This is a genomic window from Bradyrhizobium sp. T-12 (genome assembly GCF_058314695.1).
In genome coordinates, this window is record NZ_CM177756.1 from 4,451,998 (window position 1) to 4,506,164 (window position 54,167).

58 protein-coding genes and 1 tRNA gene (2 of these 59 only partly in view) are annotated in these 54,167 nt (G+C 65.1%); 32 read left to right on the top strand and 27 right to left on the bottom strand.

The features are described from left to right. From AC0WRY_RS21085 to AC0WRY_RS21100, 4 genes are all read left to right on the top strand, one after another. Nucleotides 1-2,404: the 3' portion of a hybrid sensor histidine kinase/response regulator gene (locus tag AC0WRY_RS21085; RefSeq protein ID WP_194402692.1), read on the top strand. Its footprint begins 86 nt before the window's first position; 2,404 of the gene's 2,490 nt are visible here — the last part of the coding sequence; the start codon falls outside the window, past its left edge; the stop codon is at nt 2,402-2,404. A 225-nt stretch (nt 2,405-2,629) separates the two neighbouring features. Then, nucleotides 2,630-3,904 carry an MFS transporter gene (locus AC0WRY_RS21090; RefSeq protein ID WP_194402693.1) on the top strand — a complete coding sequence of 425 codons (1,275 nt, stop codon included), beginning with the start codon at nt 2,630-2,632 and terminating at the stop codon, nt 3,902-3,904. A gap of 25 nt (nt 3,905-3,929) precedes the next feature. Beyond that, nucleotides 3,930-5,180 (top strand): arsenic transporter, encoded by a 1,251-nt coding sequence (locus AC0WRY_RS21095; protein ID WP_194402694.1) that lies wholly within the window; start codon nt 3,930-3,932, stop codon nt 5,178-5,180. A 97-nt stretch (nt 5,181-5,277) separates the two neighbouring features. Beyond that, complete coding sequence (locus tag AC0WRY_RS21100) at nt 5,278-5,514, top strand: hypothetical protein (protein WP_211419259.1); 237 nt, start codon at nt 5,278-5,280, stop codon at nt 5,512-5,514. Between the two features lie 52 nt (nt 5,515-5,566). On the opposite strand, the gene AC0WRY_RS21105 is transcribed toward AC0WRY_RS21100, so the two are convergent. After that, nucleotides 5,567-6,931: an MFS transporter gene (locus AC0WRY_RS21105; protein WP_194402695.1), complete on the bottom strand. Its 1,365-nt coding sequence runs from the start codon at nt 6,929-6,931 to the stop codon at nt 5,567-5,569. Between the two features lie 145 nt (nt 6,932-7,076). Then, nucleotides 7,077-7,841 carry a GntR family transcriptional regulator gene (locus tag AC0WRY_RS21110; RefSeq protein ID WP_194402696.1) on the bottom strand — a complete coding sequence of 255 codons (765 nt, stop codon included), beginning with the start codon at nt 7,839-7,841 and terminating at the stop codon, nt 7,077-7,079. Between the two features lie 187 nt (nt 7,842-8,028). On the opposite strand from AC0WRY_RS21110, the gene AC0WRY_RS21115 reads away from it, so the two are divergent. From AC0WRY_RS21115 to AC0WRY_RS21125, 3 genes are read left to right on the top strand one after another with little or no spacing between them, the layout of a single operon-like run. Continuing rightward, entirely contained in the window at nt 8,029-9,228 is a 1,200-nt protein-coding gene (locus AC0WRY_RS21115) for a mandelate racemase/muconate lactonizing enzyme family protein (protein ID WP_194402697.1), read from the top strand. A gap of 12 nt (nt 9,229-9,240) precedes the next feature. Beyond that, nucleotides 9,241-10,008, top strand: a complete 768-nt coding sequence (locus AC0WRY_RS21120; protein ID WP_194402698.1) for an SDR family oxidoreductase — start codon at nt 9,241-9,243, stop codon at nt 10,006-10,008. A 20-nt stretch (nt 10,009-10,028) separates the two neighbouring features. Next, the gene (locus AC0WRY_RS21125; protein ID WP_194402699.1) at nt 10,029-11,060 is read left to right on the top strand and encodes an L-idonate 5-dehydrogenase; all 1,032 of its coding nucleotides are present in this window, start codon (nt 10,029-10,031) and stop codon (nt 11,058-11,060) included. Here AC0WRY_RS21125 and AC0WRY_RS21130 read toward each other — a convergent pair. After that, nucleotides 11,050-11,943 (bottom strand): DUF3280 domain-containing protein, encoded by an 894-nt coding sequence (locus AC0WRY_RS21130; RefSeq protein WP_194402700.1) that lies wholly within the window; start codon nt 11,941-11,943, stop codon nt 11,050-11,052. The two genes, AC0WRY_RS21125 and AC0WRY_RS21130, sit on opposite strands and share 11 nt — an antisense overlap. A gap of 194 nt (nt 11,944-12,137) precedes the next feature. Between AC0WRY_RS21130 and AC0WRY_RS21135 the strand changes: the two genes are divergently transcribed. Both AC0WRY_RS21135 and AC0WRY_RS21140 read left to right on the top strand, forming a co-directional pair. Beyond that, the gene (locus AC0WRY_RS21135) at nt 12,138-13,520 is read left to right on the top strand and encodes a sensor histidine kinase (RefSeq protein ID WP_194402701.1); all 1,383 of its coding nucleotides are present in this window, start codon (nt 12,138-12,140) and stop codon (nt 13,518-13,520) included. Beyond that, nucleotides 13,517-14,179, top strand: a complete 663-nt coding sequence (locus AC0WRY_RS21140) for a response regulator (RefSeq protein WP_194402702.1) — start codon at nt 13,517-13,519, stop codon at nt 14,177-14,179. The genes AC0WRY_RS21135 and AC0WRY_RS21140 overlap by 4 nt, the downstream gene beginning before the upstream one ends. Nucleotides 14,180-14,191: 12 nt before the next feature. Here AC0WRY_RS21140 and AC0WRY_RS21145 read toward each other — a convergent pair whose 3' ends face one another. Together AC0WRY_RS21145 and AC0WRY_RS21150 are read right to left on the bottom strand one after the other, a co-directional pair. Beyond that, a complete protein-coding gene (locus tag AC0WRY_RS21145; protein WP_194402703.1) occupies nt 14,192-15,154 on the bottom strand; it encodes an MBL fold metallo-hydrolase in 963 nt (320 codons plus the stop codon). 43 nt (nt 15,155-15,197) lie between these two features. Continuing rightward, complete coding sequence (locus AC0WRY_RS21150; RefSeq protein WP_194402704.1) at nt 15,198-16,181, bottom strand: VOC family protein; 984 nt, start codon at nt 16,179-16,181, stop codon at nt 15,198-15,200. Nucleotides 16,182-16,321: 140 nt separating this feature from the next. On the opposite strand from AC0WRY_RS21150, the gene AC0WRY_RS21155 reads away from it, so the two are divergent. The 4 genes from AC0WRY_RS21155 (at nt 16,322) to AC0WRY_RS21170 (ending at nt 20,825) form a co-directional block, all read left to right on the top strand. Further along, nucleotides 16,322-17,113 (top strand): DNA-binding transcriptional regulator, encoded by a 792-nt coding sequence (locus AC0WRY_RS21155; RefSeq protein ID WP_194402705.1) that lies wholly within the window; start codon nt 16,322-16,324, stop codon nt 17,111-17,113. A 76-nt stretch (nt 17,114-17,189) separates the two neighbouring features. Then, the gene (mhpA, locus tag AC0WRY_RS21160) at nt 17,190-18,698 is read left to right on the top strand and encodes a bifunctional 3-(3-hydroxy-phenyl)propionate/3-hydroxycinnamic acid hydroxylase MhpA (protein ID WP_491120786.1); all 1,509 of its coding nucleotides are present in this window, start codon (nt 17,190-17,192) and stop codon (nt 18,696-18,698) included. Between the two features lie 24 nt (nt 18,699-18,722). Beyond that, a complete protein-coding gene (locus tag AC0WRY_RS21165) occupies nt 18,723-19,574 on the top strand; it encodes a fumarylacetoacetate hydrolase family protein (protein ID WP_194402707.1) in 852 nt (283 codons plus the stop codon). Between the two features lie 39 nt (nt 19,575-19,613). Beyond that, entirely contained in the window at nt 19,614-20,825 is a 1,212-nt protein-coding gene (locus tag AC0WRY_RS21170; protein ID WP_194402708.1) for an ABC transporter substrate-binding protein, read from the top strand. Between the two features lie 4 nt (nt 20,826-20,829). Here the strand turns inward: AC0WRY_RS21170 and AC0WRY_RS21175 are convergent, their stop codons facing one another. Beyond that, on the bottom strand, nt 20,830-21,672 hold the full coding sequence (locus AC0WRY_RS21175) for a hypothetical protein (protein ID WP_194402709.1): 843 nt from the start codon (nt 21,670-21,672) through the stop codon (nt 20,830-20,832). Between the two features lie 223 nt (nt 21,673-21,895). Here AC0WRY_RS21175 and AC0WRY_RS21180 point away from each other — a divergent pair, with 223 nt between their 5' ends. The 4 genes from AC0WRY_RS21180 to AC0WRY_RS21195 are packed head-to-tail and all read left to right on the top strand — an operon-like array spanning nt 21,896 to nt 26,246. Then, on the top strand, nt 21,896-22,780 hold the full coding sequence (locus AC0WRY_RS21180; RefSeq protein WP_194402710.1) for an IclR family transcriptional regulator: 885 nt from the start codon (nt 21,896-21,898) through the stop codon (nt 22,778-22,780). 1 nt (nt 22,781) lies between these two features. Then, on the top strand, nt 22,782-23,978 hold the full coding sequence (locus AC0WRY_RS21185; RefSeq protein WP_194402711.1) for a CaiB/BaiF CoA transferase family protein: 1,197 nt from the start codon (nt 22,782-22,784) through the stop codon (nt 23,976-23,978). A gap of 38 nt (nt 23,979-24,016) precedes the next feature. Next, a complete protein-coding gene (locus tag AC0WRY_RS21190) occupies nt 24,017-25,003 on the top strand; it encodes a Bug family tripartite tricarboxylate transporter substrate binding protein (protein WP_491120790.1) in 987 nt (328 codons plus the stop codon). Between the two features lie 22 nt (nt 25,004-25,025). After that, entirely contained in the window at nt 25,026-26,246 is a 1,221-nt protein-coding gene (locus tag AC0WRY_RS21195) for an ABC transporter substrate-binding protein (protein WP_194402712.1), read from the top strand. Nucleotides 26,247-26,271: 25 nt separating this feature from the next. On the opposite strand, the gene AC0WRY_RS21200 is transcribed toward AC0WRY_RS21195, so the two are convergent. The 3 genes from AC0WRY_RS21200 to AC0WRY_RS21210 all read right to left on the bottom strand — a co-directional run bounded on the left by AC0WRY_RS21200 (nt 26,272) and on the right by AC0WRY_RS21210 (nt 27,606). Next, nucleotides 26,272-26,538, bottom strand: a complete 267-nt coding sequence (locus AC0WRY_RS21200; RefSeq protein ID WP_194408352.1) for a hypothetical protein — start codon at nt 26,536-26,538, stop codon at nt 26,272-26,274. Between the two features lie 187 nt (nt 26,539-26,725). Beyond that, the gene (locus AC0WRY_RS21205; RefSeq protein ID WP_194402713.1) at nt 26,726-27,217 is read right to left on the bottom strand and encodes an SRPBCC family protein; all 492 of its coding nucleotides are present in this window, start codon (nt 27,215-27,217) and stop codon (nt 26,726-26,728) included. A 2-nt stretch (nt 27,218-27,219) separates the two neighbouring features. Further along, entirely contained in the window at nt 27,220-27,606 is a 387-nt protein-coding gene (locus AC0WRY_RS21210; protein ID WP_194402714.1) for an ArsR/SmtB family transcription factor, read from the bottom strand. 282 nt (nt 27,607-27,888) lie between these two features. Here AC0WRY_RS21210 and AC0WRY_RS21215 point away from each other — a divergent pair, with 282 nt between their 5' ends. Next, a complete protein-coding gene (locus AC0WRY_RS21215) occupies nt 27,889-28,950 on the top strand; it encodes a serine hydrolase (protein WP_194402715.1) in 1,062 nt (353 codons plus the stop codon). A gap of 63 nt (nt 28,951-29,013) precedes the next feature. Here the strand turns inward: AC0WRY_RS21215 and AC0WRY_RS21220 are convergent, their stop codons facing one another. Together AC0WRY_RS21220 and AC0WRY_RS21225 are read right to left on the bottom strand one after the other, a co-directional pair. Further along, nucleotides 29,014-29,838: an outer membrane protein gene (locus tag AC0WRY_RS21220; RefSeq protein ID WP_194402716.1), complete on the bottom strand. Its 825-nt coding sequence runs from the start codon at nt 29,836-29,838 to the stop codon at nt 29,014-29,016. Nucleotides 29,839-30,106: 268 nt separating this feature from the next. Beyond that, nucleotides 30,107-30,811, bottom strand: a complete 705-nt coding sequence (locus AC0WRY_RS21225) for an SDR family oxidoreductase (protein ID WP_194402717.1) — start codon at nt 30,809-30,811, stop codon at nt 30,107-30,109. 116 nt (nt 30,812-30,927) lie between these two features. On the opposite strand from AC0WRY_RS21225, the gene AC0WRY_RS21230 reads away from it, so the two are divergent. Next, entirely contained in the window at nt 30,928-31,767 is an 840-nt protein-coding gene (locus AC0WRY_RS21230) for a GNAT family N-acetyltransferase (protein WP_194402718.1), read from the top strand. A gap of 7 nt (nt 31,768-31,774) precedes the next feature. Here the strand turns inward: AC0WRY_RS21230 and AC0WRY_RS21235 are convergent, their stop codons facing one another. Continuing rightward, the gene (locus AC0WRY_RS21235; protein WP_194402719.1) at nt 31,775-32,221 is read right to left on the bottom strand and encodes a hypothetical protein; all 447 of its coding nucleotides are present in this window, start codon (nt 32,219-32,221) and stop codon (nt 31,775-31,777) included. A 277-nt stretch (nt 32,222-32,498) separates the two neighbouring features. Between AC0WRY_RS21235 and AC0WRY_RS21240 the strand changes: the two genes are divergently transcribed. After that, nucleotides 32,499-32,780: a hypothetical protein gene (locus AC0WRY_RS21240; protein WP_194402720.1), complete on the top strand. Its 282-nt coding sequence runs from the start codon at nt 32,499-32,501 to the stop codon at nt 32,778-32,780. Nucleotides 32,781-32,833: 53 nt separating this feature from the next. Here AC0WRY_RS21240 and AC0WRY_RS21245 read toward each other — a convergent pair whose 3' ends face one another. From AC0WRY_RS21245 to AC0WRY_RS21270, 6 genes are all read right to left on the bottom strand, one after another. After that, nucleotides 32,834-33,127, bottom strand: a complete 294-nt coding sequence (locus AC0WRY_RS21245) for a hypothetical protein (RefSeq protein WP_194402721.1) — start codon at nt 33,125-33,127, stop codon at nt 32,834-32,836. Between the two features lie 12 nt (nt 33,128-33,139). Continuing rightward, a complete protein-coding gene (locus AC0WRY_RS21250) occupies nt 33,140-33,598 on the bottom strand; it encodes a curlin (protein ID WP_194402722.1) in 459 nt (152 codons plus the stop codon). Between the two features lie 45 nt (nt 33,599-33,643). After that, nucleotides 33,644-34,054 carry a curlin gene (locus AC0WRY_RS21255; RefSeq protein WP_194402723.1) on the bottom strand — a complete coding sequence of 137 codons (411 nt, stop codon included), beginning with the start codon at nt 34,052-34,054 and terminating at the stop codon, nt 33,644-33,646. A 25-nt stretch (nt 34,055-34,079) separates the two neighbouring features. Next, nucleotides 34,080-34,472, bottom strand: coding sequence for a curlin (locus AC0WRY_RS21260; protein ID WP_194402724.1), 393 nt, complete (start codon nt 34,470-34,472; stop codon nt 34,080-34,082). Nucleotides 34,473-34,592: 120 nt separating this feature from the next. Continuing rightward, nucleotides 34,593-34,994, bottom strand: a complete 402-nt coding sequence (locus AC0WRY_RS21265; RefSeq protein WP_194402725.1) for a curlin subunit CsgB — start codon at nt 34,992-34,994, stop codon at nt 34,593-34,595. A 179-nt stretch (nt 34,995-35,173) separates the two neighbouring features. After that, nucleotides 35,174-35,821, bottom strand: a complete 648-nt coding sequence (locus tag AC0WRY_RS21270) for a response regulator transcription factor (protein ID WP_194402726.1) — start codon at nt 35,819-35,821, stop codon at nt 35,174-35,176. 584 nt (nt 35,822-36,405) lie between these two features. Between AC0WRY_RS21270 and AC0WRY_RS21275 the strand changes: the two genes are divergently transcribed. The 5 genes from AC0WRY_RS21275 to AC0WRY_RS21295 all read left to right on the top strand — a co-directional run bounded on the left by AC0WRY_RS21275 (nt 36,406) and on the right by AC0WRY_RS21295 (nt 42,423). Further along, nucleotides 36,406-37,833, top strand: a complete 1,428-nt coding sequence (locus AC0WRY_RS21275; RefSeq protein ID WP_194402727.1) for an efflux RND transporter periplasmic adaptor subunit — start codon at nt 36,406-36,408, stop codon at nt 37,831-37,833. Further along, nucleotides 37,830-38,555: an ABC transporter ATP-binding protein gene (locus AC0WRY_RS21280; protein ID WP_194402728.1), complete on the top strand. Its 726-nt coding sequence runs from the start codon at nt 37,830-37,832 to the stop codon at nt 38,553-38,555. Before AC0WRY_RS21275 ends, AC0WRY_RS21280 begins: the two co-directional genes overlap by 4 nt. After that, entirely contained in the window at nt 38,552-39,775 is a 1,224-nt protein-coding gene (locus AC0WRY_RS21285; protein WP_194402729.1) for an ABC transporter permease, read from the top strand. The genes AC0WRY_RS21280 and AC0WRY_RS21285 overlap by 4 nt, the downstream gene beginning before the upstream one ends. Nucleotides 39,776-39,826: 51 nt before the next feature. Continuing rightward, nucleotides 39,827-40,102, top strand: a complete 276-nt coding sequence (locus tag AC0WRY_RS21290; protein WP_194402730.1) for a response regulator transcription factor — start codon at nt 39,827-39,829, stop codon at nt 40,100-40,102. A gap of 467 nt (nt 40,103-40,569) precedes the next feature. Beyond that, a complete protein-coding gene (locus AC0WRY_RS21295; protein ID WP_194402731.1) occupies nt 40,570-42,423 on the top strand; it encodes an alkaline phosphatase family protein in 1,854 nt (617 codons plus the stop codon). A gap of 35 nt (nt 42,424-42,458) precedes the next feature. On the opposite strand, the gene AC0WRY_RS21300 is transcribed toward AC0WRY_RS21295, so the two are convergent. Then, a complete protein-coding gene (locus AC0WRY_RS21300) occupies nt 42,459-43,031 on the bottom strand; it encodes a hypothetical protein (RefSeq protein ID WP_194402732.1) in 573 nt (190 codons plus the stop codon). 392 nt (nt 43,032-43,423) lie between these two features. Between AC0WRY_RS21300 and AC0WRY_RS21305 the strand changes: the two genes are divergently transcribed. Then, on the top strand, nt 43,424-44,083 hold the full coding sequence (locus AC0WRY_RS21305; RefSeq protein ID WP_194402733.1) for a peroxiredoxin: 660 nt from the start codon (nt 43,424-43,426) through the stop codon (nt 44,081-44,083). Nucleotides 44,084-44,199: 116 nt separating this feature from the next. On the opposite strand, the gene AC0WRY_RS21310 is transcribed toward AC0WRY_RS21305, so the two are convergent. Next, nucleotides 44,200-45,930 carry a methyl-accepting chemotaxis protein gene (locus AC0WRY_RS21310; protein ID WP_194402734.1) on the bottom strand — a complete coding sequence of 577 codons (1,731 nt, stop codon included), beginning with the start codon at nt 45,928-45,930 and terminating at the stop codon, nt 44,200-44,202. A gap of 170 nt (nt 45,931-46,100) precedes the next feature. On the opposite strand from AC0WRY_RS21310, the gene AC0WRY_RS21315 reads away from it, so the two are divergent. Both AC0WRY_RS21315 and AC0WRY_RS21320 read left to right on the top strand, forming a co-directional pair. Then, a complete protein-coding gene (locus AC0WRY_RS21315) occupies nt 46,101-47,492 on the top strand; it encodes a cryptochrome/photolyase family protein (RefSeq protein ID WP_246776287.1) in 1,392 nt (463 codons plus the stop codon). A 65-nt stretch (nt 47,493-47,557) separates the two neighbouring features. Beyond that, nucleotides 47,558-47,875, top strand: a complete 318-nt coding sequence (locus AC0WRY_RS21320; RefSeq protein ID WP_194402735.1) for a histone — start codon at nt 47,558-47,560, stop codon at nt 47,873-47,875. 60 nt (nt 47,876-47,935) lie between these two features. Here AC0WRY_RS21320 and AC0WRY_RS21325 read toward each other — a convergent pair whose 3' ends face one another. Further along, on the bottom strand, nt 47,936-48,808 hold the full coding sequence (locus AC0WRY_RS21325; RefSeq protein WP_194402736.1) for a DMT family transporter: 873 nt from the start codon (nt 48,806-48,808) through the stop codon (nt 47,936-47,938). A gap of 97 nt (nt 48,809-48,905) precedes the next feature. Then, entirely contained in the window at nt 48,906-49,352 is a 447-nt protein-coding gene (locus AC0WRY_RS21330; RefSeq protein WP_011088070.1) for a hypothetical protein, read from the bottom strand. A 290-nt stretch (nt 49,353-49,642) separates the two neighbouring features. Here AC0WRY_RS21330 and AC0WRY_RS21335 point away from each other — a divergent pair, with 290 nt between their 5' ends. Beyond that, complete coding sequence (locus AC0WRY_RS21335) at nt 49,643-49,906, top strand: hypothetical protein (RefSeq protein WP_194402737.1); 264 nt, start codon at nt 49,643-49,645, stop codon at nt 49,904-49,906. Between the two features lie 33 nt (nt 49,907-49,939). Here AC0WRY_RS21335 and AC0WRY_RS21340 read toward each other — a convergent pair whose 3' ends face one another. Together AC0WRY_RS21340 and AC0WRY_RS21345 are read right to left on the bottom strand one after the other, a co-directional pair. Further along, nucleotides 49,940-50,401 carry a host attachment protein gene (locus tag AC0WRY_RS21340; protein WP_194402738.1) on the bottom strand — a complete coding sequence of 154 codons (462 nt, stop codon included), beginning with the start codon at nt 50,399-50,401 and terminating at the stop codon, nt 49,940-49,942. Nucleotides 50,402-50,440: 39 nt separating this feature from the next. Continuing rightward, nucleotides 50,441-50,851 carry a DUF3775 domain-containing protein gene (locus tag AC0WRY_RS21345; protein ID WP_194402739.1) on the bottom strand — a complete coding sequence of 137 codons (411 nt, stop codon included), beginning with the start codon at nt 50,849-50,851 and terminating at the stop codon, nt 50,441-50,443. 232 nt (nt 50,852-51,083) lie between these two features. On the opposite strand from AC0WRY_RS21345, the gene AC0WRY_RS21350 reads away from it, so the two are divergent. The 3 genes from AC0WRY_RS21350 to AC0WRY_RS21360 all read left to right on the top strand — a co-directional run bounded on the left by AC0WRY_RS21350 (nt 51,084) and on the right by AC0WRY_RS21360 (nt 52,787). Then, nucleotides 51,084-51,371 carry a hypothetical protein gene (locus AC0WRY_RS21350; protein ID WP_194402740.1) on the top strand — a complete coding sequence of 96 codons (288 nt, stop codon included), beginning with the start codon at nt 51,084-51,086 and terminating at the stop codon, nt 51,369-51,371. A 170-nt stretch (nt 51,372-51,541) separates the two neighbouring features. Continuing rightward, nucleotides 51,542-51,676 carry a hypothetical protein gene (locus AC0WRY_RS21355; protein ID WP_256438969.1) on the top strand — a complete coding sequence of 45 codons (135 nt, stop codon included), beginning with the start codon at nt 51,542-51,544 and terminating at the stop codon, nt 51,674-51,676. Nucleotides 51,677-51,821: 145 nt separating this feature from the next. Further along, on the top strand, nt 51,822-52,787 hold the full coding sequence (locus AC0WRY_RS21360; RefSeq protein WP_194402741.1) for an AraC family transcriptional regulator: 966 nt from the start codon (nt 51,822-51,824) through the stop codon (nt 52,785-52,787). Nucleotides 52,788-52,847: 60 nt separating this feature from the next. On the opposite strand, the gene AC0WRY_RS21365 is transcribed toward AC0WRY_RS21360, so the two are convergent. The 3 genes from AC0WRY_RS21365 to AC0WRY_RS21375 all read right to left on the bottom strand — a co-directional run. Further along, nucleotides 52,848-52,924, bottom strand: a tRNA-Arg gene (locus AC0WRY_RS21365). Nucleotides 52,925-53,072: 148 nt separating this feature from the next. Further along, entirely contained in the window at nt 53,073-53,567 is a 495-nt protein-coding gene (locus tag AC0WRY_RS21370) for a hypothetical protein (RefSeq protein ID WP_194402742.1), read from the bottom strand. Between the two features lie 173 nt (nt 53,568-53,740). Beyond that, nucleotides 53,741-54,167, bottom strand: partial view of a hypothetical protein gene (locus AC0WRY_RS21375; protein ID WP_194402743.1) — the 3' portion only. The gene runs 146 nt beyond the window's last position; only the last 427 of its 573 coding nucleotides appear in the window; its start codon lies beyond the right edge, outside the window; the stop codon is at nt 53,741-53,743.

The window sequence follows — 54,167 nt, forward strand, 5'->3', positions numbered from 1 at the left end:
TCAGCACCTCGAAGACGTCGCGCGCGAGCGCGACAACGCCTATCGTGCGCTTCAGGAGCGCGAGACCGAGCTGGCGCGCATCCAGCGCATCGGCAAGGTCGGCGGCGTCGAGGTCGACTTCCGCGAGGGCTTCAAGAACCGGCGTTCGCCCGAATATCTGATGCTCCACGGCCTGCCGCCGGAGGCGGCCGAGGAATCGCACGAGGATTGGGTCAATCGTATCCATCCCGACGACCGCGACGCCACCGTCAAGCACTTCATCGATGCACTCGCCGGCACCAGCGAAGACTACACCGCCGAATACCGCATCATCCGTCCCAATGACGGCGAGACCCGCTGGATCCGGGTCGTCGCCAAGATCGAGCGCGACAAGGACGGCCGCGCCATCCGCCTCGTCGGCGCCCATATCGACGTCACCGACCAGATGCTCGCGCGCGAGACCCTGCGCGAAAGCGAGGAACGCTTCCGCCTGATCGCCGACAGCGCCCCGGTGCCGATCTGGGTGACCAAGCTCGACCGCACGCGGTCCTTTGCCAACCAGGCCTATGTCGACTTCGTCGGCCTGCCCTACGATCAGGCGATCGCCTTCGACTGGCGCAAGGTGCTGCATCCGGACGACCTGCCGCATGTGCTGCAGCAATCGGTCCAGGGCGAAGCCTCGCTGAAACCCTTCGTGCTTGAAGCGCGCTACAAGAATGCCAGCGGCGAATGGCGCTGGCTGCGCTCGGAATCGCAGCCGCGCTGGGACCCCACCGGCAAGCATATCGGCTTCATCGGGGTCGCCCACGACATCACCGTCGCCAAGCAGGCCGAGATCGAGCTCCGGCGGCTCAACGAGACGCTGGAAGAGCGCATCGCCGAGCGCACCGCCGAGCTCGAATCCAACGAGGCGCGGCTGCGCGCGATCCTGGAGACCAGCAACCAATATCAGGGCCTCGTCAATCTCAGCGGCGAACTTCTCTACGCCAACAAGACCGCACTCGACGGCATGGGGGCTCATTCCTCGGAGGTGATCGGAAAGCCGCTGTGGGAGACGCCCTGGTTCAGCGCGACGGAGGGCATGAGCGCGCTGGTGCGCGAAGCGTTCCACACCGTACTCAAGGGCGAAGCCGTGCGGCTCGAGATGCGCCTGCGCCTTCCCATCGGCGAGCGTGATTTCGACTTCGGCATGCGCCCCGTGCTCGACCGCCACGGCAACATCACCGGCGCGGTCCCTGAAGCCGTCGACATCACCGAGCGGCGCCGCGGCGAGGAAGCATTGCGGCAGTCGCAGAAGATGGAGGCGATCGGCCAGCTCACCGGCGGCGTCGCCCACGACTTCAACAACCTCCTCACCATCATCCGCTCGGCCACCGATTTCCTGCGCCGCCGCGAGCTGCCGGAAGAGCGCCGCCGCCGCTATGTCGATGCCATCTCCGACACGGTCGAGCGTGCCTCCAAGCTGACCGCTCAGCTTCTGGCGTTCGCGCGCCGGCAGCCGCTGAAGCCGCAGATCTTCAACGTCGGCAGCCAGGTCGAGGGTGTCGCGCAACTGGTCCGGCCGCTGGTCGGCGGTCGCATCGAAATCGCGGTGGAGATTCAAGACGCCGACTGCTTCACCATCGCCGACATCGCCCAGTTCGAGACCGCGCTGATCAACCTCGCCATCAACGCCCGGGACGCCATGGAGGGCGAAGGCAGCCTTACCATCGCGGTGCGCAAGGTTTCCGGCATCCCCAGCTTGCGCGCGCAGTCTGCGCGCAGCGGCGACTATGTCGCGATCTCGGTCACCGATACCGGCAGCGGCATCGCGCCGGAGCATCTCGATTCGATCTTCGAGCCGTTCTTCACGACCAAGGAGGTCGGCAAGGGCACCGGCCTCGGTCTCAGCCAGGCGTTTGGCTTCGCCAAGCAGTCCGAGGGTGACGTCGCGGTGACGAGCACGCAGGGCAAGGGCGCAACCTTCACGATCTACCTGCCGCAGGCCCAGAGCCCTGTCGCCGAGAAAGAAGCCGCGGCACTGATCCACGAGGCCGCCACCACCGGGCGCGGCTACCGCGTGCTCGTGGTCGAGGACAATGACGATGTCGGCCAGTTCTCCACCGAGCTGCTGGAGGATCTCGGCTATGTCGTCCGCCGCGTCGCCAACGCCAACGCGGCGCTGGCGATCCTCGGCGAGAACGAATTCGCCGTCGACCTCGTGTTCTCCGACGTCATCATGCCCGGCATGAACGGCGTCGAGCTCGCCGGCATCATCCGCGAGCGCTATCCGGGCCTGCCCGTAGTGCTCACCTCCGGCTACAGCAACGTGCTCGCCGAAAACGCCCATCGCGGTTTCGAGTTGATCCAGAAGCCGTATTCGGTGGAATCGCTGTCGCGCATCCTGCGCAAGGCAATCACGGAGAAGTTGTCGGTGGCGCGGTGAATGTGAGCGAAGCTTACCGCTGTCGTCCCGGACAAGCGCGCAAAAAGCGCGCGCCTATCCGGGACCCATACTCCGAGACGGACGTTGTAGCGTGAGCTCGTAGCCGGCAATCTTCGCCAAACTTCATCCTGTGGTTATGGGTCCCAGACCTGCGCTTACGCTTGCCCGGGACGACAGCGAAGTGCTTGGCGCGCGCTGATAGACACAACGACGATCGAGAAACCGATGTCCAGCGAAACTCCCGATCGAGCAAGGCAAGCCGGCCGGGCGCTGGATGCGGCCAATTTCTTCCTCGCCGACGTCCGCGACGGTCTCGGACCTTACCTCGCCGTCTATCTTCTCACCGAGCAGCACTGGGACGAGGCGCGCATCGGCCTCGTGATGTCGGTCGCGACCATCGCCGGCATCGTGGCGCAGACGCCGGCCGGAGCGCTGGTCGATGCGACGCGGGCGAAGCGGCTGATGATGGTGATTGCCGCGATCATGGTGACACTGGCTTCGTTGTCGCTGCCGCTGTTTCCGAGCTTCCTGCCCGTCGCGATCTCGCAAGGGATCGCGCAGGCCGCCGTCGTGATCTTTCCACCTGCGATTGCCGCCGTTTCGCTCGGCATCTTCGGCCGCGCCGCCTTCACCCGGCGGATCGGCCGCAACGAAACCTTCAACCACGCCGGCAATGCGGTCGCGGCCGCATTGGCGGGCGTCTCCGCCTATTGGTTCGGCCCGACCGTCGTCTTCTATCTTCTGAGCGCGATGGCGATCGCGAGCCTTCTCAGCATCCTCGCGATCCCCGCCCGCGCCATCGATCACGACCTCGCCCGCGGGCTGCACGATGCGGGTACGGATGCGCAACAGGACACGCCGTCAGGCATCGCCGTGCTTCTGACTTGCCGCCCCCTCCTCGTCTTTGCCATCTGCGTGTTGCTCTTTCACCTCTCCAACGCGGCGATGCTGCCACTGGTCGGGCAGAAACTGGCGCTGCAGGACAAGAACATGGGCACCAGCCTGATGTCGGCCTGCATCGTCGCGGCGCAAGTCGTGATGGTGCCGTTTGCCATGCTGGTCGGTGCCAGGGCCGACCGCTGGGGCCACAAGCGGTTCTTCCTCGCGGCCCTGCTGATCCTTCCTATCCGCGGCGCACTCTACACGCTCTCCGACAATCCTTTCTGGCTGGTCGGCGTGCAGCTGCTCGACGGCGTCGGCGCCGGCATTTTTGGCGCGATCTTTCCCGTCATCGTTGCCGATCTCATGCGCAACACCGGCCGCTTCAACGTCGCGCAAGGCGCGGTCATCACCGCCCAGAGCATCGGCGCGGCGCTGTCGACGACGCTGGCCGGCTTCGCCGTGGTCGGCGCGGGCTACAGCGCGGCGTTCATCAGCCTGGGCCTCGTCGCTGCGATCGGCGCCGCCATCTGCATTCTCGCCCTGCCCGAGACGCGACATGGGGCCGCCCGCGCCCAGGGGGAGACAGCGGCACCGGCATCCGCTATCGCTGCCGAATGAACTCATTTCACGTCAAGGACTGAACGTGCCGTCTGACGCCATCTGGGCCTGGAGCATCATCGTCGTCGTGACCGCAGGCGTCATCATCCGGCCGTTTCGCCTGCCCGAAGCGGTCTGGGCCGTAATCGGCGCGAGCGCGCTGGTGCTATCAGGCCTGCTGCCGTGGCAGGACGCCCTCGCCGGCATCGCAAAAGGCCTCGATGTCTACCTGTTCCTGATCGGCATGATGCTGATCGCCGAGCTGGCGCGGCTCGAGGGCCTGTTCGACTATCTCGCCGCGCTCGCGGTGGAATATGCCGCCGGCTCGCCGCAGCGGCTGTTCCTGCTGATCTATCTCGTCGGCACGCTGGTGACGGTGCTGCTCTCCAACGACGCCACCGCGATCGTGCTGACGCCCGCCGTCTATGCCGCGACGCGCGCGGCCGGCGCGAAACCGCTGCCCTATCTCTTCGTCTGCGCCTTCATCGCCAATGCCGCGAGCTTCGTGCTGCCGATCTCCAATCCGGCCAATCTCGTCGTGTTCGGCGCGCGGATGCCGCATCTGACGGAATGGCTGCGCCTGTTCGCCCTGCCATCGGCGGCCTCGATCCTGCTGACCTACATCGTGCTGCGCCTGACCCAGCACCGCGCGCTGAAGGAGGAGACGATTGCCCACCGCGTGCCGCATCCCGAGCTCGGCCGCGGCGGCAAGCTGACGGCGATCGGCATCGTCGCGATCGGCATCGTGCTGGTCACGGCGTCGGCGCTGGACAAGCAACTCGGCCTGCCGACCTTCATCTGCGGCGGCGTGACGGCCGCGATCGTGCTGCTGCTCAGCCGGCAGTCGCCTGTGCCGGTGCTGCGCGGCGTGTCGTGGAGCGTGCTGCCGCTGGTCGGCGGGCTGTTCGTCATGGTGGAGGTGCTGATCAAGACCGGCGTGATCGCGCAGCTCAGCGCGCTGCTGCACCAGGCGGTGGCCCAATCCGTGCCGCAGGCCGCCTGGAGCGTCGGCATCGCGACCGCGCTCGCCGACAACATCGCCAACAACCTGCCGGTCGGTCTCGTCGCCGGCTCGGTCGCCGCCAGCGATCATTTGCCCGCACCTGTCGTCAGCGCCATCCTGATTGGCGTCGACCTCGGCCCCAATCTGTCGGTGACCGGCTCGCTCGCCACCATCCTCTGGCTGGTCGCGCTTCGCCGGGAAAAGATCGAGGTCGGCGCCTGGCCGTTCCTCAAGCTCGGCCTGCTGGTGACGCCGCCCGCCCTGATCGCGGCTTTGGCGGCGGCCATCCGATAAACGTGCGATCTTTGCGGCGCATCAATGTCGCCGCTGAGGCCGGAGCTATACTTCAACTTGTCGCGCAGCCTGATAGGGCGCGGCAAGGAGATCCATCATGCAGATCCAGTCAAAGGCATTGCCGCAGAGCTTTTCCCTGCGTCGTTCGTTTCAGAGTTTCACCGCGCCACGCCAGGGCCAGGCGGAAACGTCCCACCCATTGCTGCTCCTCGCGGTGGTGGTGCTGGTGACCCTGTTCGCGATCGTGGAGGTCGACCTGCACAGCGCTCAGTTGCAGGCGCTCGGCCTGCTCGGCCATGGCGCCGGGATTGATCCGGTCTTCCTGAGCCCGTAGTCCTGGGAATGGAGCCCGATCGCGGCCATGGTTGCGACCGGGCAACGCTTCGTCAGTCGTTCTCGTAGCCGTAGACTTCCGGCAGGATGAAGATCGCGGCGAGCAATCCCATCAACGGAAAGATCGCGACCATTAGCGTGGCGTTCGCCTGCCCGATCGCGGCGAACACCGTCGGGAACAGGAAGATCGCCAGGAACGACGGCAGCTTCACGAACATGTAGGCGAAGCCGCTGGCGGTGCCGCGATATTTCGGCTTGGCGACCATGGTCGGGATCGTCATGCAGTTCGACGCGTCCCAGTAATGGCCCCACAGCATGGCGGCGGCCGCGAACGGCAGCAGGATCTTGTTGTCGGTATAGAGCGCGAAGGCCGCGACCAGCAGCGCGGCCAGCACGATCGAGAAGCCCGCGATCGAGATGCCGCGGTGACCGATCTTCGGCGTCAGGAGCGGGCCGACCCAGCCCGACAGAGCGGCGAAGGAGAACAGCGCCATCGTCACCAGATTGATGCCGAGCACGCTCGACACGCCGACCATGACGAAGAGCACCGGCAGATAGAACGCGAAGGTCGAGAATTCGCTGGCTTGCACGAAGCAGGCGATCCAGCCGTAAAGCGTGGCGCGCCAGCGGATCGGATCCTTCTTGAGGTCGGCAAGGAATGCGCGGGTCGAGACTTTCGGCACTTCGACGTCCTGGTCCGGCAGCATGTCGAGATTGTCGTTGAACATCTCGCGCGCGACCTGCTTGGCCTCGCGGTAGCGGCCCTTCTGCACCAGCCACACCGCCGTCTCCGGCACGTCGTGCCGCATGATCAGGATGATCAGCGCCGGCAGCGCGCCGAGGCCGAGCGTCACGCGCCACAGCGTCTCGTGGTTCATGTCGATCAGGAGGAAGATCACGATGACGCCGATGGTGAGCACCTCGCCGACCGCGAACATGAACTGCCAGCGGTTGCCCATGACCTCGCGCTCACCCTTGGCCATGGATTCCATGATGTAGGTATAGCCGGTCGAGATGTCGGAACCGAGCGGAATGCCGAGCAGGAAGCGGATCACGATGAGCCAGGTGATATCGGGCACGAAGGCCTGCGCTAGCGCCAGCACGATGAACAGCACCATCGTGGCCAGGAACATGACGCGGCGGCCGATCTTGTCGGAGAGCCAGCCGCCGAGCAGCGCACCGATCAGGGCGCCGCCCTGCGTGCCGGCCGCGGCAAGGCCCAGCATCAGCGGATCAGGATTGAACTGCTCCTTGATGAAGATCAGCACGAAGGCGATCGAATAGAGATCCCAGGCCTCGACCAGGATCGAGGCCATCATCAGCCAGCCGACCTTGTTGCCCTTGGGACTGTAGTTCGTGATGAGGTAGCGGACCGCGGCTTCGCTCGCGGTCGGTTGTGGCATCGCCGTCGTTGACATGTCTGGTCCTCTCTTCAAGACTTTCAAAGCATGATCCGGATCCGAAGGGCCGCGCTAGCGCAAAGTGCGCAGCGGTTTTCCGAGCGGATCATGCCCAAACAACAAGCTAAAGCGCGATGACGATCCATCCTGATCTCATCGCGCTTTACGTGCCGAGCAGCGGCTCGATGCTGCAATCGAGCAGGCGCGGGTCGATCCCCACCTCCATGCCGTTGAACATCTCGCCCATGTAGTCGATCAGTGCATCGCTCGCCTTGACCGCGTCCTCGACGCGGCGGTTGGCGACTGCGTTGAGAATGCCGAGATGATGGTCGATCGTGCCGGATAGATCGGCCTGTCCCGGCATGAAGCGGTGGTGGATGTAGCCGATGCGGCGATACAGCGTGTGCAGCGGCCGCAGCGTGTGCACCAGGAACGGCTCGCCGGCCGCCTCCAGCACCAGCGCGTCGATGCGGCGGTCGATGCTGTTGAATTCGTCAAGGGTCAGGCTGGCGCGGCGCTCACGCAGGAGCCGCTCGATATGCAGCGCCTGATTGCGATGCGAGAGGCTGGCGCGATCGGCCGCGAGGCGAACCACGAAACGCTCCATGTCGCGGCGCAAGGCCAGCAGCATGCGCTCGCGCGCCAGATCGATCGGCGCAATGTGCAGGCCGTGGCGCGGACGAATGACGATGAGCGTGTCGGCGGAGAGACGGTTGACGGCGTGATGCACCGGCGTGCGGCCGAAGCCGGTGATCTCCTGCAATTCCAGCATGGTCATGAACTGACCGGGCTTGAGCTCGCAATGGACGAGGAGCTCCTCGATCTTCTGATAGGCCAGCTCGAAGAAATTGACGCGGTTGCGCCGGGAGGGCCTGCCCTCGCCGTCGTCGCTCCTCACCACTTCGAGCGCGCGTTTGCGCCGTGCCATGTCGTCCTCCCGTCCACCCGCGTTCTCGGGCGGGGCGCCTCGCTCCGAGGCGTCGTGTTTGTGACATCCTTAAAACATGTTGTGATATATTACAAGCGGGCGTAAGACTGCCCTCGCCCCGCCGCCAAGCGCGGCCCGAAGATGACAAACAACAGGGCGCTAAGTGCCCGACGGGAGGATTGTGACCGTGAAGATCACGTCGATCGAGACGCTGCGTACCGAAGAATTCTCCAACGTCATCTGGGTGCGCGTTCACACCGACACCGGCGTGATCGGTCTCGGCGAGACCTTCTACGGCGCGGGCGCCGTCGAAGCGCAGATCCACGACACCTTTGCCGGCCGCCTGCTCGGCCGCAATCCCCTGCATATCGAAGCGATTCACCGCGATATGCTCAACCTGCCGATGGCGCAGTCCTCCACCGGCGTCGAATATCGCGCGGCGTCCGCGATCGACATCGCGCTGTGGGACCTGTTCGGCAAGGTCTGCGGCCAGCCGGTGCACCAGATGCTCGGCGGCCTCTGCCGTGACAAGCAGCGCATCTACAACACCTGCGCCGGCACGCAATATGTGCGGTCCACCAATATCAGCCCGGTCTCGAACTGGAATCTCGGTGCTGCCAAGGGACCCTACGAAGACCTCGACGGCTTCATGAACCGTGCCGATGCGCTGGCCGAAAGCCTGCTCGAAAGCGGCATCTCGGCGATGAAGATCTGGCCGTTCGATCCGGCGGCGCAGGAGAACAAGGGCCTCTACATCACGGCCGCGCAGATGAAGCAGGCGATCGAGCCGTTCGAGAAGATCCGCAAAGCGGTGGGCGACAAGATGGAGATCATGGTCGAGCTCCATTCGCTGTGGAATCTGCCGACCGCCAAGCAGATCGCGCGCGCGCTCGAGCCCTACAAACCGACCTGGTACGAGGACCCGATCCGGATGAACTCGCCGCAGGCGCTGGCTGAATACGCCCGCTCCACCGACGTCTGGGTCTGCGCCAGCGAGACGCTGGGCTCGCGCTTCCCCTACAAGGACATGCTCGACCGCGACGCCATGCATGTGGTGATGGCGGACCTGTGCTGGACCGGCGGCCTCACCGAAGGGCGCAAGATCGCGGCCATGGCCGAGACCTATCACCGCCCCTTTGCTCCTCATGACTGCATCGGCCCGATCGGCTTCATCGCCGCCATCCACATGTCGTTCAGCCAGCCCAACACCTTGATCCAGGAATCGGTGCGCGCCTTCTACAAGGGCTGGTACAATGAGCTCGTCACCACGATGCCCGTGATCAAGGATGGCTATGTCTTCCCGATGGAAGGCCCTGGCCTTGGCGTCGACCTTCTGCCCGCCGTCTTCGAGCGCTCCGATCTCATCGTGCGTCGCTCCAACGTCTAAGGACCTTCCGACATGAGCACTTCCCTGTTCGATCTCTCCGGCCGCACCGCGCTCGTCACCGGCTCGTCCCGCGGCCTCGGCCGCGCCATCGCCGAGGGCATGGCGAGGGCCGGCGCGAAGATCATCATCAACGGCGTCGATCCCAAACGCGTCGAGCAGGCCGTCGCCGAGTTTCGCGCCGCCGGCCACCAGGCCGAGGGTGCCGCGTTCAACGTCACCGACGAGCCCGCCATCGTCGCCACCTTCAACGATTTCGACAAGAAGGGCATTGCAGTCGACATCGTCGTCAACAATGCCGGCATCCAGCACCGCAAGCCGCTGGTCGAGTTCACCACCGACGAATGGCGCAAGGTGATCGAGACCAACCTCACCAGCGCCTTCGTGATCGGCCGGGAAGCTGCCAAGCGCATGATCCCGCGCAAGCACGGCAAGATCATCAATATCGGCTCGCTCGGCAGCGAGCTCGCCCGCCCCACCATCGCGCCCTACACCGCGGCCAAGGGCGGCATCAAGAACCTGACCCGCTCGATGGCGGTGGAATGGGCCCAGCACGGCATCACGGCCAATGCGATCGGCCCCGGCTACATGCTGACCGACATGAACGAGGCGCTGGTCAGCAACGCCGACTTCAACAACTGGCTGATGGGCCGCATTCCCTCCAAGCGCTGGGGCAAGCCGGACGAGCTGGTGGGCGCCGCGATCTTCCTGGCGTCGGATGCCTCAACCTATGTTAACGGCCAGATCATCTATGTCGATGGCGGCATGATCGCCGCGATGTGACCTGCGAACAGGAGCAAGCCATGCGCGCCGTCGTCATCCATGCCCCCAAGGATTTGCGGATCGACAGCTATCCCGACCCAGCGCCCGGCCCGGGCGAGGTCCGCGTCAAGATCGCCAATGGCGGCATCTGCGGCTCCGACCTGCATTACTATCATCACGGCGGTTTCGGCGTCGTGCGCATCCAGCAGCCGATGGCGGTGGGCCACGAGATCGCCGGCGTGGTCGCTGCGGTCGGTGATGGCGTCACGGCGGTAAAGCCGGGCACGCGCGTCGCGGTCAATCCAAGCAAGCCGTGCGGGATGTGCCTGCATTGCCAGGAGGGCATGCGCAACCAGTGCCTCGACATGCGCTTCCTCGGCAGCGCGATGCGCTTTCCCCATGTGCAGGGCGGCTTCCGCGAATTCATCACGGTCGACGCCACGCAGGCCGTGCCGATCGCGGACAAGCTCTCGCTTGCGGAAGCCGCGGTCGCCGAGCCGCTCGCGGTGTGCCTGCACGCCGGCAAGCAGGCCGGCCCCCTGCTCGGCAAGCGCGTGCTGATCACCGGGTGCGGCCCGATCGGCGCGCTGATGATTTTGGTGTCGCGCTTCGGCGGCGCATCCGAGATCGTGGTCACCGATGTCGCCGAGGCGCCGCTCGCGGTTGCGCGAAAAGTTGGCGCGACGCACGCCATCAACGTCGCGGCCGATGCCACGGCGCTCGATCCCTGGCGCGCCGGCAAGGGCGTGTTCGACACGCTGTTCGAAGCCTCCGGCAATCAGGCCGCACTTCGCGCCGCGCTTGACGTGCTCAGGCCCGGCGCGACGCTGGTGCAGCTCGGCCTCGGCGGCGAGATGACGCTGCCGATCAATTCCATCGTCGCCAAGGAATTGCAGCTGCGCGGCACCTTCCGCTTCGACCCCGAGTTCGAGCTCGCGGTGCGGCTGATGGGCGAAGGCCTCATCGACGTCAACCCGCTGATCACGGCCACCATGCCGTTCGAGAACGCGGTCGCCGCCTTCGAGCTCGCCAGCGACCGCTCGCAGTCGATGAAGGTGCAGCTTACTTTCTAGCTCCTTCCGCGGCCTGCTGGCTTTCGATCAGCCGGTCGCTGACCAGCCGAACCGCACCGCGTTTCCAGGAATAGTCCGCGCCGAGGCGCAAGCCACTGTCGCCGCGCGCTAAAACCGCGCCGGTGCCGGCATCGCGCAGCTGGAAGCCGAGCGTGTATTCGGTGCGGCTGACCCGCCGCACCACGCCGATCAGCGATTGATCCGCACCGAGCTGTTTCGCAATCGCGGCCTCGCAACCACCGCAGTCGCGCAAGGCGCGCGCCTTCACTGCCTCGCCGCCCGCGCCGCCGACGTCGACGATGCGGTAGCGGCCGGACTGGCCGAGGACGTCGCGCACGCCGCCGGTGACGTCGGCCAGGTTCGATACATCTGAAGCGGCCAAGGCACCGACTGACGCGGCCGTCATGTCCTCGAGCTCGAAATCGAACACGGCCAGCGCAACCGGCGCGGGCGTTGCAAGCGCCGCCATGACCTCGCGGGAGACGAAGATCTCGGCGCGCTCCCATGATTCGTCATTGTCGCCGCGGAAGGTGTAGAGCTTGTCCATCACGAGCTTCCTGGCGCCGACGTCGATCACCGCGATCTTGGCCCATTGCACCAGCGTGCTCGTCTTCTGGATGCCGCCGATCACCTTGAACGCGGCCCCGTCCTGGGCCGAGGCCACCAGCCGGTAGCGCCCGCCCTCGCCAATATCCCGCCTGAGCGCGGCCATGAACGCGGACAGCCGCCGCTCGTGGGCCGCGGTCTGGTTGGCCGGCTCGGCCGACGTGTCGGTATAGCTGAAATCGTCCATGGCAACGCCGATGGCGGCCTCGGCGGCAGCCGGCGCACACGGCAGGACGAAGAGGAGCAGAGCAGGAAGGATCGATCGGGAGAGGTGCATGAGCGGGGCCTCGCGAGAACAAGCGGTTCGCAAAATCTCCGCGGCAGGCCGGGGCCCTGCAACGGCCGGCGTCCCGGCGAGCCCCGGGAAAATTTCACGACATTGCACTGCGGTAACGCGTGGTGCTTTGCGTGGCTGGCGTTCTGCCGTTTAATGCAGAGGCGACAAAACCGTTCGCGCAAGGTGCTCCCCCGATGTGGAACCGCCCGAGGTTCGATCTCAAGGTCCGTCTGACGTTGCGCGTGGCCGCCATAACGGCTGCCTGCTTCGCCGCGATCTCCGCCTATTTCCTGATTGCCGCCGACCGCGACGCCCATGCGCGCATCGACAGCATCGCCGCGATCGTGGCGAAATCGCTGGAGCTGCAGCAAGGCAAGATCCAGTGGGTGGCCGGTCCGCGCGACTTCCCCAACCTCGACCCCGTCGCCGCCTATGTGATGACCCCCGGCCTCTGCCTGGCCTTCCGCGGCGCGAGCGGCGAGATGCTGCAGCGGTTCTGCAGCGGTGCGCCGGCTCCGGCGAGCCCGCCGCCGCAGGCCTTTACCGCTTTCTATCGCAGCCTGTTCGACCCAGGCCGCGAGGCGGCGCGGCCCGTGATCGTGCGCGGCGCCAAGCTCGGTGAGACCGTGGTGTCGGTCGATCCCGCGGTGCAGACGGCGGAGGCCTGGCACGAGGCCGGCCGTCTGATGATTGCGCTGGCGATCGCGCTGCCGCTGTTGTGCCTCCTGGTCTACGCGGCGCTGGCGCGCGCGCTGCGCCCCACCCGCCTGATCTGCACCGGCCTCGAGCGGATCGCGGCCAACGACCTCGCGGCGCGGCTGCCGCCGTTCGATCTCGCCGAGCTCTCCGCGATTCGCGACGGCTTCAACCATCTCGCCGAAAGCCTCGACAATGCGCTGGCCGAGCGCAGCGAGCTGACGCGCAAGCTGATCGCACTGCAGGACGACGAGCGCCGCCATCTCGCCCGCGAGCTGCACGACGAGTTCGGCCAGTCGCTGGCTGCGATCCGCGCGCTCGCCTCCTCCGCCCGCCAGACCGCCGCGCAGGACTGCCCCGCCCTGCTCGGCGAATGCGACGGTATCGCGCGGACCGCGACGGACATGATGGAGACGCTGCGCGGCGCGCTGTTCCGGCTTCGGCCTCCCGATGTCGAGGAGCTCGGACTCGTTGCCAGCCTCGAGGGCCTCGTCGCGGGCTGGAACGGACGCAGCCGCGGCGAGACGCGCTTCACGATCCAGTTCGAGGGGGCGTTCGAGACCCTGCCCGCCGCGATCAGCGCCAACCTCTACCGCATCGTGCAGGAGGCGCTCACCAACGCCGCCAAGCATGCCGGTGCCACCAAGGTCGGCCTGCATCTGACGATGGCAGCCGACGAGATCGCCCTTGCCATCGACGATGACGGCCGGCCCAGCGATGCCTCGAGCAAGTCAGGCATGGGCCTGCTCGGCATGCGCGAGCGCGTTGCCGCACTGCGCGGCCGCATGACCTTTGAAGTCGGCCAGAACGGGGGCTCGGCGCTGCGCGTCGTCATTCCGCTCGCCGCCGGCGAGCCGCAGGTGCTGGAGCATGCGGCATGAGTGCTGCCGATGCGTCGATCCTGCTGGTGGACGACCATTCCGTGGTCCGCGAAGGCTATCGCTCCGTGCTCCAGAAGCAGCCGGGCCTGCGTGTCATTGCCGAAGCGGCCGACGGCGCGGAGGCCTACCGGCTGTATAAATCCGAGACGCCCGATCTCGTCATCATGGATTTGAGCATGCCCGGCATCGGCGGGATCGAAGCGATCAGGCGGATCAGGCAGTGGGACAAGGGCGCAAGGATTCTCATCTTCACCATGCACCAGAATGCCGGCTTCGCCGTGCAGGCGATCCGCGCCGGCGCGAGGGGCTACGTCACCAAGACCAGTCCGCCGGAAACGCTGGTGCGCGCCGTGATGGACGTGCTCGCCGGCAAGATCGCGATCAGCCCCGACATCGACCACGAGCTGGCGCTGAGCCGGCTCGGCGGCGAAAGCTCGGCCGCCGACGTCCTCACCGCACGCGAGTTCGAGGTGCTGCGGCTGCTGCTCGCCGAGAAGACGACCGACGAGATCGCCGAGACGCTCCATGTCAGCCCAAAGACGGTGGCGAACCTGCATTCGCTGATCAAGGACAAGCTCGGCGTCGGCTCCGACATCGAGCTGGTCCGCCTCGCGCTGCGCCAGGGCCTGTTGACGGAGCCCGATCTCGGCGAAGCCTGAGCGGTCACCTGCCTAAGGCGCAAGCCGCGTTCCATCGGGTGCAAATGCCTCGACCGTGTCGCCGATCGCGAACGACATCATGTCGCGCCCGACGAGCAGAGGTCCCTTGTAGCTCGTACGGGTGCGCAGGATCAGCGGCTCCTCCGGAATGTCGGCGACGGGCTTCACCGTGCCGAACACAATGTGGGAGTATACGGCGAGCTTTGGCCTGGCGGACGCAAAGATCAGGCCCGCCTCCTCTGGCGAGGTGTGGTGCGCCTGAATGTCCTTGTAGACCGGACTCCTGACCAGCAGCTCTGGCTCGATCACGGCGACCTCGTGGATCAGCAGATCGGCGCCCTCCGCCGCCTTCGCGACCCGCTGATCGTACTTGGTGTCGCCTGACAAAACCACTTTATGGCCGCCATACTCGACGACGTAGCCGAACGACGGTTTGATCTTCTCGCCGTGATTGACCTCGATCGCGGAGACCCTGACACCGTTGCTATCGTAAACGGGCCCGGCTTCTATGTCCTTTGCGGCAAATCTGATTGCTTCGGGATCGAGGTGCTCGTCATCGATACGAATGCGGATGTCGTCGGCAAAGGCCTTTGTCAGGTTCTCCGCCATCGCGACGGAGCCCTTGGGCCCATAGAGCTTCATCGGTCCCTTGCGGGACGCCCAGGGCGTGGCGAGCCAGCCGGTCAGCCACATATCGGGAAGGCCGACGAGGTGGTCGGAATGCAGATGGGTGATGAAACTCGCCGTGATCGCGCCGAGCGGGATCTTCAGCTTGTAGAGCTGCATAGTCGAGCCGCGGCCGAGATCGAACAGCAGCTTCTCGTTGCCTGCCTCCACCAGCGTCGAAGCACTGAAGCTGGTCGGACGCGGAGTCGGAACCCCGGTGCCGAGCAGCGTCACCTTGATCGGTTCGGCCGAGGCGGCGATCGTCAGCGCGAGCAGCACGACGCCTGCCCGCAAAATAGTCTTGAGCATAGTCTTGTTCCCCGAGAGTCAGATTATTGCAGTGTCGCCACGTTCATTCGCGCGCGACCACCTGGTCCAGCCACGCGCAGTTCAGCGGCGGCACGCGCGGGTCGGCGACGCGGACGCCGCGGGCCGCTGCATCCAGCCGCATGTCGCGCAGGCGCTTGCGCTGCTCTTCCGGCATATGGAGCCGTTCGTGTCCCCACAGGGACGGGCCGTCAAAAGTCTCGTGCGGCTGCCAGGTGTCGGGATCGATGACGCGCGCGCCCCAGCCATATTCGATGAAGAAGCCGGACGGCGTGTTCACATAGAATGAGGTCATGTGGTCGTTGGTGTGCCGTCCCAGCGTGTAGGCGACGCGGCCCTCTCCGAGCTGTGCCAGATCGTAGCCCTGCCCGACATCGTCGAGACTTCCGAGCTCGACCATGAAGTGATGCAGTGCCTTCCGCCCGGAGCCGACCATCGCAAAGCTGTGGTGGCGGCCGTTGACGTGGAAGAAGTACAACCCATAGGGCTTCAGCCCGAAATCCGAGACGTGGAAGCCGAGCACGTCGCGATAGAACGGCAGCAGCGGCTCGACATCCTCCACGTTCAGCACGACGTGCCCCATGCCGAGCGCACCAGTGCGAAAACCCGAGATCGGGCGGCCCGGCTTGAACGGCTCGATCGCCAGTTCCGGCTCGCAGAAAGCCTCGAGCCGATTGCCCGCGGGGTCAGTGAACCAGATCAGCTCGGTGACATGCCGCTCGTCGGCGAGCGCGCGCGCCCCGCGCGTCACCTTGACGCCCTGGCTTTCGAGCCGTCCCGCCAATTGATCAAGCTCTGCCGTGGACGGAACTTCCCACCCCATCACCGCAAGGCCTGCGTCACTGCTGCCATCGACGATGAGCCGCTGCTTGCGGTCGTCCATGCGGAAAGCGCGCATCTTGCCGCCGCGATCGACCTGCTGCATGCCGAGCAGCCCCGTTGCCATCTGGCCCCACTGGTCGAGCTGCGATGAGTTGATGCCGATATAGCCGAGCGCGGTGATTTCCATCGAAGTCCTCCAGAAGGCATCGCGCCGCAAGACGGCGAACTTGATACCGGCTGCGCGCGATCTTAACGTGGTGTTCCGCAATCGCTTCGCGTTCGCAACGATAATCGCGGGACCGTGCACCACAAGGGAGGAAATGCGAAGTGTCCAAGGAGCGGACGGGGCCGGGCGCGCCGCGGCAGTCGGAGGGCGTCCGCGCCTTCAAGCGCGGGCTTGACGTACTGCGCGAGGTCAACCGCTCCGGCGGCATCCGCGCAGGCGACGTCGCCCGTGCGCTCGACCTGCCCCGTCCAACCGTCTACCGCCTGCTCGAGACATTGGAGGAACTGGGATATATCGCGCGCAGTGCCAGCGATGACCGCTTTCGGGTGACCCGGCGAGCCCTGAGCCTCGGCGACGGCTACGATCCCGGCGTGGTGATTTGCCAGGGGGCGGCGCCCTACCTCGCCGAGCTCAGCAAGACCCTGGTCTGGCCGGTCGATCTCTCCACGTATGAGAACGCTGCGATGGTCGTCCAGGAGACCACCCACGCGCGCAGCCCGCTCTCGATCGACCGCGGCATGATCGGCAAGCGCCTGCCGATGCTGCGCACCTCCGCCGGCCGGGCCTATCTCGCCGCCTGCCCGCCGCGCGAACGGGACCTCATCATCAATCATCTGCGCCGCATCGACGAGGCCGACGACCGTCCGTTTCTCGATGCAGCGCGGCTCGATCGCATGATCGCCGAGACGCAGGCGCGCCGCTACGCGATCCGAAGCGAGGGCGAGTTCAACCCCAAGACGGCGTCGATCGCGGTGCCGATCGTGCGGGATGGAGCCGTCTTCGGCTGCATCTCCATCATCTGGATTCGCTCGGCGCTGCGGATCGACGAGGCAATTGCGCAATTTGCAGCGCAGCTTCAGGAGACGGCTGCGGCCATTCCGGTCGACGTCTAGGCCGATCCGTCCGCTGGGCGGACACTTCGGCCAGCGGCGTTGATGCTGCGACGCGGCTTGGGGAAGAAATAGCCCCATGCAGAATAAATCCGCCCCCGAAGAGTTCGATGTCGCGATCGTCGGCCGTGGTCCGGTCGGCGCCACCCTCGCCAACCTGCTGGGCCTGTGCGGCATCCGGACCTTGGTGCTGGAGCGCGAGGGGCAGACCTACCATTTGCCGCGCGCGGTCCATTTCGACGACGAATGCATGCGCGTGTTCCAGACCATCGGACTCGCCGACGCCATCCTGCCCCACGTGATCCTCAGCCCCGGCATGCGGTTTCTGGACGCGGGCGGCAAGATGCTGTTGGACTGGTCGCGGCCGCAGAATTTGACGCCGATGGGCTGGCATCTCAGCTATCGCTTTCACCAGCCGGATCTGGAGGATGTCCTGATCGGCGGTCTTGCCCGCTTTCCCCACGTCATCTTGCACGGCCGCTGCGATGTGTTCGCACTCGATCAGGATGAGCATGGCGTGCGTGTCCGCTACGAAGACCTCACGAACGGACAACTCACCGAGGTCCGCGCCCGCTATGTGATCGGCTGCGATGGCGCCCGGTCTCTGGTCCGCCGCTTCATCGGCTCCGGCATGGACGATCTCGGCTTCCACGAGCGATGGCTGGTTATCGACGTGCTACTCAAGCGAGCGCGTGACGATCTAGGCGATTACAGCTTACAGCATTGCGATCCCAGACGGCCCGCGACCTATGTCCGCGGCACCGGAACGCGGCGGCGCTGGGAGATCACGGTTCTCGCGGACGAGGATTCTCACGAGATCGCGCAACCGGCAAAGGTCTGGGAATTGCTGTCGCGCTGGGTCACGCCAGATGATGCCGAGATCGAGCGCGCCGCGGTCTACACCTTTCATTCCGTGATCGCAAAGCAATGGCGGCATGGAAGATTGCTGCTCGCGGGCGATTCCGCGCACCAAACCCCGCCCTTCCTCGGCCAGGGCATGTGCGCGGGCGTCCGCGATGCCGCCAACCTCGCCTGGAAGCTCGACGCCATTATTCGGGGCGCCGCCACGGCCGATCTGCTCGACACCTACCAGAGCGAGCGCCTTCCGCATGTGCGCGAGTTCATCGAACTCGCCATCCGTCTCGGCGGCGTGATCAACACCAAGGCCATCGAAGCGGGTCTCGCTGCGGGCGAGGCTCGCGAGAACGCTCCGGTGAAGCTCGAGGTGAGGAAGCCCCTGCTCGGACCTGGACTGGCGCCCCGCGACATGCCGCTCGCGGGAGATCTGGCGCCGCAATTCGAGCTTCGGGACGGCAGCCGCAGCGACGATCGGGTGGGCTACGGCCATGCCCTGCTCGTCGCAGACACGTCGGCCCTTTCCTCGCGGCCGGCGCTTGTGCAGGCGGGACTCAAGATCCTGGCCAGCGACGATGCCGACGGCATCGGCGAGTGGCTGAGTCGGCACGGCATCATCGCCGCACTGGTTCGTCCCGACCGCTATGTGCGCGGCGCCGCGCGGAACGAGATCGAACTCGACCAGCTCATCGGCGCCATCACGCCTCTCACCCACGTGCCGTCCGCGGCCTGACCAAGCATTTCTCAAGGACATCTCATGAAGCTCCTCTCTTTCACCGCTAGCGGCCGCGCCTCGTTCGGCGCCGCCAAGGACAACGGAATCGTCGATCTCGGCGCGCGCATGGCGCCCTGCTCCGCGCTGCGGCAGTTGCTTGAATCTGACGGCCTCACCGAAGCGGCAAAGCTCGTCGCCTCGACGGCGCCCGATCATCCGCTCGACAAGGTCAGCTTCGCTCCAGTGATCCCCGATCCCGGCAAAATCATCTGCGTCGGCCTGAACTACCGCGACCACGTCGCGGAGACTGGCCGCACGGTGACCGAGAAGCCTGCGCTGTTCGCGCGCTTCGCCTGCAGCCAGGTCGGCCATCTCCAGCCGATCGTGAAGCCGAAGGTGAGCGACGATTTCGACTATGAAGGCGAGCTCGCATTGGTCATCGGCAAGGCGGGCCGCCACATTCCGGCGACCCGCGCGCTCGATCACGTCGCCGGCTATTCCTGCTACAACGAAGGCAGCGTCCGCGACTGGCAGCGCCACACCAGCCAGTTCCTCTCCGGCAAGACCTTTGCCGAGAGCGGCAGCTTCGGCCCGTGGCTGGTGACGGCGGACGAGATTCCGGATCCATCGAAGCTCAGCTTGCAGACGCGCCTCAACGGCACCGTCGTGCAGGACACCAGGACCGACCTCCTGATCACCGCGATTCCCGAGTTGATCGCCTACATCTCCACAATCTGCCCGCTCGTCCCCGGCGACGTCATCGTGACGGGCACTCCGGGCGGCGTGGGCGCCAAGCGCACGCCGCCGCTGTGGATGCGGCCGGGCGACACCGTCGAGGTCGAGATTTCCGGCATCGGCACTTTGCGCAACACGGTGATCGCCGAACCGGCCTGAGCTTCGTGACCGACCAACCAACATAAATCAGGAAACGCCATGAACTCTTCTCGCTCGCTGTCTACCGCCATCATGCTGACGACGCTAGCGCTCGCATGCCCTGCCGCGCGCGCCGAGATCAAGGGCGAGACCATCCGCATCGGCCTGCTGACCGACATGAACGGCGTCTTCGCCACCGCGATGGGCCCGGGCTCGGTCGAGGCGGCGCGGATGGCCGCGGAGGAGTTCGGCGGCAAGATCAACGGCAAGCCGATCGAGATCCTGCAGGCCGATCACCAGAACAAGCCGGATCTGGCGGCATCGCTCGCCCGCAAATGGTTCAGCGACGGCGTCCAGGCGATTGCCGACGGCGGCAGCTCCGGCGCCGCCCTCGCCGTGCAGGAGCTGGTCCGCGGCAACGGAAAGATCTTCCTCGTCTCCGGCGCCGGCGCCAACCAGCTCACCGATGAGGCCTGTGCGCCGACCAGCGTGCAATGGACCCAGGACGCCTATTCCACCGCGACCGCCGTGGTCTCGGGCATCATGCAGACCAGCAAGGAGCCGTGGTTCTTCATCACCGGCGACTACGCCTTCGGCCATTCGATCGAGGCGACGGCACGAGCTCGCATCGGCGAGCTCGGCGGCAAGGTCGCCGGCGGCGTCAAGGCGCAGCTCGGCACGCCCGATTTCAGCTCGTTCCTGCTGCAGGCCCAGTCCTCGGGCGCGAAGATCCTCGCCATCAACGTGGCCGGAGACAATGCCACTGCGATCAAGCAGGCCGAGGAATTCGGCCTCGCCGATCAGGGCATCAAGATCGTGCCGATGTCGTTCCAGAACGTCGACATCGAGGCGGTCGGGTTGAAGGCAACCCGTGGCGACCTCATCGTCACCTCGTTCTTCGAGGACGTCTCGCCGGCAGCCAGGAAATTCTCCGATGCGTTCTTTGCGCGCCGAAAGGCGATGCCGTCGCAGATCCAGGCCGGCGTCTATTCCGCCGTGCGCCATTATCTGCAGGCGATCAAGGACACCGATTCCGACGACAGCGCAACCGTGATGGCCAAGATGAAGGCGACCCCGGTGTCGGACGCCTACACGCCCAACGGCCGCATCCGCGAGGATCAGCGCATGGTGCACGATCTCTATCTAGTCCAGGTCAAGACGCCGCAGGAGTCCAAAGGCCCCTGGGATTTCGTCAAGCTGGTCGCGACCATCCCGCCCGACCAGGCCTTCCGCCCGCTCGACCGCAGCAAATGCGGCTTGGTCGGCAAGTAGCAGCTTACGCCAGATAACGCACCAGCTGGCCTTCCATCGCATAGAGCGCGCAGAGCGCCAGGCTCGACCACACCGCGGCGCTGAAATACAGGAACATCCAGGTCAGCTCGCCTTTCCAGTGCGCGATGTCGTGGGTCACCACCCAGCGCGTCGAAACGTCATGCAGGCCTTCGAGGAAGCCGAGAAACCTGTTGCCCTCGGCGTGCCCTGCCCGCCAGCGGCTGAGATACATGGGAACGTCGACGGTGACGAGAAAGGCCAGGAAGCAGGCGATGCCGACGATGCCCGACATCAGCGCCCAGCGCACCACGCCCTGGAATTCCGGCATCAGGCGGCACAGCGCGATGCCGGCGAGGAAGAAGGTCACGGCCCACAGCGAATTCTCGATCGCGTTGAAGAGGAAGTTGGTCGTCACCACCGCGTACCAGGAGAAGCACTCCGCGATGATGATGATGGGCACGATCACGAGCGCGATGTTCACCGCGGTCTCCGCGCCCGTCATCTTGCCGAGCTGATGCAGGATAATGGCCCATTGCGCGACGAAGCAGAGCTCGGCCACGGTCGCGACGGTGCGGCCGACCACGACGCTCGACAGCCAGGTGTCGAACAGGCAGATGCGCTGCACGTCCGCGCGCGGCAGGAACGAGCGGAACGCGCAGCCGAACACATAGCCGGCGCAGAGCAGGAACATCAGCCCGATGTCCGAGCCGCCACCCGCACTTCCTGCGACCGTCGGGTAGAACTCGCGATACAGCATGAACCAGACCAGGATATTGGCCGCGCTCACGAGCGTGAGAGATCCCCACCACCACGCGAGGGGATTTGACCGCGCCTGCCACTGCAACATGAGCCGCTCCAGAAATTATCGATGAATTATCGATCTGACATGTCGACGTAATAATCCTGTCACAAGACGGCATGCAATCACGACAAAAATCCGTGTGGTCGCCTCGCTCGCGCGCGTTCTTCAGTGAAATTTCGATGCAATTCTTATGTCCACATATCGGACAATTTCTGTACCGTCATCGAATATATTGGACAGAAGCGACGCTTCCGTTCGATAGTCAGGAATGGCCCCGAAAGACTCATCCAAGCCGCGACATGCGCCCTCCTCCGCTGCCGCCGTGCTGGCGGAGAGCGTCGATGACGCCGCCTTCGCCACGACGCTGGCGAAGGGGCTGGTCGTGCTCGAAGCGTTCAAGGCCGGCAGCACACTGCTCGGCAACATGGAGCTGTCGACGCTGACGGGCATTCCGCGGCCGACGGTTGCGCGGCTCACCCACACGCTGGCCGAGCTCGGCTACCTCCGTTACGACGCTGAACGGGCGAAGTACCGCGTCGCTGCGCGAGCGCTACGGATCGCGCATCCGCTGCTTGCGGGCATGCAATTCCGCCAGGTGGCACGGCCCATGATGCAGGAGCTGGCGCTCAGCGTCCGCGGCACGGTCTCGATCGGCCTGCTCGACGCCACCTCGATGATCTATGTCGAGACCGCACGCTCCGGCGATGTCGGGCCCCACGCGCCCGACATCGGCATGCCAATTCCCGTGGTGATGACCGCGATGGGACGCGCCGCGGCAGCGACCTTGCCGCCGGCCGATGCCGAGCGGCTCGAACGCAACATCGCCGCCGAAGACGCCGAGTTATGGTCGGCCTTCCGTGACAAGTACCGCGCCGGGATCACGCAATGCAAAAGCCGCGGCTTCTGCACCTGCTGGGGCGAGTACATGGCTTCGATCCATGCCGTCGCCGCACCGCTGTTCCACGTCAGCGAATCCAGGCAGTCGTTCTCGATCAATTGCGGCATCCCCGCGTTCCGCCTCCAGCCGGGCCAGCTGGAAGGCGAGATCGGTCCGCGCATCGCGGCGCTCGCCGACAGCATCCGCGCCATCGTCGGAAAGGCGGCCCCCGCGCCGCCGGCGCGCAAGACCAAGAAAACCAACACCGGGACGTGAGATGGCTGGGCCGCTCGAAGGTTTGAGAGTTCTCGACATCGCGACCATCATCGCAGCGCCCTTTGCCGCGACGCTGCTGGCCGACTACGGCGCCGAGGTGCTCAAGATCGAGATGCCCGGCCAAGGCGACGGCGTGCGGGCGTTTCCGCCATTCAAGGACGGCAAGCCGCTGTGGTGGAAAGCGGCCAACCGCAACAAGAAATTCGCCACGCTCGACCTGCGCGCACCGGATGGGCTTGCGCTATTCAAGCAGCTGCTGCCGCGCTTCGACGTGCTGATCGAGAATTTCCGTCCGGGAACGCTCGACCGCTGGGGCTTGCCCAAGGAGGTGCTGTGGTCGATCCAGCCGCGCCTCGTGATCCTGCGCGCCACCGCTTTCGGGCAAGATGGCCCCTATCGCGAGCGGCCCGGCTTTGCCCGCATCTTCGAGGCCATGGGCGGGCTCACCTACATCACCGGGGAGAGCAAGGGCGAGCCGACCCACCCCGGTTATCCGATCGGGGATTCGATCGGCGGCCTGTTCGGCGCCGTCGGCGTGCTGGCGGCGCTGTGGAAACGGGCGCGTGACCCGAATGCGCCTGGCGAGGAGATCGATCTTTCGCTAACGGAGGCGACCTTCCGCCTGCTCGACGTCCTCGCTATTGAACACGACCAGCTCGGCGCCGTTCGCAGCCGGATCGGCAATGCCAACGGCTATTCGGCGCCAGCCGCCGTGTTTCGCACGCAAGACGATCATTGGGTCACGCTCGCAGGTTCGACCAACGCACTGTTTGCGGCGAACTGCCGGGCGATCGAACGGCCCGACCTCATCGACGATCCGCGCTTCGCCAGCAACGACCGGCGCGTCAAGCACGCTTCCGAGCTCAACGACATCTTCGCCGGCTGGTGTGCCGCCCATCCCCTCGATGACGTCCTCGCAAGGTTCAACGCAGCGCAGGGAACGCTCGCCCCGATCTATTCGATCGACCAGATCGTCGACGACCCGCAAATGAAAGCGCGCGAGATGATCACGCGCGTGGCTGACCGGGATTTCGGCACGGTCGCCATGACCAATGTCGTTCCGCGCTTCACCAATGATCCCGCGCAAATGCGTCACGCCGCCGGCGACGTCGGCCAGGACAATGACGAGGTCTTTCGCGATTGGCTCGGCCTGACCGAGCAGGAGATCGAACGGCTCACCGAGCGAAAGGTGATCTGAACTAACAAGAAGACTGACAATAAAGGGAGGAAGAGATCGTGGCATCGCACGACGTCACACGACGAACCCTGCTGGGCACAATCGCAGGCGGCCTTCTTGCCGGCTCAAGCCTGACGGCACGGGCCGAGGATGCATGGCCTTCGCGCATGGTGCGGCTGATTTCGCCCTACGGCCCCGGCGGCTCCAACGACATTTCGCTGCGCCTGCTCGTCGAAGAGTTCGGCCGCAATCTCCGTCAGCAATTCATCGTCGAGAACAAGCCGGGTGCCGGCACCCGCATCGCGAACGACATGGTCGCCCATGCCCCGGGCGACGGCTACACCCTGCTCTACGTCGCGGCGCCCTACGCGACCGCCGAGGCGCTGTTCGGCAAGCTGACCTATGACCGCAAGGATCTGCAGCCGGTCGCGATGGTCGTGGTCGCGCCGCTGTTTCTCATCATCAGCGCCGACGCACCATTCAAGACGCTTCCCGAATTGATCGCCTACGGCAAGTCGAAGCCGGATGGGCTGACCTTTGCTTCGCCCGGCGCCGGCTCGCAGCCGCACCTCGCCGGAGAGCTGCTGTTCCGCGACGCCGGCGTCAAAGGTCTCAACATCCCGTTCCGGGGTGATGCGGCCTCCTACACGGAGCTGCTCGCCGGACGCGTCGATGCCACGCTGACGGCGCTGCCGACCGCCCTGCCCTACATCCAGAGCGGAAAGTTCATCGTGCTCGGCGTCGCCTCGCCCGAGCGCAGCGCACTCTATCCGCAGGCACCCACGCTGCGCGAGCAGGGCTTTCCCAACGTCGCCGCCGCCGGCTGGTACGGCTTCATGGCGCCCGCCACGACGCCGCGCGCGATCGTCGACAAGTTCCAGGCCGAAGTCCTGCGCGCGCTGGCAGAGCCCGCGATCAAGGACAAGCTGACCGCTCAAGGTCTGGAGGTGCGCGCAGGCACTGCCACCGAGTTCGGTCAGTTCATCGATGCCGAGACCCAGAAGTGGACCAAGCTGATCCGCGATGCCGGGCTCAAGGGCGAATGATCGCAGACAACAGGGAATGGAAATGAAGAACCGTCTTCTCGATCGCGTCGCGGTCACCGCGCTTGCCCTGGTGATGTCGCTCGCACAGGCTCATGCGCAGAAGAAATACGATCCCGGCGCCTCCGACACTGCGATCAAGGTCGGTCAGACCGTGCCGCTCAGCGGCCCGGCCTCGGCCTACGCCGTAATCGGCAAGACCCAGGCGGCCTATATGAGGATGATCAACGACCAGGGCGGCGTGAACGGCCGCAAGATCGAGCTGATCCAGTATGACGACGCCTATTCGCCGCCGAAGACGGTCGAGCAGGTCCGCAAGCTCGTCGAAAGCGACGAGGTGCTGCTGACCTTCCAGATCATCGGCACGGCGCCGAACGTCGCCGTGCAGAAATATCTCAACGCCAAGAAGATCCCGCAGCTGTTCGCTGCCACCGGCGCGGCACGCTTCACCGATCCAAAATCCTTTCCCTGGACCATGGGCTTCAATCCCTCCTACCTCGTCGAGGGCCGGATCTACGCGCAGTACCTTCTGAAGAACCATCCGAACGCCAAGATCGGCGTGCTCTACCAGAATGACGACCTCGGCAAGGACTATCTTGCCGGCCTCAAGGCGGGCCTCGGTGACAAGGCAAAGATGGTGGTAGCCGAGACCTCCTACGAGATCTCCGAGCCGACCATCGACTCGCAGATCCTGCGCTTGAAGGACGCCGGCGCCGACGTGCTGTTCAGCGCCACGACGCCGAAACAGGCGGCGCAGGCGATCAAGAAGGTCGCCGAGATCGGCTGGAAGCCGCTGCACATCATCGACATCAACGCTTCCTCGCTCAGCGCCGTGCTGAAGCCGGCGGGACTGGAAAATTCCAAGGGCGTCGTCAGCGTCGGTTACGTCAAGGATGCCGCAGACCCCGACTGGAAGGACGATCCCGGCATGAAGCGCTACCTCGCCTTCATGGCAAAGTACTATCCCGACGGCGACAAGGATTCGAACCTGAACGTCTACGGATACATCACGGCCCAGCTGCTGGTGCAGGTGCTGCAGCAATGCGGCGACGATCTGACCCGCGAGAACGTGATGCGGCAGGCAACCAGCCTCAAGCACGTCGTGCTCGATCTGACGCTCCCGGGAATCTCGGTCACGACCACACCGACCGATTATCGCGTCAACAAGCAGTTCCAGATGGTGCAGTTCGACGGCCAGCGCTGGCAGAAGCTCGGCGACATCGTGACGGACGAGGCGAAGGAGTGAGAAGAGCCAGGCTTCGAGACGGCGCTCAACGCTGGCCGGCTCGCCGACCGCCGTTGCGGATCAAAGGGTCGCTCTCCCGGACATGGTGCTGATATTGGGAGATGGCGCGATTGGCCATGCGGATCCGGTTGGTTTGCCCCTCCTCGACCATCCCGGTGATGCGCTGTGCCAGGAATACGCAGGCTTCGAATTCGTCGCGGATCGCGCCTGTGCGGTCGAGAAAATCCCAGGCAATCTCGTAGGCCTGCTCCGCGGCGGGATTGCGATAGTCGCTGAAGACAATGTGCGTCATCACCGGCAAAGCCGGAGAAGCGCGATCGTTCCTGCGGCCCCCCTCGTGCGGCAGAAAGCCCGCTAATCCCGATAATGTTCCGGTCGCGGGAACGACGCCCCCGCCGCAAGTCATCGCACGTCGGCACCACGCCTTGCCAATGTCAGCGAAAACGGTCCCGGCGGCTCTGCGCCGGGACCTCATGTCTTCACCGCTTCATGCCTGCGACATAGGCCGCGAGCTTGTCGAGCGTCTGATAGCCGTACTCGACGGCGCCGAAGCCGATCATGCCGTCGCGCTGCTCGGTGCTCGAGGCAAGCTGGCGCATCATCAGCACGGTCTTGCCGTTGCTCTGCTCGGCAAAGGTGACGGTGAAGCGGAACATGCCGGGATCCTCGTCCTGGTCTGTGCCGTGATCCATCTCCATCAGCGACGGCCGCTCGATGCGGCGGAAGCGCATCCGGTTCGGATAGACCGTGCCGTCGGGGCCGATCATGTTGAAGCGCCAAACGCCGCCGACCCGCACGTCGATCTCGAAGGTCTCGACCTTGAAACCCTTCGGCCCGAACCATTGCGGCAGATGCTTGGGGTCGGACCAGGCCTCGAACACCAGATCGCGGGGCGCGTCGATCACGCGCGACATCACGATCTCGCGGTCGAGCGACCATTGCGACAGAGCGGGGTTGGCAGAATTCGTCATCGTCAAGAACCTTTCTTCTTGGTTGTGCGGGACGGCCGTTTGGCGACCGCCTGCTCCTTCTCTTTCTTGAGCTTCATCACATAGGTTTCGAACCGGTCGAGCCGCGCCTCCCAGATCGCGCGCTGCTGCTGGAACCAGTCCTCCGCCCCGAGCAGCGCATCCGGGCTGAGCCGGCAGGTCCGCACGCGGCCGGATTTCTCCGATTGCACGAGCCCGCTCGTCTCCAGCACATGGATGTGTTTCATGAGGCTCGGCAGCGCCATGTCGAAGGGATCGGCGAGCTCGCCGACCGACGCCTCCCCCGCACACAGCCGCATCACGATCGCGCGCCGCGTCGGATCGGCAAGCGCTGCGAAAACCTGGTCGAGGCGGGATAATTGGTTAGCCATGAAGCTAACTATAAGCGACGTGGACGCCCGCGTCAACAATTGTTATCCGATTGGCTTAGTTTTGTACCGCGACTTCGATGCGGAACCTGCGACGCGCAATTGTGAATTGGGCCGCGGGACGCTTCCGGCTAAAGCAGATCGGGGGCGCGTCAGAATCGCTCATCAGAGCCCGTGCCGCCTATTGTCACCTCATCCCCCATCACAAGGCGGACCTTCGCCCGGGCCGTCTTCATTCCGGCTGCGCTCGCGCTTTGCTCGCAACCCGCCTCGGCGGATTCCGACATGATCGCGCAGATGCGCGACATCGTCGCGAGCGAGCTGGCACCGACCGCGACGCCGGACTCTGCGGGCGGCCTCGCTGCCGCCCTCTATGCCGGGCGCCATGTCGAGTTCTTCAGCTACGGTTTTGCCGATGATGCGACCGGCCGGAAGGTGACGCCGGATACCTTGTTCAACCTCGCCTCCTTGAGAAAACCGTTCGAGGCGGCTGTTGTGGCGCTCGGCGTGCTGCGTGGCGAGCTGCGGCTCGACGACCGCCTGCCGAAATACCTGCCCGAGCTGAACGGCACCTATATCCCCAACGTCACCGTCGGCCAGTTGGTGACACACACATCGGGACTTTTGCTGCCGACCGACCATCCGCCATGGCCGAACGATGAGTACACGCGCGCGCAGTTCATCGCCATGCTGAACGCCTTCGCGCCGGCGGCGAGCGTCGCGCCCGGTCGGCAACGCATCTACACCCATGCCGGCTATGTGCTGCTTCAGCTCGTGGTCGAGCGCTGCTACGACTTGCCGATCCGCACGCTGATCGAGGGGCGCATCCTCAAACCGCTCGGCATGCACTCAACGTTCATTCCTGAGCGCGGCGCAGACAATCGCGCCGTCATGGATGCCGCCTGGATGCAGCGCGCGGTCCAGGGCTATTCCGACCAGGGCGCAGCCGTCGGCCCGATCGGCGATCAGCAGAGCTATTTTGCCTTTCCCGGCACCGGCCAGATGTTCGCCTCGGTGCGGGATCTTGCCACGTTCGCGGCGGCCTGCGTCGATGGCCGGACCATCGATCCGCATTTGCGCGAGGCGCTGCGGATGACGCAGCGCGAGGCCTTCCGCGTCGACGAGAAATTCGGACAGGGCATGGCCTGGGAGACCGTGCGTCTTCCGGGCGTCACCATCGTCGACAAGCCCGGCGGCCTCAACAACGCCTCCGGCTATATCGGCCTGGTGCCGGCGCGGCGGATCGGCATCGTCCTGCTGGCCAATCGCGGCGAGTATCCGCACGAGATCGCCCGCTACAAGATTCTTCCCGCGCTGGCACATCTGCTGGCATCGCACGCAGGCTGAGCTTCAAAACAGAAAGCCCCGGCCGAGCCGGGGCTTTCCACGCCAGGATCGGACCGGGACAGATCAATACCTGGCGACGACGGGTCCGCCGAACTTGTAGTTCACGCCGACGCGCACAATGTTCGACTTGAGGTCGACCGAATGGGTGAAGGTCTGCACCGGCAAAGCCACACCGACGCTGAAATTGTTGCTGGTCATGCTGCTGCGGCCGAGATCGACATAGAGATATTCGGCCTTCAACGACCAGCCATTGCCCACGGCGTATTCACCGCCGAGGCCCGCGGTCCACCCGACGCGGGTGTCGCGGATCGTTCCGGATTCGGTCGCGCCTGCGAAGGTATCGGTGAAGCTGAAATTGCCCCTGACCTCTGCGATGGCGGCACCGCCGGTGGCGTAGATCAGCCAGCTCGGCGTCGCGAGGAAGCCGATGCGGCCGCGAATGGTGGCGAGCCAGTCGGCCGAGACCGACGAGTTGACGGTGAAGGTGGTCGGCGCGCAGCAGGGATACACCGCCGTGCTGCTCGCGCTGCCCTTGAAGCCGAAATAGTTGATGTCGCCCTCGAGGCCGAGCACGGCGTTGTTGACCTGCCAGTTGTAGCCGGCGGTGAAGCCGCCGGTCACGCCGGAGCTGTTGATGTGCTGGGCGCCGACCGTTCCGATGGCGGTCACGCTCGAATCCGCGAAATAGGCGGCCACCGGAAACAGCGTGGTGGTGGCCGGGTTCGCGCTGCCCCACTGCCCACCGACATTGCCGCCGACGTAGAAGCCGGTCCAGTTATAGACGGGCGCCATTGCCGGCGCCTTGGTGTAATGCGCCGCGAGGTCGGCGGCCTGAACGGACGCGGTCCCCAAGACAACCGACGCGATCGCCAGCAACAACTTGTTCATTCCAGTCTCCTTGCCCCACGCGATGAACTCGCGTTTCGATTGCCCGCCGATAAAAACCGGCGCAGTGAGGGCATACGGCGCGCGCCGCTCCTCGTCTTGGGCTGCGGCGAAGTTCATCGGGACTGTGACGTAGTGTGCATCGGAGATCGTACAAACGGATGAGCAGTGTGACTGGAGGGCCACAGATCACCCCTCATCAACGGCGTGCAGCGCACGCCGCTGTCGCATGACGACAAGGCCGCGAGGCCGCGACTCGGCTCTGCTTGCCTCAGACCGAGCGCGTCAGTCCGCCGTCGACGCGGATGTTCTGGCCGGTGATGTAGGCGGCGCCGTCGGAGGCCAGGAACGAGATCGTCGCCGCGATCTCCTCGACCTTGCCATAGCGCTTCATCGGCACGCTGTCGCGGCGTGCATCCTGCTGCGGCAGGCTGTCGATCCAGCCCGGCAGGACGTTGTTCATGCGGATGTTGTCGGCGGCATGGGCATCGGTGAAGATTTTTGTGAAGGCGGCGAGCCCTGCGCGGAACACCGCCGAGGTCGGGAACATCGCGCTGGGCTCGAATGCCCAGGCCGTCGAGATGTTGATGATGGTCCCGCCCTTCTGCGCCTGCATGATCGGCGTCACCAGCCGCGTCGGGCGGATCACGTTCAACAGATAAGTGTCAAGGCCGGTGTGCCACTGCTCGTCGGTGATCTCGGTGATCGGCGCGCGCGGGCCGTGGCCGGCGCTGTTGACGAGCACGTCGATCCGTCCCCATTTTGCCATCGCACCGTCGACGAAACGCTTCAAATCGTCGTTCGACTTGTTCGAGCCGGTGACACCGAGCCCGCCGAGCTCGGCCGCCAGGGCCTCGCCCTTGCCCGAGGACGACAGGATCGCGACACGAAACCCGTCCGCCGCCAGCCGCCGCGCAGCCCCTGCCCCCATGCCGCTGCCGCCGGCGGTAACGAGCGCAACCTTCTCTGCTGCCATGACCGATGATCCCTTCGAGTTGAGGCGAGCCGCAGGCTCGGCCTATCATGAGGCCTTCTACAGCCAGACCTGTCGGCAGGTCCATGGTCGAAGGTCACAGTCATGAGCAACGCGAGATGAGCGAGCTGTTGATCCGCAATTTGCGCCCCGAGGAAATCTCGCTTGCCATCGGCTGGGCCGCGGCCGAGGGCTGGAATCCGGGCCTCTCCGATGCCGCCTGCTTTGCCATCCCCGACGCGCAAGGCTTCTTCGTCGGCGAGATCGATGGCGAGCCGGTCGCGACGGTCTCCTGCGTCAATTACGACGATCGCTTCGCCTTCCTCGGCTTCTACATCGTGCGTGCGGGTCTTCGCGGCTCCGGCCACGGCCTGCGCATCTGGAACGCGGCGATCGCGCATGCGGGCACGCGCGTGATCGGGCTCGATGGCGTGGTGGCGCAGCAGGGCAACTACAGAAAGTCAGGCTTCCAGCTTGCCTACGCCAATATCCGCTATGGCGGCATCGTCACTGCGCCTGCGAGGCCGCCCGCCGATGTCGTCGCACTCGACACAATCCCGTTTACGCTTGTGGAAGCCGATGACGCCACGGTCTTCCCGGCCCGGCGCAGCGCTTTCCTGCGTGCCTGGACCAACACGTCGGGCCATGTCGGCCGCGCGCTTATGCGTGACGGCGAGCTCGCCGCATGGGGCGTGATCCGGCCGTGCCGGACCGGCTACAAGATCGGCCCGCTGGTCGCCGACGATCGCAGGGCGGCGGAGGCGATCGTGCAGGCCCTGCTGGCAAGCGCGGATGGCGAGGTCTTCCTCGACGTCCCCGCCGTCAACCGTGACGCCATCGCGCTCGCGGAGGCGCTCGGGCTGAAGCCGGTGTTCGAGACGGCGCGGATGTACACGGGCGCGATCCCGCCGCTGCGGATCGACCGCGTCTTCGGCGTGACCAGCTTCGAGCTGGGCTAGACCCCAATCAATAGCAGCGCGTGATGTTGACGGTGTGCTCGCTGCCGCCGCGGCCGGGCACCGTCACCTGCTCCGTCGGGCAGCTCGGCACGTAGGGCCGGTCGGAGGGCACGACGTTCGGCGGGAAACGATGCGACCAGTCCCAGGGGACGTCATAGGTGTAGGTGTAGCGCACGTCAGTGGAGACCGGCTGCGCCGCATCGAGGAAGGGCTGGCTGTAGCCCGCGCTGTCGTAGAAGAAGCCGCCGCCTCCCGGCCAGTACACGAAGGGGTTATTGCGCCGGTGGAACCGGGCTCCCGGCGCGATTGGCGGACGCGCCGCGACGCCGGACGGCGCAGCAGTCATGCCATGCGGCGCGGCGCCGCCGGGTCGTGCAAAACTGTCGCTGAGGCTAAGGAGCAGCGCGGCGGCGCTGAGCGAGGCGAGCATCGCCCCATATGATCTGGACATCATGATACGCACCAACTCGTTTGGCTTCGGCGGCTCCCCGCAGCTACGCTAGGCCGGGCCGTCGCCCAGCCGCAAACGTATAATTAATATTTGGTTAAGGCACGCGATTAACCGGGGAGCCGGTGCGGCAAGAGCGCCCGGGATTGCCGCCTCTGTCGTTTCGTTCCGGGACAGGCGATTCATAACCAGTTGATCGGAGTTGATCGCTCTCGCCGGACCGGTTCCGGAACGCTCCCGCAGTGCAACCGTTGGCTCCCGACACAAGCAAGGAGCATCTCCAATGCAGAACAAGTCGAAACTCCTCTGCCTGATCACGGCATCGCTCGTCGCCGGCACCGCGGCCGCCTCGGCGCAGGGCTACGACTGGAACGGATCGCGCATGGGCTGGGACCGCAGCGCCCCCGCCTACGAGCCGGTTCAGCCGCGCGCCTACTATCCTGATGTCGCGGGCCCCTATGGTGCAATCAACGGCACCAACCATCCGACGCCGAGCTCGACGCAGGGTGACGTCGGCCCTGACGGCAACAACAACGGCACGCTGACCGGCGGCTATCGCTGGTAAGATCCGCGCGCGGCGAGGCCCACCGTCCAGAGCGGACGGTGGGCCTTCGTGCGTCACCGGCCCTGCTGCTTGCGCAGCCAGTCGAGCATGTCCTGCGCGTTGCCGGTGCCTTGTCCGGTGCTTTGCGTCACGATGGCGGTGTTGCCACCGCTGCGGCGATAGACCGTCGTGCGCCCGGGTTCCTTCTCGATGCGAACCTCGGCCTGCGCGGGATCACCGCTCTGTGTGATCACCGACGTGCCGTTCTCGTCCTGGACCGTCGTGGTGTGACCATCGCCGGCTTCAGCCGGCGCCATCGCAACCACGCCCATGAGTCCTATTCCGGATGCGAGCAGGAGCAACCTCATGTCACACCTCCATCATCGGCTGAACTGAAAGATCGCCAGCCAGTTGAAACGCCCGAACTGCCTCACGGCTCCTGAGTTCATGTCGCCGATCTGAAGCAGAAGCGTGTTGGTGGAATTGCCGATCTGGGTGATCTCGGCGGTGTTGCTCACCCCGGATTGACCGATGACGGCATTGGTGGTGCCGCCCATTTGGATCACATTGGCATAGTTGCGCGTGCCGTTCTGGATGATGGTCGCGTCCACCGTCCCGGTCCCGCCGATCTGGATCACCCGCGCGATATTGATCGGGCTGTTCTCCTCGATCGTGACAGGCTGAACATTGTCGCCGAACTGTACGACAGTTTCAATGCTCACCTTCCCTTTCGTCACGCTGTGCTGCACCGACCCGGCGCTCGCCTGCGTCGCCGTGCCGACGGCGGTGAGCAACACCGCCAGCGCCAAAGTGTGCCTCAAGATCTGGCTGCCTCGCATCGTCTTCCCCCGTTGCTTGCCGACGCCGATGAGTTCGCGCGCGTTTTAGGGGCCGGTCTGGACGACGGTGGAAGTGTTGACCGCGCCGAACTGCGCCACCGTGCCCGCATTCATCGTGCCGAGCTGCGATATCAGGCTGCTCGCCGACTGGCCGGTCTGACCGACGAAGGCGAGATTGTTCGCGCCCGCCTGCCCGACCGATGCGGAATTGGTCCCGCCGAATTGCAGGACGCCCGTGGCATTGTTCGTGCCGTTCTGGGTCACGGTCGCGCTGGTGCTGCCGCCGATCATGAACACGCCCGCCAGGTTGAGCTGACTGTTCTGGTTCAGCACGACGGGCGGACCGCCGACCGAGACGATGGTCTTGATGTCAGCGGTCTGGGCGCGGGCTGGCCCCGCGCCGACCGGGCCCAGAGCGAGCAGGACTGCGCCCGCGCATCCCAAATGATGTTTCATGACATGCCTCGCACTTCAGATCCGCTCACGGAGCCTGCTGGATGATCGTCGAGCCGTTCAGGATTCCGAGCTGACCGACGCCGGCCGTGTTGTTGGCGCCGATCTGGCCGATCAGGCTCGAATTGCTGCCACCGACCTGGCCGGCCAGCGCGGTGTTGGTCGCAGTCGGGGTGGTGCCGCCCTGCCCGATCACCGAATTGTTGACGGTCAGGAGCGAGCCCGTCTGCAAGGTGATCGCGGTGTTGGTGGCGCCGAACTGCAGCGTCGTGGCGCTGTTGCTGGTGCCGCCACTCTGCGAAATGAACGACGTGTTGGTGTTTCCGAATTGCAGCACGCTGGCCGTGTTGCCGGCCTGTGCATCGGCGGCCGTCAGCGTGGCGAACGCCGCAAAAGTTGCAATGAAATAGGTGATCCGCATGTCAATTCCTCCGCGAGAATGAGCGAGCCGTCGCAATCGATCGGCCGGCCGGTACCGGTGTATTCGAGATTGGCGCGGACGCACCGCAACTGGATGCGTCCGGCCGAACGGTTGCGTGGTTCAGTGCGCCGTCTGCGAGACGGTGCTGCCGTTGACGCCGAACACGCTGAGCTGGCCGACGGCGGCGGCGTTGTTCTGCAGCGCGGGCGGCCCGAACGAGTTCTGGGTGATCGCGCTGCCGTTGTTGCCGAACGCCACCTGGCCGGTGGTCGCCGAGTTCTGCACGCCGATCTGGTTCACCGTGCTCGCGTTGTTGAGCGAGGCCGAACCGGTGCCCTGCATCGTGGACGCAGTATTCACGATGCCGAGCTGGCTGGTCGACGAGCTGTCGTTGGTGAGGCCGTTCTGCGTGACGGACGAGCCGTTCACGACGCCGACCTGCACCGTGGTCGAGGTGTTGGCGGCCTGCGCCGCGGAGGACAAGGCGAACAATGCAACGGAAGCAAAAAACAATTTGCGCATGGAATATCCCTTTCTGGACAAGTTGTCTGACTTGAGTACGGATGCCGTCTTGGAAGAGGCCGACATCGTAGGGATACTTTGAACCGATCGCGGCCTGCGCGACAGACTGCCATTCATGCTAATCGGTACGGACTAGACGCCTGCGATGAAATGCGGCACGTGACAGCGCGCGAGCCGCGCTATCCCGCGCCGGCGCGCGGCGTCTCCGCTTCACGCCCCATGCTGTCGATCAGCCGCACCACCTCGATCGGCGTACGCAGCTCCAGCTTTCGCATCATCCTGGCGCGATGCACTTTCGCCGTCACCTCGCTCACGCCGAGCCGCGCGGCGATCTGCTTGGCGATGAGCCCCTCGGCCATCAGCAGCATGATCTCGCGCTCTCGCGCCGTCAGCGTCTCGACGCGCTGGCGCGCTTCGCGCACGACGTCCTCGCGCTCGAGGCGCCTGCGATCGCGCTCGATGCCATGCCTGATCGCGTCGAGGATCTCCTGCTCGCGAAAAGGTTTCGGCAGAAACTCGACCGCGCCGCGCTTCATGGCCTCGACCGAGACGCGGACGTCGGAATGGCCGCTGATGAAGACGATCGGAATCGGCACGCCCGTCTCGGCGAGGCGGCGCTGCAGTTCGAGTCCGGTCGGCGACGTGCCGGGAAAGCGGACGTCGAGCACGAGGCACGAAGGACCGGGCGAAATGCTCTCCGCGAGAAACGCCTCCGTCGTGGCGAACAGCTTCACCTGGTGTCCGGTCTCCTCGCAGAGATTTCCGATCGCAGTTCGAATCTGAATTTCGTCGTCAACGACATAAACTGTGGCTTGACCTGAATTCATGAGCAACGGGCTCCCCGGCTTGCGGCTCGATGAAAAAACCGAGCCGTCCATTCTTCTTGCAAGCGTGATCAAGGTGCTTGGATAAAATCGCAGCGATCGAACGAGGCGCATCGCTCCGCCGGTTCGACCTCTTAGAGCCAACTCGCGCCTGAGACGAGTGAAGGCGTTCACATATCGGGCTTCGTGATTGAAGTGATTCGACCTCGCCGCCGCCGGCATCGAGGCGGGCTGATCTCGATAATGCGACGTTCCTGCGTCGTGGTATCGCCAGTTGCGTCATGCATCGCCACTCATGGGCCGGCTTGAACGCCCTGCACCGGCCGCTTCGGCCAGAGCAAACGGGACGTTCAGTCAGCTTGTCGAGTTCGATACCGCGCGCCTCATATCGATACGCTTCGTATGCATCCGCAGCAAATCACGAAAATTCGCGGCTTACGATTTTACGTCTGGATCATCAGCCGCACCCGACCGTCGCCCCATCAGCGGCGACATACTGACGATCGATATCGCTTTGGGGGATTTACAACCATAGCGCGATCTTTTGTTCGTGCCGCCAGCCATTATTCGAGAGGCGGGTTTTTGATATGCGATTTGTACCAATCATTGCCTTGCTTGGAACTGCCTGCAGCCTCGCCGCGGTCTATGCCGCAGGGCCCGCCGTCATCGGCGCGGCCGGGAGCGCTGCGGACAAGGCCTCGCACGCGCTGGAATCGACCCGACGCCTGCTCGTGCCTGCCGGACGCAATGCCGCGTCATTCGGGCCCGATTCGCCCGTATTCCGCTACGCGTCGATCCAGCGCGGCAGCATCGAGCAGACCGTCACCGTCACGGGCGCCCTGCAGCCCGTCAAGACGATCGAGGTGGGTTCCCAATTGTCCGGGCAGCTCGCCCGGGTCTATGTCGATTTCAACGACACCGTCGCCAGGGATCAGCCGCTCGCCTTGATCGATCCGCGCAGCTTTGCCGCCAAGGTCGACGAAGCCAAGGCTTCGCTCGCCGTCGCCAATTCCCTGGTCGACATCGCCAGGGCCAAGCTCGATCGCGCCAAAATCGACCTGCAAAACGCCAGAGGCAGCCGGGACGTGCTCGCCGCCAAGCTCGAGAGCGCCCAGGCGGTGAAGAGCTCGGCGCAGAAGACCCTGCAGCGCAAGCTGGCGCTGCAGTCGCAAAACGTGGTGGCGACGACGGCGGTTGACGACGCGCAGACGGAGTTCACCGCGCGCCTCGCCCAGGAGCGCGAGGCCGAGGTCCTGATGTCCCTCAACTCCTATTCGGTGGAAGGTGCGCAGGCCGATGTCCGCCGCATCGAGGCGGAGCTGCAACAGGCGCGAATGGCCGTGCCGGAGAAGGCGGCGGTGCTCGCCGCGGCGCAGGCCGATCTCGACCGCACCGTGATCCGCTCGCCGATCGACGGCGTCGTCGTCGGCCGGTTCGTCAACGAGGGCCAGACCCTCGCGGTTGGGTTGGAATCGCGCACCACCTTCGTGGTGGCCCACCGCCTGGAAGACATGGAGATCCATGCACAGGTCGACGAGGCCGATATCGGCCGCATCGCCCCCGGCCAGCGCGCGCATTTCACCGTGGACGCCTACCCCGACCGCCGCTTCGAGGCGGTGGTGCGACAGGTCCGCAAGGCCCCGCAGACCCAGCAGCACGTCGTCACCTACACCGTCGTTCTTGCGACCTCCAATCTCGACGGCGCGCTGCTGCCCGGGATGACCGCTTTGGTGAAGATCGTGATCGAACGGCAGGACGATGTTTTGAAGGTGCCGCTTGCGGCGCTGCGCTTCCAGCCCTCCGGCACACGGCCCGATCCGGCCGGCACGCACAGCGGCGTGTGGGTGCGCACCGCAAGCGGCGCGCTCCAGCGTATTGCCGTGACGGTCGGCGCGGCCGGCACCGAGCAAGTCGCACTCAAGGGCGGAGACCTCGACGAGGGCAGTCAGGTCGCGATCGGCCAGGCGATCCGTCCAGCGGGCTTCGAATTTCTCGGCATCAGGTTCGGATCATGACCTCTTCCCCGCCCCTTATCAGCCTCCGGTCGGTCAGCAGGACCTACCGCACCGACGGGATCGCGGTGACTGCGGTGCGCAATGTCAGCTTCGACATCGCGCAAGGCGAGATCGCGGCCGTGATGGGGCCGTCCGGCTCCGGCAAATCGACACTGATGAACATGATCGGGCTGCTCGACCTGCCGAACGAGGGCGCCGTCTATCTCGAGGGCGCCGACGTCGCCGGTCTGTCGGAAGATCGCCGGTCGTCCTTGCGAGCGCGCAGCATCGGCTTCGTGTTCCAGTCCTACAATCTCCTGGCCCGCCACAACGCGCTCGAGAACGTCGCGCTGCCACTGGTCTATTGCGGCATCAACCGCAGGGAACGCCTGGCGCGCGCGGAAGCGAGCCTTCAGGCCGTCGGCATGCTGCACCGGGCCCATCATTTCCCGCGGCAGCTCTCGGGCGGCGAGCAGCAGCGCGTCGCGATTGCGCGCGCGCTGATCGCCTCCCCGCTGATCGTGCTCGCGGACGAGCCGACCGGCGCGCTCGACAGCCGCACCGGCGCCGAGATCCTGGCCTTGTTCGCCGCGCTCAACCGGAGCGGCCAGACCATCGTGATGATCACGCATGATCCGGGCATCGCGACGCAGTGCCGCCGCACCATTCGCCTGCATGATGGCGAGCTTGTCAGCGACGAAACGCTGGCTCCGATCCTGCCGAAACGGAGCGCTCTGTCATGACGATGCTCCAGGCCTTTCAAATCGCACTGCACGCCTTGCGGCTCAATCCGCTGCGCAGCTTCCTCACCATGCTCGGCATCGTGATCGGCGTCGCCTCCATCGTGACGGTGTTCGCGATCGGGGCCGGCGCGCAGCTGCGTCTGCAGGAGCAGATCCGCTCGATCGGGGCCAACGTGCTGATGATCACCCCCGGTGCGGTCTACCAAGGCGGCGTGCGTCTCAAGGACGGCAGCAAGCTGACGATGACTGAGGGCGACGTGCAGGCCATCCTCGAACAGATTCCGGAAATCCAGGCCGCCGCCGGCTCGCTCGCCGGAACGGCGCAGGTCATCCACGAGGGCAAGAACTGGAATACGACCATCAACGGCACCACGACGGGGCATTTCATGGTCCGCGACTGGCAGCTCGCGAGCGGTCGCTATTTTTCCGGTTCCGAAGAGGCCGGCGCCGGCAAGGTCGTGATCCTCGGAAGCACGGTCGCACGCGAGCTGTTCGCGGACGGCGACGACCCGATCGGCGCGCAGATCCGGATCATGAAGGTGCCGCTCGAGGTGGTCGGCGTTCTCGACCGCAAGGGCCCCGCGCAGGACGACGTCGCCTTCGTGCCGCTCGCCACCGCCAAGCTGCGTTTCCTCGGCAGTGCCAGCAACATCAACAGGGATTCGGTCGCGTACATCATCGCCAAAGTCGCCGGTGACGGACAGATGGCGGGCGCGCGAGCGGAGATCGAGAATTTGCTGCGGCAGCGCCACCGTATCCCCGCCGGCCAGGAGGACGATTTCAAGGTCCAGGATCCGGCCGCCGCGATGGAGGCGCAGCAGGGCGCGATCCGCACTGTCGCGCTGCTGCTCGTCGCCATCGCCTCGGTCTCGTTGCTCGTCGGCGGCATCAGCATCATGAATGTCATGATCGTGTCGGTCACCGAGCGCACGCGGGAGATCGGAATCCGCCGTGCGCTGGGCGGGCGGATGCGGGACATCCGTCTGCAGTTCCTGTGCGAGGCACTCGTGCTCTGCCTGCTCGGCGGAGCCATCGGGGTTGCCGGCGGCGTCACGCTCTCGATGACGGTCGCCCGCATGGCGGGATGGGTCACCTCGATCGACGGTCAGGCGATCGGCCTTGCCCTCGTGTTCTCGATCGCCACCGGCCTCATCTTCGGTTTCTATCCCGCCCACAAGGCATCCAAGCTCAGCCCCATCGAGGCGCTCAAAACGGAGTGAGAAGATGCTGGAAGCGGACCATTCAGCGCGTAGCCCAGGGAGGAGCCCATCATGAGCCCGGATCCGAAGGATTCGATAGCACCGACGCCGCGCGAGCGCGAGCTGATGATGTTGATCGCGCGAGGGCTGCAGAACAAGAACATCGCCTACGAGCTCAAGATCTCCGAGAACACGGTGCGGGCGCATATCGGCAACATCATGCGCAAATACCGGCTTCAGAACAGGACGCAGATCGCGATCGCGTTTGCCCTGCACGCGGCCCCGTTGTCGCTACGCCGCGATCTCGCCAGACCCGACCGCCATCCGCAGGCGCCAAAGCCCGCTTAGGCCGCTGCACAAAGTCCGGCGGTGCTTCTTGCTCCGTCATTGCGAGCGCAGCGATTTGCCCGCCGAAGCCTAGGTGAAGGCGGAAGCAATTCAGAGTCTTTCCGCGGAGGAATTCTGGATTGCTTCCTGCGCTCGCAATGACGAAGTTGAAGCAGTGATGCGCTAAACACCGCTCTCGTACCCCAAACACAGCGCAGCGCTTCCCCGGCGATGCGAAGCATCGTCCGGTTCAGCGGTGCGCTGCCGAGCCGGGGCCCATGTTGTAGCGGGCCGTGCAGCCTGCTGGGTCCCGGCTCTGCGCAGCAGCGCGAAGGGCGTTGCAGCGCGTCCGAGACACGAGACCAAGCCCCCTCCCCAGCCCTCTTGCATGGCTCTCAGCTCTTGTAACACAACCGTCATGCAGCGAAACTAAACGAAGCCGGGGCCGCGGGTTGCGGCCGTGCCGCCTCACCGCAGGGAGAGATTTGATGCGCCGTTCACTGCTGTTGCTGTCCGCTGGATTGACAATCTTGTCCACCGGATTTGCCTCCGCCCAGAACAACACGCCCCGCAATCTGATCCTGTTCATTCCGGACGGCCTGCGCGCGCTGAAGGTCAATCCCGACACGGCGCCCGCCATGGCCGAGGTCCGCGACAAGGGCGTCAATTTCAAGAATTCGCACTCGCTGTTCCCGACCTTCACCATGGCCAACGGCTCGGCGATGTCGACCGGCCATTATCTCGGCGACACCGGCGTGTTCTCCAACACGATCTGGACCAATTACACCTCCGTTCCGGCAGGCAATACGGTCGTCCCCTTCATCGAGAACGACGCCGTGCTCGGCGATATCGACGAGCATTTTAGCGGCAACTACCTCAACGAGGACACCCTCCTGAAGCTGGCGCGCGACAAGGGCTACAGCACCGCCGCGCTGGGCAAGCATGGTCCGACCTATCAGTTCGACCACACCGACAAGCCCGAAAAGCCCGGCCTGCATTCGATCGTGTTCGACGACGCCACCGGCGGCAAGAACGGAGTGGCGCTGTCCGACGAGGTGAAGGACGCCCTCACCAAGGCGGGCCTGCCCACCACCACGCCGCCGCGTGGCGACAATGCCAAGGCGGGCGATGCCAAGACGCCCGGCACCACGTCCGCCAACGTCGCGCAGCAGGCCTATTTCGCCGACGTCGCCGCCAAGGTGGTGCTGCCGATGTTCAAGGCGCGCAACAAGCCATTCGTGCTGGTGTTCTGGTCGCGCGATCCCGACGGCAGCCAGCACAACACCGGCGACAGCCTCAACCAGATCAAGCCCGGCATCAACGGTCCGACCTCGTTGGCCGGCATCAAGAACGCCGACACCAACCTCGCCCAGCTCCGCAAGGCGCTCGACGAGCTCGGGCTCACCGCCTCGACCAACATCATCGTGTCGGCCGACCACGGCTTCTCCACCATCTCCAAGGAAAGCAAGACCAGCCCCTCGGCCAAGGTCAGCTATGACGACACGCCGGCAGACTTCCTACCGATGGGCTTCCTGGCGCTCGATCTCGCCAAGGCGCTCGACCTGCCGCTGTTCGACCCCAACGACAAGAACGCGAAGATCGAGGGCAACAAGCATCCCAAGGCCGGCAACGGCGTGCTCGGCAAGGATCCGGAGAAGCCCGATCTCGTCGTCGCCACCAATGGCGGCTCCGACCTCGTCTATCTCCCGAACAAGGACAAGAAGCTGGCGGAGAAGACCATCAAGGCGCTGCTCGCGCAGGACTACGTCTCCGGCCTGTTCGTCGACGATTCGCTCGGCCGCTTCCCCGGCACGCTGCCGCTGTCGAGCCTCAATCTGCGCGGCAAGGCCGCAACGCCGACCCCGTCGATCGTCGTCAACTTCCGCTCCTATGCCAGCGATTGTGGCGAGGCGCCGACCAATTGCTCGGTGCAGGTCGCCGACACCGTGCTGCGCCAGGGCCAGGGCATGCATGGCAGTTTCAGCCGCGGCGACACCATGAACTTCATGGCCGCGATCGGTCCGGATTTCAAAGCCGGCTTCGTCGACGAGCTGCCGGTCAGCAATGCGGATGTCGGCATGACGGCCGCCCGGCTGATGGGCCTGCGGGCGACGCAGAAGGGAGAGCTGGTCGGCCGCGTGATGTCGGAAGCCATGCCCAACGGCCCCGTGCCGAAGGCCTATGCGGGCACGCTGAAGTCCAAGCCGGCCGAGGGCGGCCTGACCACCGTCCTGAACTTCCAGCGCGTCGGCAGCCAGCACTATTTCGACGCCGCCGGCTTCCCGGGCCGCACGCTCGGCCTCGAGCCGGACGCCGGCAAACAAAAAACGGCGGGGAAATAACCCCGCCGTTCGATCTCGTCAGAGACGCTGAGACGTTACATCCCGATGTCGAACACGTTCGGCAATTGGCCGGCCAGAGGCAGCGCGGTGGCGCCGAGGAACGTCGCCACCATCGCCATGAGGCGACGGTTGTTGTGGCGCTTGCCGCGCATCTGGGCGGCGATCCACTCCAGCATCTCGCTGTTGACCTTGGAGGCATAGGACGGCGCCCAGCTCTCGATCTCGGTGTCGGCCGCCAGCGCGACGCTGCGCGGCGGCACCTTCAGGCCCGATGCGCTTGCGGCATAATGGGCGACGGCCTTGGCGAGCAAATCGTCGAACCGGCCGGCATCGGTGCGCTCGGTCGCGGCCTCGTTGATCTCGAACAGGATCTCGGCCTCGGCGCAGCTGACCGGCTGATCGTTGACGGCGGTCGCGGTCAGGATCCGCGTGCACCAAGCGGTGTCATCGGCATCCAGCGAACGGGAGAAATGCACCCTTCCCTTGGTGGTCGGGCCTTCGCCGGTGATCACGCCGTCGCGCACGATGGAGAGTGCGTGGGCCGCGGTATCGCGGCAGGACGGTTCGAGAGACGGCGACTCGACAGATTTAGGCGCAGCGGCAGACATAGTTCACTTCCAGACTTCTTCTGATCGGCCAGCATTTTCATGCCGGCGTAAAGGGGTGGTTAACGATTCGATACGGGGATCGCGACTTTTCTAGATGGTTGCCAATTGGTCGCTGTCAGGACCGTTTTGGTTCTAGGACGCGCCGGGCGAGCGTGATGGAAGTCATAAAAGGCATAATCGGGGCGAGCGAGACCGTGTGACCCCGGGTGGGGATGTTTCGCCGCAGGTGCCGCTGTAACAATAAGTTGCTAGAAAATCGGGCCTTCAGGCAAGGAATTCACATTTTACTTGAGCGGGTTCAGTTGCCGTTCACTTGGCACTGCAAGGCCCTTATAATGAGCAGGACGACCCGCGAGAATTCGCCAGTTAATTCAATACGATGAGGTAAGATCATGACACTTCCGATCGGCGCCACCGCACCCGACTTCGAAGCCGAGACCACCGAAGGGAAGATCAAGTTCCACGACTGGATCGGCAACAGCTGGGCGCTGTTGTTCTCGCACCCCAAGGACTTCACGCCGGTTTGCACGACCGAGCTCGGGGCCCTCGCCAAGCTGAAGCCGGAGTTCGACAAGCGCGGCGTCAAGCTGATGGGCCTGTCGGTTGATCCGGTCGACCGCCATGCCAAATGGTCGGAAGACATCAAGGAGACGCAGGGCGCAGCTCCGAACTTTCCGATGATCGGCGACACCGATTACAACGTCTCGAAGCTCTACGGCATGCTGCCGGCCGCCATCTCGGGCGATCCCCTCACCCGCACTGCCGCCGACAACCAGACCGTCCGCAACGTCTTCATCATCGGGCCGGACAAGAAGATCAAGCTGGTGCTGGTCTATCCGATGACCACGGGCCGGAACTTCCAGGAAATCCTGCGCGTCGTCGACTCGCTCCAGCTCACCGCCAAGCATCGCGTCGCCACCCCGGCCGACTGGTCGCAGGGTGACGACGTCATCATCGCGGGCTCGGTCTCCAACGACGAGGCCAAGACGATCTATCCGCAGGGCTGGAAGGAGCCGAAGCCCTACATCCGCATCGTGCCGCAGCCGAAATAGTCGACAGTCATTCCGGGGCGGTCCGAAGGACCGAGCCCGGAATCTCAGGATGCTCTGGTGCGCAATTGCGCACCAGAGTTCGGTGCTTCGCACCGCCCCGGGATGACAACGCTGGCTTACGCCGCCCGCACGCGGTCGAGGAAACCGTCGACCTCTGCCTTCAGATGCAGGCTTTCGCCCGATAGCGCCTGGGCCGAGGCGAACATCCGGCTCGACGTCTCGCCGGTCTCGCTGGCGCCCTTGGCCGCATGGCGGACGTTGACGGCGACATCGGCCGTGCCTGAGACCGCCGCGCGAACGCTCGCCGCGATGTTGTGGGTTGCGCTTTTCTGCTGCTCGACCGCAGCCGAGATCGAGCCGGCAATCCCGCTGATGCGCTCGATGGTCTGGCTGATCGCCTTGATGGCGGCGACCGATTCCTCGGTCGCGAGCTGCATGCTGGCGATCTGGTTCGAGATCTCGTCAGTCGCCTTGGCGGTCTGGCCAGCCAGCGTCTTGACCTCCTGAGCCACCACCGCGAAGCCGCGGCCGGCATCGCCCGCGCGCGCGGCCTCGATGGTGGCGTTCAACGCCAGCAGATTGGTCTGCTCGGCGATCGAGGTGATCAGCTTGACGACGTCGCCGATCCGCGCGCCGGCCTCCGACAGCTGCGCGATGCGCTGGTCGGTCGCCTCGGCCTGTTGCACCGCCTCGGCCGAAATCTGGTTGGATTCCTGCACGCGCCGGGCGATCTCGGAGATCGATTGAGACAGCTCGTCCGAGGCCGATGCGGCCGAACGCACGTGTTCGGAAGCATTTTCGGAAGCCCCGGCGGACTGCGCCGAAAGATCGGCGGTGGAGCGGGCGACGTCGGTCAGCTGACGCGCCGCGCGCTCGAATTCGCTGGAGGAGGTCAGCACCTTGTCGAGGATGCCGCCGACGCTGCCGCGGAACTCCTCGACGAAGTTGCGCAGGTCGGATTTGCGCTGCTCGACCGCCGCGGCCGAGGCCGCCGCCTGCTCGCTACGCATGCGCGCGCGCTCCAGCGAATTGCTCTTGAACACCGCGACGGTGCGGGCGATCTCGCCGATCTCGTCGGCGCGATCCTCGCATTCGATCGCGACGTCGCTCTGGCCGTTGGCAAGCGCCGTGAGCGAGCGCGTGACCGAGGTGAGCGGCCGGGTGACGCGGCGGACGACCAGCATGGTCAGGACCAGCACCAGAAGCGCGGCAAGGCCGGCGGCCACGGCCATGCTCTCGATGGCGTGGGCCAGCATGCTTTCGTACTGGATCATGGGGATGCCGACATAGAGAATGCCGACGACCTTGCCGGCCCCGTCCGCGATCGGGAAATAGGCGGTCATGAATGTCTTGCCGAACAGCGTCGCCGGCCCCTTATAGGCCTCGCCCCGGCGCAGCGGCGCCTGCCCCGGATGGTCGGCGGCCAGCTGGGTGCCGACGGCGCGGTCGCCATTTTCCTTTTTCACGTTGGTGGAGCGGCGGACGAACTGCCCGCTGGCATCATCGTACACGAACAGGGTCGCATTGCCGCCGACATAGGACACCGCGCGATCGACGATGGCGTGGTCCGTAAAGCTGGGCATCGCGGGGATTTCGGCACGCACCACCGCGCCATCGCGCATCGTGATCTTGGCGGCCGGAACGATCTCGGTGAAGGCCAGCGCCAGCGTGCGCAGATTGACCTCGATGTCGCGCAATGCGCGATCGTTGAAGGCGGAGGTCAGCGACCAATAGCCGGCGCCGACCACGAGTGCCGTGTTCACGGCGATCAGCAGCACGGCGCACAGAACCGCCTTGGTGCCGAGCTTGAACTGCGGCAACAACTTCCCGGTCAAAACGTTGGACATGAATGGAATTACCCCCGTAATTCCTGCATATTCGTGCAACGCCCTTACGGTCCCATTAACGACGGTTCATACCGCCGGGGGCCGGCATGCCTTCCAAATCGTAAACGAGGACACTCCTGACCCCGCCCAGCGTGCCGCCCATCATCGTCTGGTTTCGCGACGATCTTCGCTTGTCCGACCATCCCGCCCTGCACGCCGCCGCGACATCAGGTGCGCCGGTGGTCTGCCTTTATGTCCTCGACGACAGCGTCGCGCGCCCACCCGGCGGAGCAACGCGCTGGTGGCTGGCGCAGTCGCTGCGGGCGCTCGGCGCAGCGATCGCTGCGCGCGGCGGATCGCTGGTGCTGCGCCGGGGACCGGCGGCCAGGATGATCCCGGAATTGGTCCGCGAAACCGGGGCCCGCTCCGTCTACTGGAATGGGATCGCGCAGGCGCCGCATCAGGCCGTCGAGCGCCAGCTCGAGGCGGCACTGGCAAGGCTCGGCGTGGACTCGCAGAGCTTCCCTGGCGATCTCCTCGTCCCGCCCTCGGCCATCCGCACCAAGGAGGGCCGCGGCTTGCGCGTGTTCACGCCGTTCTGGCGACGCGTGCTATCGCTCGGCGATCCACCCAAGCCCTTGCCGGCACCGAAGGAGCTTCGCCCGCCTGCGATGGTTGCGAGCGACAGGCTGGAGAGCTGGAAGCTCGAGCCGGCCAAGCCGGATTGGGCGGGCGGCCTGCGCGAGACATGGACACCGGGCGAAGCGTCCGCCCGGGCGCGCCTGCGCGACTTCCTTGGGCATACCGTGCGCGGCTATGTCGGCGACCGCGATCGACCGGATCGCGAAGGCACCTCCGGCCTGTCGCCGCATTTGAGGTTCGGCGAGCTCAGCCCGCGCCAGGTCTGGCATGCCGCGCAGTTCGCCGCGGACGAAGATCCGGCACTCGGCCCCGGCATTGAAAAGTTCCTGAGCGAGCTCGGTTGGCGCGAGTTCTGCCGCCACCTCCTCCACGACCATCCCGACCTCGCCAGCGAAAACCTGCAGACGAATTTCGACGGCTTCCCCTGGAAACGCGACGCCAAGGCGCTCGCCGCCTGGCAGCGCGGCCGCACCGGCTATCCGATCGTCGATGCCGGCCTGCGCGAGCTCTGGCACACCGGGGTGATGCACAACCGGGTGCGGATGGTGGTGGCGTCCTTCCTGGTCAAGCACCTCCTGATCGACTGGCGCGAGGGCGAAGCCTGGTTCTGGGACACGCTGGTCGATGCGGATGCCGGCAGCAATCCCGCCAATTGGCAATGGGTCGCTGGCTGCGGCGCCGACGCCGCGCCCTATTTCCGCGTATTCAATCCGCAGCTGCAGGGCGAGAAGTTCGATCCGGATGGAACCTATGTCCGGCGCTGGGTGCCGGAGCTGCAAGAGATGCCGGCCAAGCTGATCCATCAGCCTTGGCAGGCCACGCCGATCGAGCTTGCGAGCGCAGGCATCCCGCTCGGCAAGACCTATCCGCACCCGATCATCGATCACGCGAGAGGACGCGAACGTGCGCTCGCCGCCTACGCAAAGATCCGCAAAGGTTGAGCGTTGCTTTGACACAAATATGAAACGCGCTATCGTCATCGCTCCATACAACCGTGGGGGACGACATGGACGACGACAAGCCGATCACCGAACAGGCGATGGAGACGATCACCACAGCCGTGGAAGCGACCAAGGAAGCGGCGGTCACCGCCGTCAAGAAGGTCAGGAAAGCCGCCAAGAAGGTCGCGAAGAAAGTAGCGCCGAAGAAGGCTTCCAAGAAGAAGGCCAAGAAGGCCCCGAAGAAGAGTTCGAAGAAGGCCGCCAAAAAGGCCACCAAGAAATCTGCGAAGAAGGCGGCCAAGAACACCGCAAAGAAGGCCGCCAAAAAGACCGCCAAGAAAGCTCCAAAGACAAAGAAGAAGGCCAAGAAGGGCAAGCGCTGATCGCGGCGCTCTGACCGGGTCTCCGGATGCGAGCGCGTCCGGAGACCTGTCCTCACCGCGCTAGACGCGCCGGTTGACCACGAACACCGCAGCGGCGCACATCGCCATGCCGGCGATCGCCAGCGCATCGAGCTTCTCGCCGAACAGCGTGTAGGCCATCAGCGCCGTCACGGCAGGCACCAGATAGAACAGGCTAGCGACCGAGGTCGCCGCCGCGTGGCGGATCAGCCAATAGAGCAGCCCGATCGATCCGATCGAGAGCGCCACCGCGAGCCAGGCGAGCGCGAGCACGAACTCCTGCGTCCAGTGCACCACGCGGTCTTCGAACAGGAAGGCCCCGATCGCGAAGAAGATGGTGACGGCGACATATTGCACCAGATTGCCGGCGCGCCAGTCGATCTGGTTGCAGTAGCGGCGCTGATAGAGCGTACCGAGTGTGATGCTGATCAGCGAAACCACCGAGGCGAGCCAGCCCAGCCCGGCCTCCCCCGTCATGGGACGGTTGTGCAGGATCATCACCACGCCGCCGAGGCCGAGCACGAGCCCGGCCCATTGCACCGGCGTCACGCGCTCGCCGAGCCAGCGATTGGCAATCGTCGAGGTCAGGATCGGTTGGAGGCCGGGGATCAGCGCGGAGAGCCCGGCGGGAATCGAATGCGCGATCGCGATCGCGGTGCCGCCGAGATAAAAGCCATGGACCAGGATGCCGGCGACCGCGCTGTGCGCAATGCCGGCGCGATCGGGCCATTTCGGCCGTGCGAGGCCGGCGATGATCGCCATCAGGCCGACCACGATCGCCATGCGGATGGCGAGATAGGTCAAGGGATCGGCGTTGTTGACGACGTATTTGGTGCCGATGAAGCCCGTGCTCCAGAGCAGGACGAACAGGATCGGCGCGGCGCGGGCGGTCAGGGCTTCTTGATTATGGTTCATTGCCGCCCTCATTGCCCCAGCGGGGGCCATGCGGCAATGCGAATTTGGTCCTGATGATGCTGCGCTGCGACGGACGGTGGCGGCTCAGCCTAGCGGCTCACCACTCTTCCGGACAGGGGTCGATGATCTTCCAGAGCTCGACGCCGTTCTTGATCTTTTTCATGTCGGTGGTGAGCCCGCCATTGCGACGGATCCAGTCCTTCACCGTGTCGGGGTAGTAGGACATCAGGTCGGACGTCCCCTCGGAGCTGGTCACCTTGATGCCGAAGGTGAAGGCCTTGTCGTAATAGGCCTGATGGAAGCCAAGGCTTGCGCGCGGTGTCACGCAGATCTTGTTCATCGGCACGATACCGAGCACCAGCGTGCAGGCCGAATTGCAGATGCCGTCGATGATGACGCGCTCGCCCTTCTCGCGGACGCGCTTGTACTTGGCCTTGTATTCCTCGACATAGCCGCCGTGGTCGCGGGTGATATGCAGCTCGGCCCGCGCCGGCGTGGCGGCGGCGAGGCAGAGCAACAGCAGGCTCAGGAGCGTGATGCGCATGGCGAGGTGACGGCGAAAGCCTTCAGGAATGTACCGGCCTCGAAGGAGCCCCGAGGGCCGGCGACAGGATTCTTAACCGAATAGTCTTTGGTCATACTTGTGTGGGGAATTCGTTAAGCATCCCGAAAAGGCCAAAAATGGGCAGGCTTGACCGCCATACCCGGCAATTCTGTCACACCGGCCCCGGAATCTGCGGGATCAGCCCCGATTTCGGGGGGCCGGACGGGTGCCCTGGCGGTTTGAAATGGCTATAGATGACTGATCTATTCGTGCGGGTCCGGAGAATCGAGATGAGCAAGTTGACGCTAGTCGCCGCAATTGCTGCCCTGTCGGCCGCCATTCTAGCCCCTGGCCTGGCCGAGGCGCGGGGCCATCACCGGCACTACCGCGCCTACGCCAACCCGCTGCCCTACCCGATCAGCTATATCCACAATTACGGCCCCGGCATCACCCCCGGCACATTCGCCTTTTACGACGGGCCCTCGACCAACCATTGCTACCAGAGCGCGGCCGCCTATGTCGGCCAGGACCGCCGCCGGCACCCCTGCTACTGAGGGACGCCGGCGCCGGCCAATGTCAGGACGCCCCTATTTGGCGGCGCCCGACAGCAGCAATTGCTTCTCGATCTCGTAGACCGGCAGCTTGACGAGATCCTTGCCGACCTCATTCTGGATCGCCTTGCGCACGACGTCCGAATAATCGGCGCGGATCATGCCGAGCGCGCGCGGTGAGGCCACCATGGTCAGCGCCGTGGTCTCGCCGGAACTGACGGCGGCATCGAGCCGGCCGGCCAGGTTTCGCAGGAAGGTACGCTCGGCCTCGTCGTGCCAATCGGTCTGCTCGGCGGAGCTGCGGACACCGCCGGCCGCGGCATGCAGGCGCCCCGGCGCATCGGTCCCCTGCGCACTGGTCGAGGGATTGGGCTGCTCGTGCACCTCCTTGGTGTGAAGGTTCGGAAACATCTCGTCGCCGAGGTTTTCCAGAATCAGCGCCTTGCGCCCGTCGCACACCACCAGCCAGTCGCCCTTGTCGATTCTCATTTTATCCATTGCAACTCTCCTTGAAACTTACGGACGCCCCGTCCCGCATCAGAGATGTTCTTCGAATTCCTCGAAGGACTTGCCGAACTGCGCCATCGCCTCCTCCAGGTAATCGGCGAGCATTGGCGTGCCGATCAGGTAGGAAGCGGTGCGGTGGTTGTGGGCCTGCGCCGCCTGGGTATGCAATTCGCGCCAATTGGAGAGATCGCCGTCGCCGCGACCAAGCCAGGTCAGCGCCACGAGGTCGATCTGCTCGTCGACATTGAGATCGCGGATGAAGCCCGCGAGCTCCGCACGGTCGGTGGTGTCGCCGCGCCCGCCGCGGCCATAGCTCATGTCGTCATCGCCGAACTCCAGGATGACGCCACCTCCGGCCGCCTCGACGTCGGACCGGCGCGATTTCGAGATGACGAAGAAGACTTTCTCCGGCGAGATCGACAGATTTGGAATGACTCGCATCCAGTTCACCTTGCCCGGCAGCACGCACCATGCTGCTGCCACGCAACAACACTATGAGCCGAGGCAGAGTTGCGAATTGCGCAGGATCAAGGTCTAGGCATGGTGATGCGGCCTACGCCGGCTCGCCGGGCGAATTGCTGAAGATCTGTTCATCAGCATTACATTTCGGCTCCGCCACAATTTGATCAGAACAACTTCGATATCCTGTCTTGAGTAAGCGGAGGAAGACATCATGACTCTCAAGATCGGCCTCGTTGCCGCAGCCCTCTCTGGTGCCGTGTTGGGTACCCTGGCGGCGTCGCCGGCGGCGTCCGCCATGCCCATCGCGCCCGCGCCTGCGACGTCGCAGGTCTCCGGCGTCGAGCAGGTCCGCATGGTCTGCGATGCCTGGGGACGCTGCTGGTGGCGCCCGAACTATTATGGGTATTACGGTCCGCGGCCGTATTACGGCCCGCGGTATTATGCGCCGCGCTATTACGGTCCACGTTATTACGGCTATCGCGGCTATCGCCGCTGGTAACATCTGAAGGGGCCCTCGGGGCCCCTTCGCTTTTGCGAGATCACGTCTCGCACGGTCGTCGCCCGTCTGGAGCGATTCCAAAACTGATCTAGATCAAAGCTGAAAACCGCCCGCACCGTCATTCTACGGGAATGGTCGAGCTGATCGTTTTTCGATGCCCGCAGACGGGCATGAACGTGCAGACGCATCTGGAGAAGCAGCAGAGCCAGGAGGGACGGAGCTTTTCGTCCTTTGCCTGTCCCGCCTGCACCCGGCTGCATTTCATCGACCTCGCGTCCGGAAAGCCGATGAGCCGAGAACGTTGACGGTGGCATTGATCAGACAGGCATCATGGCATGATGTCCGCAATACTACGGCCTGGAATTCGATTTACTGGAACGCGATGTTTCGCCATTGATGGCGATGCATCGACGTTCATTTGATTGTCACATTTCAGCAGCCGGCCAGATCATGTTGTTCGACGCCCTCGTTCCATCCTCAGCGCTTCAGCTCATCGGCTTTGCCAATGTCGATGCGTTTCGGCCGGTCGAGACGATGGAGGATGCCAGAAGCATCCCGCTCGACGTCTCGAACTTCGCGGCGGCCCGCGCCGTCGTCTCTCTGCCCGCGTGCCGCATCATCATGATGAGATCGTTCGCGCGCATCCTGGACACCGCCTATCGGGTGCCGGGCGGGATGGTGATCCTGTCCATGACCGACGACCTCCAGGTCAACCTCAAGGGCCTGGACCTCGATGCGCGCTTCTTCGTTACGCTCTGCGGCAACGACGAATGCCATTTCGTCGAGCCGCAAACCAATCATTATGCAATGATCATCTTCTCTCCCGAGCTGAAGGACCGGGGCTGGTTCGATCGGGCCGACGATTTGCGGGCCCATGGTGCCAACCGGCCTGCCCTGCTCCACACGCGGCAACTCCTGCTCGACATCCTGCGAACCGCCTCAGTGCAGCCTCTCCTGTTTGGGACCACCGAGGTGGCGGCCCATCTCCAGGAAGGCCTGCTGCTCGCGCTCGACGATTTGTTTCAGAACAATTCGACGCCGGATCGCGCTGCCTCGCTCCAGGGCGAGCGTTCGATCAAGCTCGTGCAGCGGATCGACGATTACGTCGCGGCCCATCCGACCGCACCGATCTATACCGCCGATCTCGCCGGCGAGTTCGGCGTCTCGATCCGGACGCTCGGCGGCGCGGTGAGCAAGGTGCGGGGCATGAGCCTGCATCAGTATATCCGCCTCAAGAGGCTGTGGGCGACCCGCGCCCGCCTTCTCAGGGGTGGCGGCGCCACCGTCGCCACCTGCGCGCGCGCCCAAGGCTTCCATCATCTCGGTGAATTTGCCGCGGCCTACCGCGCGACGTTCCACGAGACCCCCTCCGACACGCTCGCCCGCGGGCGGCAAGGCAATCTCCGTCAGGGCTGACTGACGCGGCCCTCCCGGCCCAGCGCCGGTTCGGAACAGATCTGGAACGCGGGGAAAGACTGGCGCGCTCGGAAGGATTCGAACCTCCGACCCTCGGAATCGAAATCCGATGCTCTATCCAGCTGAGCTACGAGCGCCCTGGCCTCGTTTGACCAGAACCGAGAAACACCGCAGGACGGCTGGCAAGCCAGCGCGCCGATGGGCGTTCGGATGGGGTGGAATTAGCAGAGAGGCTCACCAATAAAAAGCCCTCCCCGCTTGTTTCCAGGCGGGGCGCGGCCGTTCCTACCAGGTGTTGCCGAAGAAGCCGAACTGCGGGCGCTGCGCCACCATCATCGGCCGGTCCTGCTGTTGCGGCACCGAATGCGCCCTGGCGGTCTTGCGCTTCGGCGGCTGGGCTTGCGCCTGAACCTGCCGCTTGGCGTCCTTCTTCCCCGCGGCAGCGTCGGCCTTCGGTTCCGGTGTGAACTGGGCGAAGGTCTCGCGCACCCGCGCCTTGGCCGACATCTCGGCGAGCGCAGCCGCCGAGGCGATATCGGCGGGCTGAGGCGCGACGACGGCCGCGGTCTTCACTGCAGGCGGGACGATCGTGGGCTGGGTGGTGTCGAGCACGACACGCTCGGGCAGATGGCGGTCGGAGCGGATCCGGATCAGCGGCTGATCATTGCTGACCGTGGTGACGGCCTGGGCGACCGGCTGCGATGGCAGAGCGAAGTTCGCTGCGAACAGCAGTGCGAGCAAAGCTCCACCGACAAAGACGAAATATCGAAAGATGGGCATTGGCCGCGCTCCGCCCCCCCGCATCCCCGCGTGGGCTCTCCGCCCTCAACAGGCGATCTCTTAATTGGTTCCTGGCCCAGCCGTTCGGTTCAAATGGCGACGCGAGGTTTTTTGGCCAAGGGGTCGCGGAGTGCCGCGGAGGGTAACTTTTCCGCTACCGGAACATGCCGCCTCTACGCGCGGCGCGCCGCAACCAGAGAGCATTTCGCCTGATCGGCATTCACGTTGACGAAGCCGACGGGAATCCGCGCAAAGGTCTTGCGGCTCTTCATGCTGACCTGATCTGCCAGCACGCGATTGCGATCGGTGAGATGGCTGCCATCCCGCCGCGCAAAGGCGCAGACGATTTCGACATCCTTTACGGCATAGTCATTGTCGTTTCGCAGCGTGAACGTCACCAGGGCTTTTGAGCCAAGACCGCCGCGGCGCCAGGTCTGGGACGAGATCCTGAGACGACCAAGATCTGCCAGAGCCGGGACCTGAGCTTCGAACGCCGGGGATGCCGACGCTGCAGGATCGCTCGAAGGCGCAGTCTCGACGGCGGCCACCTCGGACGTCACCTGCTCAGCGCTGTTGCCTTTGGACAGAGGCAGCAGCATC

Bases quoted from the DNA above. Each gene is read 5' to 3' on its own strand.
- AC0WRY_RS21100 (WP_211419259.1), top strand. From the start codon at position 5,278: ATGCAGATCCAGTCAAAGGCATTGCCGCAGAGCTTTTCCCTGCGTCGT.
- AC0WRY_RS21240 (WP_194402720.1), top strand. From the start codon at position 32,499: ATGCAGAACAAGTCGAAACTCCTCTGCCTGATCACGGCATCGCTCGTC.
- AC0WRY_RS21165 (WP_194402707.1), top strand. From the start codon at position 18,723: ATGAAGCTCCTCTCTTTCACCGCTAGCGGCCGCGCCTCGTTCGGCGCC.
- AC0WRY_RS21280 (WP_194402728.1), top strand. From the start codon at position 37,830: ATGACCTCTTCCCCGCCCCTTATCAGCCTCCGGTCGGTCAGCAGGACC.
- AC0WRY_RS21270 (WP_194402726.1), bottom strand. From the start codon at position 35,821: ATGAATTCAGGTCAAGCCACAGTTTATGTCGTTGACGACGAAATTCAG.
- AC0WRY_RS21330 (WP_011088070.1), bottom strand. From the start codon at position 49,352: ATGCGCATCACGCTCCTGAGCCTGCTGTTGCTCTGCCTCGCCGCCGCC.
- AC0WRY_RS21345 (WP_194402739.1), bottom strand. From the start codon at position 50,851: ATGCGAGTCATTCCAAATCTGTCGATCTCGCCGGAGAAAGTCTTCTTC.
- AC0WRY_RS21125 (WP_194402699.1), top strand. From the start codon at position 10,029: ATGCGCGCCGTCGTCATCCATGCCCCCAAGGATTTGCGGATCGACAGC.
- AC0WRY_RS21120 (WP_194402698.1), top strand. From the start codon at position 9,241: ATGAGCACTTCCCTGTTCGATCTCTCCGGCCGCACCGCGCTCGTCACC.
- AC0WRY_RS21355 (WP_256438969.1), top strand. From the start codon at position 51,542: ATGAACGTGCAGACGCATCTGGAGAAGCAGCAGAGCCAGGAGGGACGG.
- AC0WRY_RS21220 (WP_194402716.1), bottom strand. From the start codon at position 29,838: ATGAACAAGTTGTTGCTGGCGATCGCGTCGGTTGTCTTGGGGACCGCG.
- AC0WRY_RS21205 (WP_194402713.1), bottom strand. From the start codon at position 27,217: ATGACGAATTCTGCCAACCCCGCTCTGTCGCAATGGTCGCTCGACCGC.
- AC0WRY_RS21335 (WP_194402737.1), top strand. From the start codon at position 49,643: ATGAGCAAGTTGACGCTAGTCGCCGCAATTGCTGCCCTGTCGGCCGCC.
- AC0WRY_RS21370 (WP_194402742.1), bottom strand. From the start codon at position 53,567: ATGCCCATCTTTCGATATTTCGTCTTTGTCGGTGGAGCTTTGCTCGCA.
- AC0WRY_RS21180 (WP_194402710.1), top strand. From the start codon at position 21,896: ATGGCCCCGAAAGACTCATCCAAGCCGCGACATGCGCCCTCCTCCGCT.
- AC0WRY_RS21215 (WP_194402715.1), top strand. From the start codon at position 27,889: ATGATCGCGCAGATGCGCGACATCGTCGCGAGCGAGCTGGCACCGACC.
- AC0WRY_RS21275 (WP_194402727.1), top strand. From the start codon at position 36,406: ATGCGATTTGTACCAATCATTGCCTTGCTTGGAACTGCCTGCAGCCTC.
- AC0WRY_RS21340 (WP_194402738.1), bottom strand. From the start codon at position 50,401: ATGGATAAAATGAGAATCGACAAGGGCGACTGGCTGGTGGTGTGCGAC.
- AC0WRY_RS21200 (WP_194408352.1), bottom strand. From the start codon at position 26,538: ATGACGCACATTGTCTTCAGCGACTATCGCAATCCCGCCGCGGAGCAG.
- AC0WRY_RS21250 (WP_194402722.1), bottom strand. From the start codon at position 33,598: ATGCGAGGCAGCCAGATCTTGAGGCACACTTTGGCGCTGGCGGTGTTG.
- AC0WRY_RS21210 (WP_194402714.1), bottom strand. From the start codon at position 27,606: ATGGCTAACCAATTATCCCGCCTCGACCAGGTTTTCGCAGCGCTTGCC.
- AC0WRY_RS21135 (WP_194402701.1), top strand. From the start codon at position 12,138: ATGTGGAACCGCCCGAGGTTCGATCTCAAGGTCCGTCTGACGTTGCGC.
- AC0WRY_RS21175 (WP_194402709.1), bottom strand. From the start codon at position 21,672: ATGTTGCAGTGGCAGGCGCGGTCAAATCCCCTCGCGTGGTGGTGGGGA.
- AC0WRY_RS21290 (WP_194402730.1), top strand. From the start codon at position 39,827: ATGAGCCCGGATCCGAAGGATTCGATAGCACCGACGCCGCGCGAGCGC.
- AC0WRY_RS21260 (WP_194402724.1), bottom strand. From the start codon at position 34,472: ATGCGGATCACCTATTTCATTGCAACTTTTGCGGCGTTCGCCACGCTG.
- AC0WRY_RS21295 (WP_194402731.1), top strand. From the start codon at position 40,570: ATGCGCCGTTCACTGCTGTTGCTGTCCGCTGGATTGACAATCTTGTCC.
- AC0WRY_RS21150 (WP_194402704.1), bottom strand. From the start codon at position 16,181: ATGGAAATCACCGCGCTCGGCTATATCGGCATCAACTCATCGCAGCTC.
- AC0WRY_RS21185 (WP_194402711.1), top strand. From the start codon at position 22,782: ATGGCTGGGCCGCTCGAAGGTTTGAGAGTTCTCGACATCGCGACCATC.
- AC0WRY_RS21325 (WP_194402736.1), bottom strand. From the start codon at position 48,808: ATGAACCATAATCAAGAAGCCCTGACCGCCCGCGCCGCGCCGATCCTG.
- AC0WRY_RS21245 (WP_194402721.1), bottom strand. From the start codon at position 33,127: ATGAGGTTGCTCCTGCTCGCATCCGGAATAGGACTCATGGGCGTGGTT.
- AC0WRY_RS21230 (WP_194402718.1), top strand. From the start codon at position 30,928: ATGAGCGAGCTGTTGATCCGCAATTTGCGCCCCGAGGAAATCTCGCTT.
- AC0WRY_RS21225 (WP_194402717.1), bottom strand. From the start codon at position 30,811: ATGGCAGCAGAGAAGGTTGCGCTCGTTACCGCCGGCGGCAGCGGCATG.
- AC0WRY_RS21140 (WP_194402702.1), top strand. From the start codon at position 13,517: ATGAGTGCTGCCGATGCGTCGATCCTGCTGGTGGACGACCATTCCGTG.
- AC0WRY_RS21320 (WP_194402735.1), top strand. From the start codon at position 47,558: ATGGACGACGACAAGCCGATCACCGAACAGGCGATGGAGACGATCACC.
- AC0WRY_RS21310 (WP_194402734.1), bottom strand. From the start codon at position 45,930: ATGTCCAACGTTTTGACCGGGAAGTTGTTGCCGCAGTTCAAGCTCGGC.
- AC0WRY_RS21105 (WP_194402695.1), bottom strand. From the start codon at position 6,931: ATGTCAACGACGGCGATGCCACAACCGACCGCGAGCGAAGCCGCGGTC.
- AC0WRY_RS21110 (WP_194402696.1), bottom strand. From the start codon at position 7,841: ATGGCACGGCGCAAACGCGCGCTCGAAGTGGTGAGGAGCGACGACGGC.
- AC0WRY_RS21090 (WP_194402693.1), top strand. From the start codon at position 2,630: ATGTCCAGCGAAACTCCCGATCGAGCAAGGCAAGCCGGCCGGGCGCTG.
- AC0WRY_RS21360 (WP_194402741.1), top strand. From the start codon at position 51,822: ATGTTGTTCGACGCCCTCGTTCCATCCTCAGCGCTTCAGCTCATCGGC.
- AC0WRY_RS21300 (WP_194402732.1), bottom strand. From the start codon at position 43,031: ATGTCTGCCGCTGCGCCTAAATCTGTCGAGTCGCCGTCTCTCGAACCG.
- AC0WRY_RS21170 (WP_194402708.1), top strand. From the start codon at position 19,614: ATGAACTCTTCTCGCTCGCTGTCTACCGCCATCATGCTGACGACGCTA.
- AC0WRY_RS21285 (WP_194402729.1), top strand. From the start codon at position 38,552: ATGACGATGCTCCAGGCCTTTCAAATCGCACTGCACGCCTTGCGGCTC.
- AC0WRY_RS21305 (WP_194402733.1), top strand. From the start codon at position 43,424: ATGACACTTCCGATCGGCGCCACCGCACCCGACTTCGAAGCCGAGACC.
- AC0WRY_RS21265 (WP_194402725.1), bottom strand. From the start codon at position 34,994: ATGCGCAAATTGTTTTTTGCTTCCGTTGCATTGTTCGCCTTGTCCTCC.
- AC0WRY_RS21145 (WP_194402703.1), bottom strand. From the start codon at position 15,154: ATGCTCAAGACTATTTTGCGGGCAGGCGTCGTGCTGCTCGCGCTGACG.
- AC0WRY_RS21195 (WP_194402712.1), top strand. From the start codon at position 25,026: ATGAAGAACCGTCTTCTCGATCGCGTCGCGGTCACCGCGCTTGCCCTG.
- mhpA (WP_491120786.1), top strand. From the start codon at position 17,190: ATGCAGAATAAATCCGCCCCCGAAGAGTTCGATGTCGCGATCGTCGGC.
- AC0WRY_RS21350 (WP_194402740.1), top strand. From the start codon at position 51,084: ATGACTCTCAAGATCGGCCTCGTTGCCGCAGCCCTCTCTGGTGCCGTG.
- AC0WRY_RS21255 (WP_194402723.1), bottom strand. From the start codon at position 34,054: ATGAAACATCATTTGGGATGCGCGGGCGCAGTCCTGCTCGCTCTGGGC.
- AC0WRY_RS21235 (WP_194402719.1), bottom strand. From the start codon at position 32,221: ATGATGTCCAGATCATATGGGGCGATGCTCGCCTCGCTCAGCGCCGCC.
- AC0WRY_RS21130 (WP_194402700.1), bottom strand. From the start codon at position 11,943: ATGCACCTCTCCCGATCGATCCTTCCTGCTCTGCTCCTCTTCGTCCTG.